This is a genomic window from Paenibacillus phytohabitans (genome assembly GCF_013141775.1).
GTDB classification, from domain to species: Bacteria; Bacillota; Bacilli; order Paenibacillales; family Paenibacillaceae; genus Paenibacillus_AQ; species Paenibacillus_AQ phytohabitans.
In genome coordinates, this window is the sequence record NZ_WHOB01000091.1 from 1 (window position 1) to 54,791 (window position 54,791).

The window sequence follows — 54,791 nt, forward strand, 5'->3', positions numbered from 1 at the left end:
TTAGCTCTTCACCGCATCTCAGCGGCGACCTTTATAATATATCATAGTGTTTCGTTGTTTGGCAAGCTTTTTTTTGAAAAAGTTATTTTTCATTATTTCCTGCCTGCAGCACCCTTTTAAACATTCAAAAGGAGCGCGAGATATAATGTATCATGCCGGCTCCCTTTTAGTCAAGCTATTAGGTTAATTTTATTTGTTCCGGTCTTATAGCCTTTAGAATTCAATGTTTGAACTGTGAGGAACGTCCTCCCCACGCGTACTTGGACAACTCCTTCTGTGGGGCAAAACGTGCATACATACGGAATACGGTTTTATATCGATTGGCAATAGCGTGTCTGATATTCTGATCTAAACGCTGATCGCTCAAATCCAGAAGCATTTCATCCAGCTCTTTGCGCAAAACATAGTCCAGCTCCTTGCATTCCTTCTCATTGAACAACATCCCGAGCATATGCTTGGCCTCCTTCATGAAATTCATAGCTATCAACAACCATCAAATGCCATGTCCTCTACTGTAGAAAATAGACCATTCGATGTGGGAAGCTCCTATTGTACTGCTTACACTAGATTAACCGGAGCATTGGATCTATAACCATAATTATAAAAAATTCCATCATGGCATCGTTATATCCAAATTCCGACTATAGGGCCAATTTATTTGGCTTTTAATGTTATGCTCAATTCCCATAAATTTTATGATAAAAGTGAAAATGTAATTGTACTCTCAATGATTGCGGCAACGAACAGCAGAATAACAATCCATACCGAAGCGGTAAAAGTCTGCCGCATGAACGCCCGCCAATGGTCCGCTTCCCTCTCATTCCTCTTTCCCGCCCTAAACAGGGCAGACAACGCTTTGCCTCCGAACTGCAGACCAAAGGCACAGGCAATTATGATTGCCGGAATCTCGATAATCCCGTGCGGAAGCAATCCTTTTACAATCAGGGTGAACAGGTCCTGTCTCTGTATTGCGGATAGATGAATCAGATAACCAATGACCGCACCGTTAATCAGCAGGAAGAACACCGGTAATATTCCAAACAGTGCCCCTAGAAATATAATGACTACGCTTTTGATGCTGTTGTTCAGAAAGATAAATACAAAAAAGCTCCATTGCGGATTAGAGGATTCTCTGAGGCTCCCGCTGATTTCGCTGATTCCTTTCAATTGCTCATTCAACAGCTGCTGCAGACTTCCCGTACCGATCCAGCCAATTACTCCGCCGGCTATGAATAACAAGGCTGCTGTCAGCAGCGCTTTGCGGATCGTTCCCAGATCTTTGATAAACGTATTAAAAGATAACATGTGTACCTCCTGAAATGATATCGCTCTTTAAAAGCATTTGCTGCGGTTTTATATCTGCGGTCATAAGCGTCCTGTACGAGCATACATTTAGAACAAACAAGCATTTCGCATGGGAGAGGAGCGCTGACATTATGAATTCTTTTTATGTATTCAGCGGCAAAAAGATAAAACGGTTCATTTATATCTTTGCTGCTGCGCTTCTTACCGCCGGCGTCGTCTATGTCGAGAGGGGTAATATTACTGTTTTCTCTGAAGCAGCCCCTTCCGCCATTTACAGCGTGCCGACGGAAAAGAAGCTGATCGCCTTAACCTTTGATATTAGCTGGGGGGAGAAGAGACCGGAACCGATCCTGAAGGTGCTGGAAGACAAAAAGGTGGATAAGGCTACCTTCTTTCTATCCTCCCCTTGGAGTAAGACCCATCCAGAGATTGTCACCAGCATCAAAGACGCCGGATACGAGATTGGCAGCCACGGCCACAAGCATGTGAACTACAGTACACTGAGCAATGAAGAAATCCGTACGCAAATTACTACAGCCCATACGGTCTTGACCGAATTAACAGGTACACAGCCTAACCTCATCAGAATGCCTAACGGCGATTTTGACAAAAGAGTACTGCAGGTTGCCTCCGACCTTGGTTATAAGGTCATTCAATGGGATACAGATTCGCTGGACTGGAAGAACATCGGTGTGGATAATATCGTGAACCGTGTGACGAGCAAGGCCCATCCCGGAGATATCGTACTGCTGCATGCCAGTGACTCCTGTAAGCAGACTCATGAGGCATTGCCGCAAATCATTGATAAGCTGCGCAGCCAAGGATATGAATTCGTTACTGTCTCTGAATTAATCAGCCAAAGCAGTGCAGACGGCAAAGAAGTCCGCGACTCTGCTTGGCTGGATAATGGCTTGGAAGACGCTGCCGGGATGTAGTCCAGTCCAGTCTATTCCCAACGCAGCCGCTGCAGGGGATAGTTATCTATTAGTGCCGCGGAGAAATAAGCTCGGAAATATCCGGAGTAGGTGTATTTAGTTTCGGGTAGCTCAGGTCAAGCCCCTCCAGCGTTTTCACCACAATGGCCAGCGCCAGGTAATTGCGGTACCACCGGTGATTCGCCGGAATCCAGTACCACGGGGCTTTCTCTATGCTGCTTTGCTCAAAAACATCTTCATAGGCCTTTTGATAATCGTCCCAGTATTCACGCTCCTGCAGATCACTGGCGTCGAACTTCCAATGTTTCGCCGGATCATGAAGCCGCTCCTGGATCTTCTCCAGCTGCTTCTCCTTGGAGATATGCAGAAAGAGCTTGATTACCGTTGTCCCCTCTTCCGCCAGCATTTCCTCAAACTGGCGGATGTAGCGGAAACGCCGCTTGGCATCCTCTTTCTTCAGACTGCCGTGCACACGCGGTACCAGTACATCCTCATAATGCGAACGGTTGAACGCAGCGATATAGCCTTTGGGCGGTGTCTTCATATGGACTCTCCACAGGAAATCGTGTGCCTCCTCCTCAAGAGAGGGCTTCTTGAAGCTGGTGACGATGAACCCCTGCGGATTAATGCCGGAGAAAATATGCTTAACGGTTCCATCCTTTCCGCTCGAATCCATTCCTTGAAGTATAACCAGCAGGGAATGCTTCTTCTGTGCAAAAAGGATATCCTGAAGCTCAGCCAGCCGTTTCTTCAGCTTCTCCATTTTGGCTTCCGCTTCTTCTTTGGATTTGAATTCACCGCGTTCATTGGGATCGAGGTCCTTCAGGTGTGTTTCACTTGTGTCTTTTATCATATAACGCTTGATGTTCATATATTCCCTCCTCCACTCTGTTCTTTAAGATTAACCTCATCAACTTGATTTTAACCGTTCTGTATAAGCAATGCCAAAACCCCGCCACCCTGAGTGTATTCAGGTGAGCGGGGTTTTGGTTTATGGATTTTTAAATTGAGGCCGGTTTCAAAATCCGGTGCAGCATCAAAATCTGGAACGCATTGCAAGCGACCAGCGGAACCAGAATAAAAATGGTGGCGCTGTCTACGCCGATCCGGAGTACACCGATAATCTCAACAATGGTGATGGCGGTCATAAAGAAAAAGGTTGGAATCCAAGCCGAAGCGTTGGTACCCCGCATTTTGAACCAGGAAACAATAATTGCGGTAAGCAGAATCCCCAGACCCAAAATCAGGTCAGATGCAACACTCCGGTCCCCGCTCACAAAGGTACGCAGGAAAACCAGTTCAAGCAGCGCGAGCACTGCCAGCACCAGTTGTATGTACCGCCATGCCTTGCGCGGGAACACGCCGGTGCCCATGTAATTAAGAATCAGATAAGCGAAGAACCCAAGCTGTGCATATACACTGACGAGCACTCCGTAACCAAAAAGGATCAGGGAGTAAAGTAAAAGGTCGGCGGTGCTCTTGAAATCGATTCCGCCATTGACTGTCTGCAGGGCAAGACCGGCAATCACGGCCCCTCCTGCTCCGATCAAAAGCGTGGTCCAGAATAAATAAAACCATTTTCTTAAGTTCAGCGCTTTCACCTCCCCGTGTCAGATTTATTTTACCAAGGTTACCGTCAAAAAACCATTACACTCCAACATAAATGTGTGTCCCAGCGGCATACTACAGTCAGTAACTCTATAAAGGAGGGCAGCGCCAATGAAATGGAGGACTTTGTGGTCTGGAGGCTTGGCACTCGGCTTGGTTATGGCCTTAACGGCCTGCGGAGGCGAACAGAGCAGCAGTTCTTCTTCCGGACAGGGCGGATATAAGGAAATGAAGACGATGGTTGTAGATATATTGAAAAGCGATGAGGGGAAGAAGGCGGTTGAGGAGGCCCTTTCTACTCCCAGCTCGGGTGAAAGCAGCACAAGCGGGCTGAGCATGAAAATGATGCCGATGCAAACAACCGAGCAGATCCGGATCGCGGTTAAAGACACCATCACAGCTCCTGAGTACCAGAAGGAAATCGAAAAGATCATGACGGACCCGCAGTTTGCCGGGGAGTTCGCCAAAGCGATTAATACGCAGAGCAAGGAATTGCATCTTCAATTAATCAAGGACCCAACGTATCAAAAGTCTGTCGAAGAAATTATGAAATCGCCTGAAATGATGAAAATGTTCCTCGACCTTACTAAGACTTCCGATTACCGCAAGCAGTCCATGACCATTATGCAGGAGGCCATGCAGAATCCGCTCTTCCGGATGGAGGTACTCGACCTGCTCAAAACTGTAGTACAGGAAGAGCTGCAGCCTAAGGTACAGAAAAAGGATGCCGAAAAAGGCGGCGGGGGCGGCGGCGAGGAACAGGAAAGCGGGGGCGACAGTCAGAAACAGGAAGGCGGAGATGATTCCGGCTCCTAAAACAACATATACTTTTTTTTCAAAAAAGGCCTTGCCCCATATGGGACAGGCCTTTTTGTGTGCAAATAAATTTCTCAGAGCTTACTCTTCGTACTTGGCGATCAGCTTGTCTGCAATTTCTGCAAATAACCCTCCGGTTGGCGTATCCGCCTTATACACTGACGGTGAGAAATCAGGCTCAGAGATATGGTTGTCCGGTGCACCGAGCGGCACCTGGGCCAGCAGCTCTGTATGCAGTGTTTCGGCCAGACGGGCACCGCCGCCGCGTCCGAAGATATAATCCTTTTTGCCGCAGGAGGAACATTCATAATAGGCCATATTCTCGATGACCCCAAGAATCTCATGATCCGTCTGCAGAGCCATAGAGCCCGCTCTGGCAGCCACAAAGGCCGCCGTAGCATGAGGGGTGGTTACAATAATCTCCTTGCTGTGCGGCAGCATCTGGTGCACGTCAAGCGCCACATCGCCCGTTCCCGGAGGCAGATCCAGCAGCAGATAATCCAGTTCACCCCAGCCTACATCGCTGAAGAACTGGCGCAGCATTTTGCCAAGCATCGGCCCTCTCCAGATGACCGGACTATTCTCACGGATAAAGAAGCCCATCGACATGACCTTCACTCCGAATCGTTCCACCGGAATGATGATGCCCTCTTCCACGACTGGTCCCTCTTCAATGCCCATCATATCCGGGATACTGAAGCCATAAATGTCGGCATCGATCAGACCGACCTTTTTACCTTTTCTGGCTAGTGCTACGGCCAGGTTCACCGTCACCGTAGACTTTCCCACTCCGCCCTTGCCGCTGGCGATCGCGATGAAGTTCACACCCGAATTCTCGTTGATCAGCTCATGCCCCTCAAGGCCCGCTGCATGGCCTTTCAGCTTCTCGCCTTGTTCTGATTCCTGCTCGTCCTCTGAACTCTCTCCACGGAGTATAGCGCGTTCATAATCGGTGGCATCACGCAGACGGATATGAATATTATCCGCTCCGCCCTCAGTAAGCAAATCGCGAACCTGCTGCTCCAGCTCCATACGCTGCTTCTCCTCGGAGTCAAGACACACGACAGATAGCGAGATCCGGTCTTCTTTAATCATGATATCGCGGATCAGCTGTAATTCGACAAGGCTTTTTCCGGATTCCGGGTCTGTGAGCGGCTGCAAAAGTTCCTGAATTTGTTCCCTAGTCAGCATGGAAAGCACCTCTGTTCCTTCCCGGACGGGTAAGCTCCGGTATTTTCGTCTATTATAGCATTACCCTCCGGCGGAAGAGTAGTCCCACCCTATGGCTGCTCAGAGGTATACCGCAGGATCCCCCGGTAGATACTGGTTGCCACCTTCCGTTGATACACATCGTCTCCAAGCAGAACGGATTCCTCAGGATGGGATAGGAACCCTACCTCAACTAAGACAGCCGGCATCTTTAATACTTTTAACAAATAAATAGTGTTCGCAGTCTTGGCCACACGGTCTGTATTCTCAAGGGTAGCCTTCAGCTCATCCTGTACCAATCCGGCCAACGCCTTGTTGCCCTCATTGCTTGGATAATAGAAGGTTTGGGCTCCGCTCCAGCGGTTCGAAGGAATACTGTTCATATGTACGCTGATAAACAGATCGGCGCCCTTCTCCTCGATACTTCTGACCCGCTGCTTCAGATCCTCCGTCTTGCGTCTGGCATACCCTTTGGTGCTGTCCTGGGCCAGATCATAATCCCCTTCCCGGGTCATTACTACAATAGCTCCCGCCTGCTGCAGATAATCGCGTAAATAGAGGGACACTGATAAGTTGATATCCTTCTCAATCAGCCCCTCCCGGCTCACCGCGCCGCCATCCGGACCCCCGTGGCCCGCATCAATGGCAATTACCTTGCCGGAAAGCGGCAGACTCCAATAATTGATCGTCTTGGCAGTCGGCATATCATAAGCAATGATACCGATCATCACAGCGAGTAATGCAGCGCCCAGGATGCTTTTTTTGATGCTGCTCCAAGAGATCCAGACCGAGACTTTATGCTGCTGTCGGCCAGACATAACAAAGACCCCCTCGTCCCGATAGATTCTACTCATCTATATGGGACAAGAGGGCCAAATAGTACTGGCTGTTTAAGCTTGGACCGAAACTTCCGGAGACATGCCTTCAATCAGAATCTGCGCCACTTCGGGGCGCGTGAATTCAGGAGGCGGACATTGTCCGTCGCGAAGAAGTGCCCGTACCTTAGTTCCGGAGAGCGTCAAATGCTGATCACCCGGATGCGGGCAGGTTTTGCTGGAGGCCATGTTGCCGCATTTCACACAGAAGAAGCTATGCTCGAAGAATAATGGCGTAATGCCAAGTTCCTCGGCGGTAAAGTTCGCAAAGATCTCCTGCGCTTCGTAAGTGCCGTAGTAGTCACCCACACCGGCATGATCACGACCGACAATAAAATGTGTGCAGCCGTAATTCTTGCGCACCATCGCATGGAATATGGCTTCACGCGGTCCGGCATAACGCATTGCCGCCGGGAATACACCCAGGAATGTGCGGTTCTCCGGATAATAATTCTCCAAGAGCGCAAGATAACTCTTCATCCGCACATTGGCCGGCACATCGTCAGACTTGGTTTCACCCACAAGCGGATTCAGGAACAGAGCGTCTACAACCTCCATAGCGCACTTCTGGATGTACTCATGAGCGCGGTGTACCGGATTGCGTGTCTGGAAGCCCACAACGGTTCTCCAGCCTTTATCCGCGAAGATCTGACGGGTCTCGGCAGGGTCGAAATAGAACTCACCGAATTTCTCAGGCTGCGGCCGGTTCAGTACAGTTATAGGACCACCTACATAAGTTGCCGGACGGGCGAGCAGTTTGCTTACGCCAGGATGCTCTGAATCGGTTGTCTTGAACACATTCTGCGCTTCCAGCTGCTGATCCACTTCGTAGATGCTTTCAATATCAAGCAGTCCGTAGACTACACCGTCTTCTTCACCAATCAGCGACACTCTGTCACCCACTGCAAGGGATGCCGCCTGCTTGTCATCTACAGCGAGTGTGATAGGAATGCTCCATACGGTTCCATCTGCAAGTCGCATGCTTGTGACCACAGAATGGTAGTCCGCTTCATTCAAGAAACCCGTGAGCGGCGAAAATGCACCTACACCAATCAAATCCAAATCAGATAAAGTCCATGTATTGAGAGCAATTGATTTATTGGCTGAGGCTTGCTGCAACAGTTGTTCTCTCTCCGCACCCTCTGCTATACGCTGAACCAGCGCTCCTCCATGAGGAAGTATTGAAGTCATCCTTGTTCTCTCCTCCTGTGTGCAATGCTAGTGTGTTATTTGTGCAATCCACATTCTGTTTTGTCTGATCCGGACCATCTTCCGGCACGCGGATCTTCACCAGGCATAACCGCCCGGGTGCATTGCTCACAGCCGATACTAGGGAAGTTACGGTCATGAAGCGGGTTATAGACCACATCATTCTCGCGGATATAATTCCATACATCCTCTGTGGTCCAGTTCGCAATCGGATTAAACTTTACAAGGCCAAATTTGTTATCATACTCTACCTTTTTGGAGTTGGCGCGGGTTGGCGCCTGGTCACGGCGGATTCCGGTAATCCAAGCGTCGTATTGTGAAAGAATACGCGTGAGCGGCTCAACCTTACGGATGGCGCAGCATTGATTCGGGTCAGTGTTCCAAAGTGCCTCACCATACTGCAGTGCCTGCTCTTCTACTGTAATCTGTGGCGATACACGGACGAACTCCATTCCGTACTTGTCGGCCATAATATCTCTTGTCTCATAGGTTTCCTTGAAATGATAATCGGTGTCGAGATAGAACACATCTGTCGACGGGCTGACCTTCTGGATCATATCCACTAGTACTACATCTTCGGCACCAAAACTGCAGGCAAACGTTATATTAGGAAAAGTCTCTACCGCCCAGCGGATAATCTCTTCGGGAGTGGCATTCTCCAATTCTTCAGCTTTAACTTTGATTAAATCCTCTTTCTCGAGCAGATTCATCTAATCTTCCTCCATCCGGATGTAGCCAAGATCGAATCCTCTGAGAGGCTAATCCCGACTAATTCTATATGGTATAGTATATCCGTTTCAGTGGCGAAGTCAATGGGTTTTGTTCATTTTGGAATAAAGTATTCAGGGAATTAATATTTTGATGATAAAAACATAAAAAGCTCGCGGCCATAACGGCTGAGAGCTTGAATTCCTTTAGAACAAGGGAATAGATATTATCTAATTGTTAGTTACTGCTTGTGTAAACATTTCAAAATGTTGTTCTTCAGTGTACTCATTTGTTATGCGGCCCTCTGAGGTATAAGAAAGCTCATTATGACGAGTATATAGCAACAAGTTATCTTGAACCTTTGTATAAAATAATTCAAGGTTATTTATGTTTTTAATCTGCATCTCATTACCGTATTCAACTTCAGCTTTGCTTATAGATAAGGTTAATACTTTCTTTCCCTCATAGGGACCATAAATTAGTGAAACATTAGATTCGGTATTTACATTTTTAATAAGTTTTCCTTTCTCGTCAGTATACGTAATCACGACAGTATTCCGAAGTCCCTCTTTCGTCTCTTTATCAATATTGACAAAGATCGACTCTACTTCCAATCCAGGAATGGCTGGTACTTTTGCAGTATCTATATATTCTTTTATAGTGTCATTAGTTTTTGTGAAATTTTGTTGATTTGAAGAGCACCCTATTATCGTAATCAGTAATAAAATCCGGTTTTCATGGTTCCTCCTTTATTTAAACAGCTATCAGGATCGTATTGTAGGGTATCGATAAAATACCACTATTTTACAGAATTCACAAAGTGTAAACAACTCTTAATGTTTCGAGAACTGTGGAGCAGGACGAGCGGCTCTGAGGCATGTTTCTTACGTTCAGACAGGGCATAGCTGCGCTCGATCAGTGTCACCGTAGATGCTGCAAGTACTGGATGCAGCCCATTAAGCCGGGACAAGGATTTAAGTTGTACCTGATCAAGCGTCAGCATCGCGCTTCGCCTCCTCTTTAACGGCCGGAAAGATCATAAACAGATCCTGCCGCCGGGTATACATGAGTACGGTCAGGATTACCAGCCCCAGCGTTGTTCCAGTCTGTGCAATATCCCAGCCTTGGGATTTCAGTGCGGCATACACAGCGGAATCCCCAGATGCGATTGAGAAACGAATCCAGAACGCCACGGCCATCTTGACCGTATATGCTCCCAGGAAGAAGAACGCCGCAAGCATGAATAAGCTCACCACCCTGGCGCGGAGTCTTTTCCGAAAGTATAGAAAAAGTGCAGCCATAAGCAGCAGCGCACAAATAAATGATATAAGATAAGCAATCAACAGCAAGATATCAATGCCCCCCATGATTAACACCCCGATCGTATATTAGAAATTCAGCAAAACCGTTGTTCCGGATCTCCTCTTGTATGTCCTTCGAAGTATCCTTGTACCTGGCAATCGCAAATGATACCCTGCGGGATGCCCGCGCCAGCTCCTGCTCTCTCTCTTTATGCTGGGGCGATAAACGTTTCATCCATCGTCTAAACACGGTTATCCTCCCCTGTCCTCATCATTGCCGGGATTGTTACTTGCGGCATGGTCTATTTTGAGCCCCTGCAGTACTTGGAGTGTCGGTGCCATAAAGTCTGACCGCTCTTTGTCGAGGATACTTTGCAGCCGGTCCCGGTCCTCCTCGGCACGATCCAGCAGCTCACGCGGCACCCATTTTCCGCGCCGGATATCTGTCACAAAACCGAATACGACAAAGACCAGTACCAGTGCCAAAATGTAAGCAAGTCCATATTTATCTGTGAGCGGCAGCAGCTTTTCCAAAATTAATACATTGTTGCTATCCATTCCCCCGCTCCTCTCTCTGATATAAAGCCCCCGAAGGGGCTTCGGAGGCAAAATAAAAACGCCATTATAGGCGCTAGCGATATCTATTCAACAGGCAATGGGTCCGATCTCATCCGGTTCAGAAGCGGCCCAGCTAAATACTGGTTAAGCATTGTCGGCCAGGAGTGCCTGAACCTCATCTCGGATCACGAGGGGTACCTGCTCAATTGTTTTGAGTCCCTTACGGATCAGGCTTGCATATACTTGCGGCATTATACGTCACCCCCTATCAGCGGTAATACTAGCTCGTACAGTTCAACCAGGGCAAGCTGTGCGCCTGTGGCCTCATCTTGGGCAAACTCTAATTGCTCGTACGTGTCCGTCAATGCTATCCGCGTTTGTACCAGCTCCTCGCGGACCTGCTCGATTTCCGTCAGCTCCGGTGGCTTATTGGCTTCGTACTTCTGGTAAGCTTCCCAGGCTGCTTCCAGTTCGGCTTTTGTGGGCTGTGGTTCGTCTAAATTCCAGACTGCGATATACGGGCCACGCTCTACCAGGTCGTAATCTTCGCCCTCTAAGAGCAGATTATAGTCGATGCTGTAACGGTAATGTACGCCTTCAACTGGTTCTTCGCCTTCTTCTGGTGGCTTAATCTCATAACGGACACGGCCTTTTTCTTCTGCTCCCGGGCGCAGGATAGGTTCCAGGCCGTTGTCCCAAACTTCAAAGTCTTTTAACGCATCGACTTTGGGAAAAATAAATTTTATTGCTGCCGGTATATTCATTTGTAATTCCTCCTTTATGCAACTCTGATAACTTCAAGCCTAGTTATATCATTTCCTCCTGTAAGCGTGAGAGCATTAGTGGTGTGTACTTGAATAGCGAAGTAATCCCCCGCTGGCAGGTAGAGTTGAATATCCCCCGATAGCATAATGTGCATACTTGTGGAACCAGCATTCTTTACGTCCATTGTGTACCCTGCAGATCCGTTTTGAAGAACTCTTAGTTGGCATTGAATCGTGGCAGGTACGTATGCCACCAATCCAGACGCCTTGACTTTGTACCATCCTGTTTGGGGAGAAGTGAACACCCCCGTAGTTCCGTTATACCCGTTCAATTGATTAGTAGACACACCAGCGTATTTTATTGATGTGTAGGCGCCTGCAGTTAGTGCTTGATCTGCATTCGCTGACGCCCAGACAGCCGCTCTTGAAAATTGTGTATTATCTCCCCAAGGGTTAATGACACCCGCGCCCATTGATATATTTGATCCATTAGATGTGAATGAAACCCCCGACAAGGTATTTCCGTCCCCGCCGATTTTAGATGATTCCATTGCATAGTAGGCGTTTGAGTTAGCACTCCCCGTACACCATGTCATGTAAACATTCGCGGCACTTCGAGAAATCAACGCCGCCCATTTATTAGATATCACGCATGATGCAAGAACAGCAGAACCACCATAGATAACGAAACCAGCATTTGAAGTATCCGCCGCAGTTGCTGAACAAGTATTAAAATATGTCCAAGAACAATAACTAAATTCAAAAGAATTGGCATTATTTGTTGTGCTCGTGAGTGCGGTAAGCGTAACAGGCAAAGTATTTGAAGCTCCTAACGCTTTTACGATGTTTACGGTAGCAGTTCCCGTAATCGCAAAACTCCCTTTTCCAAAAAAACCTTTAATTACAATCGACTCAGCATAAGTCCCCATCGCAACATTGATATTCACATCATGGTTAATTGCTTTAGGGAGCGAGTCAATAGCTTTTTGAATCGTCTTAAACGCCCCGCCCGCCGTATTAGCTAAACCGTCATTCGAGTCATTACCATCCGTCCGCACATAGTAAGTAACATCCGCCGTGGTCTGCTGCGGTGTAGTGGTTAGATTAGCCTTAGTATTCAGCTGCCCCTGAATCCCCGCTGTCACGCCGTCCAGGTAACCAAACTCTGCATTGGATACAACACCTGTCCCGATCTTGGAAGCATCAATAGCTGCTGCGGTATTAACGTCAGCATTAACAATCGCCCCAGCGGTGATTGTAGCTGTCCCCGCTCCTGCAGCCATCGTGATATCTCCGGAGATAGCCGGGAGACGCGCGGCGGCAAGCGTTCCGCTCGACAAGTCCGCAGCGGATCGTGTAGGCAAGTCCGCCAAGGAGGCCCCTGTTTTGCTGAGCTTGGTCCAGGCAATGGCTGCCGAGGCATTTACATCCGCATCCACAATTACACCGGCTGCAATCGCAGTCACACCGTCCCCTGTACTGGTTACATCACCAATGTGATTAGGGTGCGTGTATACCGTGGCATTCGTGCCATTGATGGTGATTACTCCGTTTGATGCTGAATTGGCTACAACAGTAGCCCCGGCTGCAATGCTATCTAATTTGGCTTTATCCGCAGCCGACTCCAGTCCAGCAGTTGTTGTGGTCGCTACAGCGGTTGAGGCTTTAGCATTCCAGGTTGATTTTTCAGTATCCGTGACGAATCTATTCGAAGCATCTTGCACAATGATGCCCGGTGGATGTGTGGCTGGGTGAGTATAGTTATTGGCTCCCACTGCCACTCCATCCAGTTTCGCCTTATCGGCAGCCGATTGAAATCCGGCCAATGTAGTTGTGGCCACTGCGTGCGCCGTACCTCCAGCACCAATATGGGCGGTTAAATTTGCCTGAACGGCATTAGCCTTACCTGTAGCATCTGTCGCAGCCGCTGCCTGAGCAGCGGCCGCTTTTGTGGTTGCGTCAGCTGCCGCTGCGGTCTTGGCAGCATCCGCCTTGTCCTGTGCCCCCGCCGGTGTCTCCTTAGCGTTCCATGCCGTCCGCTCCGCCGCCGTAAGATGCCGCGTGGCGTCATCCGCATGCGCCTTAGCCGCTTCCAGCGTTGTGGCCGGCGCAGTCCGCCAAGAAGACTTGCCTGTGATAGATTTGATCATATTGGCCAGCCAGCCCAGCAGGGTTGTAATAGTGCCGGTATCTCCTGTCGGGGCTATAGTATCAGATATTGTCCGGTTGCCTATAACCGTGTCTGATGCCGAGCCAGCTCCACCAGCTCCCGCAGTAATTCCCGAGAGTTTGTTTTTCTCGGTCGTGGTGTAGTCATTGGCGGACAGCCCCTTGCCGGATACCTTATCAACCTTAGCAGCGTCAACAGCGTCCAACTCGGACTTTTTCGCGAATACAAGTGATTCATCAATCATCGCCTTAATATTTGCCGCCGTCCCAACGACAACAACGCAGTCAAAGGCCTTCTCAATGATATCCGTTCCGCCGCCGGGCGCGATATAATCCGCTGTCACTCCCGCATTGGCATACGCGTAGAGGATCTCTCCGCCATCCGGATCTTGGGCGAATACCCCAACCTCCCGGAAATAAAAGCCTGTGGTGATATCGGCGTTGGACAGAGTCGTGCCGATAATCACTTTGTTAGGCGGTTGCATCTGAAGACGGGCAATAGGCAAGCTTTTCTTAAGAGATATCAGCGCATTCAGTGCGGGTACGGATTGTCCGCTAAGCGATCCGTCGCCAATGGCGATCCTAGTATAATTGAGCTGCGTTCCCGCCTGTGCTTTTCCTTGCAGCGCCAATCCTTTATTGGTTAATGTCATGCCTCCAAATACTGCCACATGTTTCACTCCCTAAATCGTAATGTGTTCCCCGAAATGTAAAAAGCCGCCGAAGTAAAAGGGCAGCTGCTCAGCTTGTGAAATTGTGACGCTGTCCAGCACAGCTGACAAACGCTTGACTGCATCGACTGCGGCAATGAACTCCTGCGCCCGCTCCGAAGTCACATCGGCATTGTTGGTGACTACCCGGAAATGATGCGGCTCCCCGCCATACTGCCACCATTCTTCCACTGCCCCTTGGCCAAACAAGATCGCAATCAGGTCCTCTACCGCTCCGGCCGTACCTTTATGCCTGTGAAATGGTATGGCATTTTTGATTAGCAACCGTTTTTGATCCAAAGGCAGATCCGGATCATAATAGGGCGGCTTGAACTGCCAGGCCAGTTCATCTGCTTCTGCATTTGTCCACTCTGCTGACCGCCCGAACAGCTCCAGGCCGGCAATCATACTGCTTGTCTCTTGCAGCTGTATATCCAGCGCAACAGCAGCCGCAGCCATCGCAGGATCATTGCGGATGGGAAGCGGCAGCAGATCAAACAGACTTACGGTCTGAATATTAATCATCTGCCAACCCTCCGTAAGTGATTGTCGTTGTGCCAGTCTGAGCAATCTGGGTTGCTGACAGAACCGTGTACCCGGGAGCTGCCGCGACCACCCGAAGCGCCCCGGCAGCCATGATTCGGGCTATCAGCTCCGAAGGGTTAATATCCCGGCCCAGCTTGGAACGCTGCCAGAGCTGATAAGCAGCAACTGCCGCCGATACGGCTGCCTGGATACCCGGTACCTCAGCAGCCCGGCTGCGGCTGATATAATAGGTAACTGCTGTGTTAAAGCTGACTGGTTGTGGCGCACTCACGGTTACCAGATCTGTCAGTGGCCGGATCCCCCGGTCTTCCAAGGTCTCGGCAATGGAACTCAGCACATCTTCACCGGGAATCTGCCCCTCGGCAAGTAAGGGAACGACCGTAACACGGCCTGCTGCCGGAGAGTACGCATGGACATCCAGGATTGCAGAGGATGTGGACTTAGCCCAGAATTCATAAGCTCCCTGTGGACCAGCCGTCGAATAGGATTCCGGCGCATTGCGGATACGTTCTTTGAAAGCTTCATCCGTTTCTGCAGCGGCTCCACCGGAGCTGGTTGTCAGATTGGTTACAGATTGGACAAAGGGCAACGGGTCCATCTGAACATTAATCTGTCCGGGCAAGAATCCGTTCCCTATCGTTCCAGAGTCGGAGCATTGTGCCGTTGCAATACCCACAGTCTCTCCCGCCGGAATTTCCAGATACTCCGTAGTTGTAAAATAGATTGAACCATTGCCGCCCTGCGCCCCAACGCGGGTTCCTGCAGGAATCGAAGTCACTGAAGCCAGCGGAATGGATAAGACAAACTGAAGAGTGACGATTGCCGCCGACGCCTTCAAGCGCTTTGAACCCTGAAAAGCGCCCATATGATCCAGGAGCGTCCCGGAGGCGTAGCGCAGCAGATTTGCTTTTGACGTCTGATTAATAAGCACCTTCTGCTGTACAATGACCGCTGCCAGCGAGGACAAAAAAAGCCGCACCGGATCGGCGGGCTGCAAAGTACGTCCAGCAAGGCCTTCATATACAGTGATCACATTCTGCTGTACGGCTGCTGTGTCCTCTTCGGCGAAGAGAATTTCCGGTAATTCAGCATATTCCAATTCCTATTCCTCCTCTGCCAGAGTATATTTCACTACAACTGCCAAACGGCCGTTAAGCGAGTTTTCTTTATCTTTGTGAAAAGAAACATCGGCTACCGAGGCGCGCGGCTCCTGTTCTGTGATGGCTGTGATGATTTCTGCGGTCAGGCGGGTTTCGGCAATGAATGCAGGCTCATCAATAATCGTGTAGTCCAAGCCAACCTCCCGGGCCAACGGAGCGCTTCCCCACGGAGTAGCAAGGATCATTCGAATATTCTGAGAAACTTCTTCCTCAACCGTTAACGGCCTGAAATTGATCAGGGTCGGTTGTGTCATATCCACGGTATACATCATTTCACATACTCCTCAAGTGAGATCGTGACCTGTGCGTCCAAAACATTGCCGATGCTGTCCAGCCTGCTCCAATCCTGGGACAACCCACTGATCACCCACAGTCCGACTCCCACATTCTTACGTCCTATGACAAGCGGCATCGCTTTACCGGCACGGTCGAGTTCTGTGAGCCTATCGAGTTCTTTACGCGGATTAAGGCCAAGCGCAGCGGAGAAATGGACCGCAAACGAAACAGAATCTGCCCCGGGTCCCACAAATTCCTTTTTGGGCTTTTGACCGATAATGTCGTGCTGTGCCCACCGGCTGGAACTGCTGCGCTTGAATTCATCTATAGTGCGAATTGCACCTTCCGCAACGACAAAAACGACCGGCCCTAAACTGCCAATCTTGTTCATTTTATATTCTTGTTGTTGGTCTGACTTAGCTATACTGCTCATCCGGTTCCGCCTCCCCCTCCATCATTAAATGCGCTGGCCGACACCTTGCCTGTTACTGTTAAATCTCCCTCTATCCTCACCCCGCCGTTACTTTTAACATTCAGTCTTTTTGCCGTACGGTCATAATAGACATAACTGCCATCCTCAAACCATACCCCCCGCTGATCCTTGCTGCCTGAAGGCTGATCATCTTCTGCAAAGTACGTTCCCAAGCAAAAACCTGCCGAACGCCCGTTATCCAGAAAAGCGCACAGCACCCTCTCGCCCGGCAGCGGTATCGCATTGCCCCTTCCCCAACCGCCCGGCGTGAGAACCGGCAATTCGTCAGAAACCATATCATCGCGGTCTGCAAAAGAAACCCTGACACTTCCCGCTACCAAATTAACTGTGGATACCTTGCCAATAAGAATCAACTCTACCACCCCAATACTTTGCGAATTTCCAGATTTGTTGTGTACCCGCTGCTTCCAATCGAATGCCTGGCGGATTCTATAATGTATTTTCCGTCAAACCGCTGCCAGCCCTTGATATTAATGGTTAGTCCCGTAGCCATCCGCATATCTCCCATGAGGGATAGGGTTCCTTTTCCGCCTTCTTTATTGCGCTCCCGAAGCCTTTTACGGGCTAGCCGCAGAGCATCGGCCTGACTATCGACTTGCTCATTGATCTTAAGCACAGGACCACTCTTCGGCGCACCTTCAGGTGTGTAAGTAGCCTTAAGGGACTCCTTCCCCTGGGAGGGAGCATAAGTGACTGTACAAGCCCGGAAAGCCGCATATGCAGTATTTAGCGAAAAGCTGTACCCGGTCACATTCGCCTCCCCGCGAACAATCGTCGCGACCGCCGCTTTTTGTTCATATTCCATTTCATCAAAAAGAACCAGGCTCCCGCCGGATACTTTAATGGCGATGCCCTCTTGAGTAGCCGTGTTCAGCAAAAAGGCCAAGTCCGACACCTCCGACTGCTCGAGACGTTCATAAGAAGGATTGTCCTGCGCCTCATAAATTAATTTCAGTTTAGCGCGTTTGGCAACTTGAGCGGCTACCGTTTTCAGATTCGTTTTCTCCCAGCTGCGCGAGCTGCGTTGCATCCGAATCTCGGAGGTAATGGGAAGTGAAATCGCCTTAATGGATATCGTGTCAGGGGGACCGTTAAAATCGATACTGTCCACCTCAAAGGTTCCCAGCGGCAGCTTCTTGATTTCCCCCGATTTTCCCCAGTTAACAGTCCGGATGGAAGCAACCAGCCGATCCCCTTCAACAGGTGCCCAAGGCCCCTGCCAATTGCGCTCCCGGTCCTCCAGCGAAACTGTAAGATCGTCCAGAGAACCGGAGGCAGCATCGTTATATTGAAAGTCAGTTAGCGATTTCGCAATATCCACCGTGACATCCTTCCCGTTATACCGAAGCTCCAGTACTGCTCTGCGTGCGTCCTGCATGGATTCCATCCGGCTCACCCCCTTCTCCATGGAGGTAATGAGCTGGAAGTGTCAGCCGGCAACTCCGGTACATTAAGCAGAATATTACTGGAAAACACACAGACCGCAGCGTGCGCCGGGTTAGCATTCAAGAGCAGGGTCATGAAGCGGGCATCTCCATATAGATTAAAAGCAATTCCATCCCACATATCTCCTTGCACGGTTCTATAGATCATTGGAAGCTCACCCGCCTCTGCTGCTGGAGCATGGCCTTGAAGCGGCGTTCAAAACCGTCCTCCGTTTGTTTCAAGGCCTCACGCAGCTGTTCGACCACAGATTTATCTCCGCCCTGGAGGGTGATACTTGGTGCCCATGTTACATGAATATCTCCATTGTTACCGGAATTGTTATTGTAGCCCATCAAATCATTTGCCTTCTCCAATAAAGATCGGGACCTGGGCTTTTGATTTAATGGAATGGCCATTTCGGGACCGGCTTCACCAAATATAGATGGAACATATGCGATTCCGCCTTCAGCGTACCCCTCAAAATCCGGATCATGCTGTGCCCAATAAATCGCCTTTCGGCCAGCTGTAGTAAGCGAATCAGGCTTCCCTTTCGATTTGATCGTCCCTTGAACCTCTCCCCATTCCTCCCCCGTGAGCTTGAAGTTCGGAATCTGTCCAGTTTGCTGCCATAGAAGCTGAACATTCACTATCTTTTCAGCAGGCAGTTTATCCACCTCATTATTAAGGCTTGCCGTATCAATCAATGCTTGATTGGTCTGTTCTTTTTGAGCAATGGACAAATCCTTGTATTTCGCTACTTGCTCTTCTAAGGTGCCTCCGAGATCAAGCTCAATCAATTTTTTTTGGGCATTGTAATAAGAGAGCATGCTGCTTTCCGCTTCTCTTTTATCACTTTCCGTTTCTTGGATTTCAGTGTACTTGTCATCAAAGGAAGTCCTATATTTTTCGTAATCTTCTTTGATCGACTCAATAGCCCAACCGCCGGAAACATTGTATTCTGTACCCTGAGCTTTATTGATTTTATCTCTTAATGCATCTATTTGTACTACTTTCTCCTTTTCGCTTCCCTTTCCATTCCAAATCTCATCAAGCTGATTTACGTACTCATGATAATCTTGAAACTTCACCTTATCACTATCATATTTAGCGTACTGCTTGGCGAGTTTTTCAGTCGTTGCTGTATATTCATCCTCCAAATCAGGTAATTTCGCCTGAGCTGAAAGTACATCATGCTCCAACTCGCGCCGGCTCATATCTTCCCGGGCTTTGGCAAGATTGCCGACAAGCCCAAGCTGATCACTGAATCTGCCATTTTTCAAGTCTTCAGCAGACAAAATATCCGGATTCATGTCAATAAGCTCTTGTTCCACATCCCTTTGCTTTCTTCTGGCTTCTTCCAATTCAGCAGCGGGAGTTTTTGCGTCCTTAAGCTTCCCTGTCAACCGGTCATATTCGGTAATTAGACCCTGGGTTTTAGTAGTCGTCTCCTCAATTCCTGCATAATTGGAATAGGATTCATCCAGCGCATCCCCCATATTCAAAAGATCCAGGCGCGCATCCTCCTGATGCTTTCTGAAGGCTATGACTCCTGCTGTAACCAATCCCAAACCTGCTACAGCTAGCCCCACAGGATTGGTTAGCATACCGAGCGCCCCGGCAATCCCTCCAGCTGCTCCGCTGGCTCCTCTGGCCGCCGTGATAATCTTGGAGAATTCCTGGACAATCTTCACTGTTTTTGTAGCCAGCATCGCAGCAGGAACCGCAAGACCGATTACCATCAGCGGCTCTTTATTGTCTGAAACCCAGCCGGTTAAGCCCTGAAGCGCGGGCATCAAGTTTTCTCCTAAGGGAACTACAAGGCTCGCCATCAGCTCCCGTCCCATTGCCGCAAACTGCTCGGAGAGCGTATTGTCTTTTATCGCCGCTACTTCCTCCATGGTCTGCCTGGTCATATCAAACTGATTGCGGGTTTGGCCAAGCGCCAGCACTGCCTTGTTCCCTATTTCCTCAAATTGAGAGCCGAACAGGGTACCGGCAAGCGCTGCTTGATGAACCGGATCCTTGATGGCCTTCAGTTTCACAATAACCTGATTCATGGCATCCTTACTGGTAATCGATCCGTCAGCCAACCCTTTAAAGAGGGTATCGCCGCTGCCCAGCGTCTTTTGCAGTTGAAGCATAGCCTTGTTGGCCGAATCGCCTCCCGCCTTCAAGTCTCCAACCAGTGCAAGGGCACCCTTTTGTCCGGCGGCCTTTACCAAATCGGCAAATTCCTTCGACTTCGTCCCGCCACTTACAAGCGCGGTGCTGAATTGATCCAGCTGCTTAGGAGCAAACAGCTCGTAGATGGCGGCCTTTGCAGTATCCGAGCCTTCTTTAACGTTTGATCCGAATTTTTTCATAATGTCGGCAACACCATCAAGCGAGTCCGCTCCATTGTCCATGCCTGCACTTAATAATTCAAACATCTCGTCGGCAGAATAACCCATCTTCTGAAAATCATCGCTGTATTTCCCTATTGCACTCAAAAGTCCGCCGGATGTATTGAGCCCCTTCTGCGCGCCTTGAGCCATCAGATTGTAGGCTTGTTCCGAGGAGATGCCGAATTTGCGCATCATAGCGTCAACTGCTTGTACAGAACCAGCTATATCTCCCTTAAAAACATCGCGGTACGTCATGGCCGTCTGCGTTGTCTTTTCCAGCTCTTCTCCTGTTTGCTGCAGGACTTGTTTCACCGTTCCTACGGCGTCTCCGATATCTTCATAGTTCTCACCATAATTCTGACTGTACAGGCTATCAGAGATATCTTTCATTCCACTCATTTCTTTGGCGCTCAACCCGGTTGCAGCCTGAAGCTGCGCCATCGCCCCGGAAGAATCATTTACAGCCGCCCATACCGCCTTCAGAGGTTCAACGGCTTTTTGCAGCATGGAGAAGTCCATTTCTTTGACTGCATCTTTAAGCTTGTCACCGAGCTTTCCGGCCTTGTCGCCTACCTCCTCAATGCTGTCATCCGCCTGTTCAGCCTCTCTGCGCAGTACATCGAAATACCCCCTGCTGACCATTTCACGCAGAACCCGGTCCAAATCCTGAATATGCTGTTCCGCTTCGCCGACAGAGCTGCGGAAAGCAGGAGTCACCAATAAATTCAGCTGAAGAATAATCTCATTTATACTGCTGCTTGCATTGCCTGTCCCTGCCATAAGTTACCTCCTTCCCTTAATCCTGGACACCCTCTCAACCCACTCCCCCAGTTCCTCCAAAGGCAAAGCGAGAAAATAAGGGATCGGAGTATGGGTAAGCATGGCCAAAGAGACGGCGATGTCTTTAATCCCATCGCCGTCTCCACAGCCTACAGCAGCAAAAAACTTTGTGCCCGCAAGGTCAGTTTTGTAAAATCCTTAGCTGAAAGTGCTCTGATCAGCCCAACGTGGACACCTGCAGCCTTTGCTACAATATAAGCCTGATAGGCTTTATTGGTCTCCTTAATCAATTCCCCGCTGGATTGCCGCGCCGATTCCACCTGATACTGACGGTCACAGATCAGAATGTCCTCACCTGTCAGCTTGTCGAAATCAATACTCAAGCTCTCAAAAGTATCGCCTTCAAATGTTACAGGCCGGGCGAAAGTATAGACTTCCGCGCCAGCCTCCTCTATATTCGTTGTCCCCATCGTGCACGCTCCTTATAGACTAAGATTCTCTTTGGTTGCAGCAAGGTAATCTACATCATAAACTTTGTGAATGTAGTTATATTTATCAATTTCCAGCACCTGAACGCCATCCAGTGTTACCTTCAAATAATTCACTGAAAAGTTGTTGGTGGTATCCATCACTGCGGCGGTCTCGAGATTCCCCAGCGTTAAGCCAAGCGGTCTTGCACGGACGGTCACCTTAAAAGGAACCTCACGGTATTCACTTGTTGCCGTGTCGAAGGTTTGAATCGAAGCCCGGAGATCCAGCGTATGGATCTTCGGTGCCAGAAGGGATGCCGCTGCCTTCTCAATGGTGCGCCACTTGAGGGCCAGACTCATCGCGCCCGTGTGTCCGGGAGAAGGCGCCGCCATTTCTCCGGCGATGCCGCCGCCTTTAATTGTATCCACCAGGTAGGTGATTTCCGGCAATGTGGCGGTTGCCGTACCCAAGTAATCCACTGCATTCAAGTACACCGAATAATCAATAACTCTTTCTGATCTTTTAGGCATATTGCTCCTCCTTTTACGCTACCAGCGCAGCTAAGTATGTTGTGTCGTATTCAAGCAGGAATGAAATCTCCTGTGCCGGTCCCGGTGGTGTGATATGCAGATGGAAGGTAACCTTGCCGGCCATCAGATCCGCCACTGGATTCTCGGACTCATTGAAGTCTACCCGTCCGCCCAGCAGTGCTCCGGATGCCGTCAGACCGTTCAGCCAAATATTCACCGAATCCGTCACTGCGGCCACCAGCCGCTTGTTCATCGGATCATCCACCTTTTGCATGTAGGTCAGAATCAGACTGTTGCCGATCCAGTTAAACATGCGGCGAACCGGAATAAAGTTGTCTTTGGGGTCAGTGGCACCAGGGTAGGCAGCAGTATGATTCCCCCAGCTCTTCCAGCCGCTCGTTCCAAGATTAAGTGCCGTTACAATCCCTGCGCTGTTAAGGAAGCTTGCCTGGTCAATCCCCAGGAACTGGCTTGTCCCATCAGACAGCACAGTCCCATCCGCTTGCAAAGACTTGTTAGAAGGCGATACAAAAGGAACACCGCCATTATTGGCATCTGTCGCGGCGATAAGTCCTGCGAGCTGTGTAGAGAAATGATATTTCTTATCGCCTAGAGTCAGCATCGGATAAGCAGCAATTTGAAGAGGAGCAGTGTAGCTGTTGTCCGCTTTCCATGTGCCAGCATCTGTATAGGACTGGGACGGATCAATATCCGTCAGTGCCATCGCCTTGAAATTCCCGTTGATATTTCCGGCTTTTGCCTTCATCACCGCAGCGACTGCCGACAGATGTGACCAGCCGGGAGCCAGCAGTAGATCCGGAAGAATGCCAAAACGCGGGTAAGCTTGATGAACCAGCTCAAAACCGGTATATTCACCGGACGACGTCACACCCCCAATAATATCCTCAGCCTCTACAGCTTCCGGATTCAGCTTGTCATAACCCACGGACAGTTGATTAACATCGGCTGCTATTGCACCTGACGATTTTGTTGTGATCATCACATGACCGTTCTCATCAAAAGCAGCCGTATAATCCTTTCCGGATACGTAGGTTGATGTACCATCTGAAGATTTGACAAGGAGTGTGGACAGCAGCACCCCTTCTGCCTGCAGAATGGCAACCCGGTTTGTTACAGCAGCTGCCGCAGGGGCAACCGTTGTCTTGTGTGTGGCCGGATCAAGCACGTTGACCAGAATCATAGGAGCTTTTTCGTACAACGCAAAATGTGAATAAATCAATTCGCTCAGTGTATATTGGGTCCAGTCCTCACTGTATCCGAAGGCAGCGACCGCTTCCGCGTAACTATATACAAGTACCGGAGTATTCACCGGCACAGCCGCTTGAGCCAAATGAACCGGGGCCGTCCCCACCGCAAAAGGAATACCGCTCGTTGCCTTTGTTGGAGCCAGAACAGAAGTCGATTGTTCAATAATAGTTACACCATGTTTAAAAGCCATATATTAAATCCCCTTCCCTAAAAGCCTTTGATAGACTGCATATTCAGCTGTTCCGACGTGAACAATACGTTCCTGCACAGCCGTCATTTCTTCTAACGGTATAATCAGTTCAGCCACATCCGGCTGTTCCTCCAGCAGCGGCAATAAATAGGTTGGAATACCCTCCCGAAAAACAGTGGATTGCAGCAGCCGCCCGCCACGCAGGTTTGGACCTAGATAAATTCGTGGCGGCTCCTGCTCATTTTGGAGATTATCTTTATTATTAATGAAGTTCATATTTGTACCTCCGGTCTAATTTGGGGCAATACCCAGGTTGTTGTAAGTTCGCCTCCCCAGACTGCTGCAGGATGCTCCTCGTTAAGCTTCATTTTCCAGCTGGCGTCCATGACGAACTGTTGGTCAAGCACTCTCTTGCGCAAAAGCAGGATGCGTACCCGCTCCATCAGATTAAGCATATCAATGAGTCCTGTGTCATCTTCGGACTGAGCTCCAAACTGTAGTTTAATTTGAATTTGCCCTTGACCAGAATCTCCTTCTCCTTCGTCCGGCCGGATCATAATTACCGGATATTCCAGGTTCCCGGCATTACTCTGCGGCAAATATCCCAGCAGGACGGGTGGTACGGGCAGCATGTCATCTGCCAATTGTTCTTTCAGAAACTTTTGGATCGCCATAATTAATAAAGTAATTGTCACTGTGCCCCTCCTTGCTCCTAGAACTCTTTCCCAAATCCACGGATCGCCTCCAAACGCTTCACCATCTTTGCAGCCACCTCCCCTTCCGGCATCAGCTGGATGATTACCGTTATTTGTCTTTCTATTTATTGGGGGCTTTCACTAGACAAACCAAATCTTTTTTATTTAAAGCCTCTTTAAATGAGGGACATATACTCATCTATAACGGAGCTAATCTTTTTTTGCGCCCGCTGAATATATTCACTTACACTGCCAGCCGAAATCTGGAGCATACCAGCGATAGCCACATGCGAGAACCCCTCACCGTTAGCCAGCATATAACACTCCTTCTCCCTCCTGCTCAACAGTCCCAGTACATATTCCAATTGAAAACGTTGATCCTCTGTTAACCCTTCTGAAGGGACCGCATTGAAGCGGCAGGTGAAGTTTTGCATAAGAATAGGTTCCAAAAGAATTTCCCGCTCATAACCCGCACGCCGTTCGATTCCGCGCTTGTTGCCCGGCCGCCGTCCACTGCTCAGCCACTCAATCACATATTCGCAGTCACTGACCATTCCGGCGATTACCTTTTTGTCATCCGCCTCCGCACTTCTGTAAAGTTGTTCTACACCTTTTAATGAAATTTGATATTCTGGAAGCAGTTTTTGCACAAAATCAGAATATATAAATTCCAGATCCTCCTGCTCTACACACTCCATGTCAATTCCCCTTTCGCCCATGTTGATTGAAATATACTCAATTTCGTATTTTAAAATCATGCTATACTCAATTTCGCATTTAGTCAAGCTTTATAACCTTTAAAGTACGAAAATGCATATTTACATTTGCCTATAAACCTTCTACAATGAACTTAATAATACGAAGTAGCGTATATAGTGATGATTTTGAGGAGGACTACATGTGCAACGGGCTGAGGTCTTAAAGAGGCTGATCGAGGAAACAGGCCTGAACACGAAGGCTTTTTCAGAAAAGGCAGGAATTCCTTATACTACACTTAGGTCAATCCTGATGCGGGGGGTAGGAGGAGCTTCTGTCGATAATGTTCTCAAAGTTTGTCGTGCTTTAGGCATTACTACCGAAGAAATGGATCGTTTGGCATTCGGATCAAGCAAAGAAGATGCTGCTCCACAACTATCGGAACTGTCTGAATTTGAAGCTTTCCTAAATAATCCTGAGCATGGACTGTTTTTCAAGGATTACCTGGACGCCCCGGATGAACGTAAACGGGAAATGTTGACCTTTTGGCAATTTATTAAAGATCTCGAAAAGAAAAAATCAGACTCTTCAGACGACAACTAAAAGCAGGAATAATCGTGGTATCAGCCAACGGGCTGATTCCTCATATCTATATATGCGAACATATATTCTTATCTCGGAGGTTTTTTATGTTTATTCATTATAAAAAAACACATCTAGAGCATTTCGTGGAAAAGCTCTACATAACCCATTCTATTCTTCAGCCGGAAGACATCACCATACAGAGGCTTTCGACTGAATTGGATATCCATATTGATTATGCTCCTGTCCGGAGCCGGGCTTATGAATCCTTATCGGGTATGCGCTTTGTACTATTGGACAACCGGACTACCCCAATGAAGCAACGGTTCGATTTTCTGCATGAGTTATGTCACATGCTGAGGCACGCCGGCAACCAAATGACACTGCCCGTTCCTTTTATCAAAGCACAGGAGGAGGATGCTGAGAAGTTTGTTCTTTATGCCACCATGCCCTTTTTCATGATTCAGTCCTGTAGCTTATCAGGAGATTACAATATCGCCATTCAGCAAATCTCAAATGTTTTTGGGGTATCCAGGGATATGGCTAAAATTCGCTTCGATCAAATTTTACGCCGTGAGTATGAGGGAGAGATGTTGCCTGGAAGGAGTGAAGAATATAATTCTGCTTCTCTTATTCAAAGGGATTCGGAACCCCCGCATGTTTTAGAGGAACCTGTGATCTTCGCTTATTACGATCCCCATAGCACATTGGATGGTCCGGATCAGCTTATTGTCTGTCTTGATCACACAACATTATCCACTCAGCATGAATGGGTTATACCCATGGAGGACAGGTTTGAGGAAATAGAGATAGATGCATTGAAGAATCTTGAACTTGAGTCTGCATCAAGAGGTGACCTGATCTGTTTTGATGGACAGCTTACCTTACAAATTCATCAGCTTGTGTATCGGCACGGATTTTCTAAAAGGAACTTTGTATTGCAGATGAGGGATATTGAGCAGATTCTTGAAGCGGATCAAAGTACGGTAAGGAGGTTCCTGTGATAAAGGATTTCGGCCAGTTATAACTGCAAAAGCAAGCTCGTGCATAATAGCATGGGCTTATTTATATCCACCGGCAACTCAATGCGTCCGTATGCGTAAAAAAGCTCCCAGCCATAAAGGCCAGGAGCTTGAGTTCCTTGTTATCAAGGAAATTGATATTAACGTTTCGAGAACTGTGGAGCACGACGAGCGGCTTTGAGGCCGTATTTCTTACGTTCCTTCATACGTGGGTCACGAGTCAGGAAGCCGGCTTTCTTAAGCGCACCGCGATATTCAGGGTCTACTTTGAGCAATGCACGGGAGATCCCGTGACGGATTGCGCCAGCTTGACCGGAAATGCCGCCACCATGTGCAAGAACGATTACATCGTAGTTGCCCAGAGTTTCAGTCAGGTTCAAAGGTTGTCTTACGATCATCTTCAGTGTTTCCACACCGAAATATTCGTCCATCTCGCGTTTGTTAATGACAATGCGTCCTTCACCCGGTACAAGGCGAACACGTGCTACCGAATGTTTACGACGACCTGTCCCATAGTATTGTACTTGTGCCATGAAACTGTCCTCCTCTATTCTTATCCGCGAAGTTCGTAAACTTCAGGTTTTTGTGCTGCATGTGGATGTTCAGCGCCTGCATATACTTTGAGTCTCAGTTTCATGTGATCCCCTTGACGAGTCTTAGGAATCATGCCGTGAACTGCGAATTCAATCATACGCTCAGGTTTGGTTTTGATCAGGTCTTCAGCAACAGTGACTTTCAAACCACCTGGGTGCATCGAGTGACGGTAGTATTTCTTGTTTTGCATTTTCTTACCGGTCAGGTGAATCTTCTCAGCGTTGATAACAATTACGAAATCTCCAGTATCAACATGTGGAGTGAATTGCGGTTTGTGTTTGCCACGGATTAGAGCAGCGGCTTCGCTTGCCAAACGGCCAAGTGTTTTGCCTTCGGCATCAATGATGTGCCAATTGCGTTCAACTTCGTTCGGCTTCGCCATATAGGTGGTACGCATGAATGTTTCCTCCTTGTTCTCGTACGAAAATCATCTGTTTCGTATATCTTGTTTCTCATTGGATTACAATTATGTGAGTTAAGAAAAGCTTGTTTGTTGGCATTTCCTTGATCGGGGCTGTGGGATAGCCATCAAGAAAACACAACTTTTATATTACAGCATAAACATGACAAGTGCAAGTGATTTTTAACTTTTCAAACACTATTTTTCATAGAAAATAATGTGCTGATCGTTTAGTTCTCATTCTCGTCATATTCTACACTCCAGAGTGCCAAACCCTTAGACACAGCCGTAGGTCCGGCCGCTGCGCGGTCACATGCCGCAAGAATTACAGGGATTCTATCCGCGCTGATCTTGCCTTGCCCCACTTGCATCAGCGTGCCCATAATAATGCGTACCATATGCTGCAGGAAGCCGCTGCCTGTAATATACGTATGGATAACACCCTGATCGGGAGACCCGGGCCGGCACATGCTGCGGTCCACCTCAAGACGTGCTTCAAATATCGTGCGTACATGCGAAGTCTTGGTAGACTTCCTGGACGCAAATGAAGTGTAATCATGGGTGCCCAGCAGCCCAGCCAACCCCTGCTCCATCGCCGGAATATCCAGCTTCATCGGATGATGATGCTGCCAGCGCCGCTGGAACGGGTCCGGGAACCGGTTGCCGTTAATCGTGTACCGGTAGGTTTTACGCTTCGCTCCTCTACGGGAATGGAAAGAGAGCGGAACCTCCCAGGCCTCGGTAACCACGATATCCTGCGGAAGCCTGGCGTTCAGAGCCAGACACCAGCGTTCCAGCGGGATCTGGGAAGAGGTTATGAAATTAAAAGGTTGGCCATAAGCGTGCACTCCTGCGTCTGTCCGTCCTGAGCCCGTTATCTTGAGCGTCTCACCGGTCAGATGAAGAATGGCATGCTCCAGCTTGTCCTGAATCGTATTGCCCTGAGGCTGGGTCTGAAAGCCATCATAATGGGTACCGTCATAATTGACTTTCATCAATAGATTGCGCATTTCATTCTCCTGTTAGTCCATAGGTTTTTCTGTTTCATAAAAAAAGAGCCCCGGCGGGAGCTCCTTCTACTCTATACAAGGTGATTCCCGCGGTTATTTGCACGGCAGGGTCAAAATGCCCTGCAGTACAATAACGTTAAATACGTAATGCGTACATCCGGAAATCATGCTTGTGAAACTACGCGCGGTCTACCAGTTCAAGATAAACCATAGGCGCAGCATCGCCACGGCGAGGTCCCAGCTTCAGGATACGAGTGTATCCGCCTGGACGCTCAGTGTAACGAGGAGCAATATCAGAGAACAATTTTTGGATTGCATCTTGTTCACCGTCTACAGTCTCACGACGAACAAATGCTGCTACTTGACGACGAGCATGAAGATCGCCCTTTTTCGCTTTTGTGATCAGTTTCTCAGCGATGGAACGAACTTCCTTCGCCTTGGCTTCTGTTGTCTGGATGCGTTCGTATAGGAACAGATCCGTTACCATATCGCGGAATAGTGCTTTGCGCGCGCTGGAATCACGGCCCAATTTTTGGTATGCCATTTGTTTTCCCTCCTTCACTCAAGTCTCAAGAAACCCTATAACTATTCTTCTGTACGGAGACCCAAACCAAGCTCCTCAAGCTTCTCTTGAACTTCTTCCAAAGATTTGCGGCCCAGGTTACGGACCTTCATCATATCTTCTTCAGTTTTCGTAGTCAGCTCTTGCACGGTATTAATACCGGCACGTTTGAGGCAGTTGTAGGAACGGACAGAAAGATCTAGCTCTTCGATGGTCATCTCGAGTACTTTTTCTTTTTTGTCTTCTTCTTTTTCAACCATAATTTCGGCGTCTTTCGCTTCGTCCGTAAGACCTACGAACAGAACGAGGTGCTCGTTCAAAATTTTGGCTCCAAGACTAACGGCTTCTTCCGGTCTGATACTGCCATCCGTCCAAATTTCAAGCGTCAATTTGTCGTAGTTAGTCACTTGACCAACACGGGTATTATCAATACCATAATTCACGCGGGAAATAGGAGTGTAGATGGAGTCAACTGGAATAACACCGATTGGCTGATCGTCGCGTTTGTTCCGGTCCGCTTGGACGTAGCCGCGACCACGGCCTGCAAAAATGCGCATGTGTAGTCTCGCTCCAGGTCCCAGCGTTGCAATATGAAGATCCGGGTTCAGGATCTCAACATCGCTATCCGCACGAATATCACCTGCGGTAACGATGCCTTCTCCTTCAGCATCAATCTCGAACACTTTCTCTTCATCCGAATGAATCTTCAGAGACAGAGCTTTAAGGTTCAGGATGATTTCCGTCACATCTTCCATTACGCCGGGAACGGTCGAGAACTCATGCAGAACGCCGTCAATTTGGACCGAAGTCACTGCGGCTCCCGGAAGGGAGGAAAGCAAGATCCGGCGAAGCGAATTCCCCAGAGTCGTGCCATATCCACGTTCCAGCGGTTCAATTACGAATTTCCCATAGGTTCCATCATCATTGGCTTCTACGGTCTCAATCTTCGGCTTTTCGATTTCTATCACGAGTGTACCCCTCCTTCAAACGTCGCTCCTATATGAAACAGTCACCCCATCAGGTGTATCATGTAGTATGCCTAAACACCTATTATTAGCAGATGCGTCAGAATTATACCACAATCACAATTCTGATTTTACTAAACGCGGCGACGCTTCGGCGGACGGCATCCATTGTGAGGAACCGGAGTAACGTCTTTAATGAGGTTTACTTCAAGGCCAGCGGCCTGAAGGGAACGGATGGCTGCTTCGCGGCCCGCGCCCGGTCCTTTAACCATAACTTCAACGGACTTCATGCCGTGTTCCATAGCTGCTTTAGCAGCAGATTCGGCTGCCATTTGCGCTGCAAATGGAGTCGATTTACGGGAACCTTTAAATCCTTGACCGCCGGAGCTTGCCCAGGAAATTGCATTTCCGTGAGGGTCCGTGATCGTAACGATAGTGTTATTGAACGTGGAACGGATATGTGCCACGCCAGACTCGATATTTTTCCGGTCGCGACGTTTCGTACGTACGACTTTTTTCGGTTTAGCCATTGTCTCTTATCACCTCTTCTTATTTCTTTTTGTTTGCTACCGTACGACGCGGGCCTTTACGGGTACGGGCATTTGTTTTGGTACGTTGACCGCGAACAGGCAATCCACGACGGTGACGAACACCGCGGTAACAGCCGATCTCAGTAAGACGTTTAATATTCAAGGAAATTTCACGACGAAGGTCACCTTCAACCTTAACCTGCTTGTCGATCGTTTCACGCAGTTTGCTGACTTCATCTTCCGTCAAATCACGGACACGTGTGTTAACGTCAATGCCTGTTTCATTAAGAATTTTCTGGGAAGTCGTTTTACCGATTCCGAAAATATAAGTCAAGGCGATCTCAACGCGCTTATCACGTGGCAAATCCACTCCAGCTATACGAGCCATTTTACGCTACACCCCCTTCTTAACCTTGTTTTTGTTTGTGTTTCGGATTTTCGCAAATTACCATAACAGTCCCTTTGCGGCGGATGACTTTGCATTTTTCGCAAATGGGCTTTACAGAAGGTCTTACCTTCATGTTAATTACCTCCTCAAAGTTTTGCGAAGCAAAACTTTTGTTGTAGTTCCCATCTATTTACGGTAAGTTATACGGCCTTTTGATAAATCATAAGGCGATAACTGCACGACCACTTTGTCTCCGGTTAGGATACGGATAAAGTGCATCCGCAATTTCCCGGACACATGGGCAAGTATTTGATGACCGTTCTCAAGCTCAACCTTAAACGTTGCGTTAGGCAACGGCTCAATGACCGTTCCTTCTACCTCAATGACATCTTCCTTAGCCACAGTTAGTCTCCTTTCTCATTAGCACTTTTTCCAGCTGGTTCCCCATACTTCATCACTGCGAACCGCAGCTTTCCGTTGGTTACCCGGCCGGTTTCTTCCAAACTATCTACAATCTCACTGCTGATGAAGGGTATGAGCTCCAAGTGCTGAATATTCTTCTTCTTTGGACTATCAAACTTGCGTTTGTCCCCGTCAGCAATATATACAAATCTGCTATCAACAACTGCGATAACAACGGCAGCCTCTCCGGCATCCTTGCCTTTGAGAATTCTCACGATTTGACCAATCTGCGGGCTGCTCCCAGTATTCACGTGAAGATCACCTACGCATTCAGTTTTGTGAAAATCTCCATGCCGTCCGGTGTAACTGCTACTGTATGCTCAAAGTGAGCGCATAGTGAACCGTCTACCGTAACGACCGTCCAGTTATCTTCCAGCGTTCTGACATATCTGTCCCCGGCGTTAACCATCGGCTCAATCGCGAGTACCATACCCGGCTTCAGACGTGGTCCGCGGTCCGCTATGCCATAGTTCGGAATTTGCGGTTCTTCATGCAGTTCTGCCCCAATGCCATGACCAACATACTCGCGGACAACGGAGAAGCCGGCGTCCTCGATGTACTGCTGGATTGCATGGGAGATTGTAAACAAGCGCACATCCGGTTTGACTAACGCCAGTCCTGCGTACAAGGAGCCTTCCGTGACGTCCAGCAGACGCTGAGCCTCAACAGAAATGCTGCCCACCCCGTAGGTCCAGGCGGAATCACCGTGATAACCGCGGTACTCTGCACCGATATCCAGCGTAACAATATCGCCTTCTACCAGTTTGCGTTTACCTGGAAATCCATGCACCAATTGTTCGTTGACTGAAGCGCAAATGCTGGCAGGAAAACCGTTGTAACCTTTGAAAGACGGCACAGCACCTTGACTGCGGATGTATTGATCGGCGATTCTGTCGAGTTCTCCAGTTGTAATACCAGGCTCTATAGCCTCAGCAATACGACGGTGACTCTCGGCAACAATTCGTCCAGCTTCCCTCATAAAGGCAAGTTCCTGTTCGGATTTACAAATGATCATTACATTAACCCCGCAATAAAGACACGATTTCGGAAGAAACGACATTGATTTCGTTTTCTCCGTTTACCTGACGCAAAAGACCTTTATCGTCATAAAATGCAAGCAGCGGCGCTGTTTTGTTATCATACTCATCCAGACGCTTGCCTACACTCTCTTCGTTGTCATCCGGACGCTGATACAATTCACCGCCATCAATGTCGCAGATGCCATCTTGCTTCGGCGGGTTGAAAATTAAATGGTAGGATGTTCCGCAAGTGCTGCAGATCCGGCGTCCTGTAAGGCGCGCCATCAGCAGTCCGCGGTCCACATTCAAGTTGATTACGTGATCTAGTGAAGTGCCGAGGCGGCTAAGGATTTCTCCCAGCGCTTCCGCTTGCGAAAGGGTTCTTGGAAAGCCATCCAATAAAAAACCTTTTTCGCAATCGGACTGCTGCAGCCGTTCTTCAACGATTCCAATAGTCACATCATCAGGTACAAGCAAGCCTTGTTCCGTGTAAGATTTAGCTTTCAGCCCGATTGGAGTTCCCTGCTTGATCGCCAAGCGGAAAGCATCTCCAGTCGAAATATGCGGAATACCAAGTTCCTTCACTACTACAGCGGCTTGTGTTCCCTTGCCTGCCCCAGGAGGGCCCATGAATAAAATGTTCACGATTCTCTTCTCCCCCCAAAAGTTCGCCACCAAGCAAGAAACAGCACAATAGGTACCGGGAAGTTTAAAACCCTAGGTACTTCACCGGAACCTATCGCCTATTTATTGATGAAGCCTTTGTAATGGCGTTTGATCAATTGGCTCTCGATCTGCTTCATAGTATCCAATGCCACACCGATTACGATCAGGAGAGCAGTACCGCCGATCTGTACTTGCTTCGGCAGACCGGATAGTGAACCAAACAATACTGGCAGCACAGAAATGAGTGATAGGAACAACGCACCGGACATAGTCAGACGCGACATTACTCTAGTCAAATATTTCTCTGTAGCCTTGCCTGGACGAATCCCCGGAATGTATCCGCCATTCTTTTTCATATTATCAGCCATTTGCTGCGGATTCATCTGGACAAACGTATAGAAGAACGTAAATCCAATGATCATGATTACATAAAGAACCATGCCGAGCGGCTTCGTATGATCCAGATTCTGCGAAACCCATTTGGCCCAAGCGAGATGTGGCCAGATACTTGCGATAACGATCGGGAATTGAAGCAGTGAAACGGCGAAGATAACCGGAATTACACCAGCCGCATTAATTTTAAGCGGAATGTGCGTATTCTGTCCACCGTACATTTTGTTACCGACTACGCGTTTGGCATATTGTACAGGGATCTTACGGATACCTTGTTGAACAAAGATAACCCCGACAATAATCGCAACAACCACAATCAGTACAATAACGACTTTAAGAATATTCAGGAACATCTGATCCGGCTGAATAAAGCTTGATTGAGCCGTAGTAGTGATATATCCCGGAAAGGCGGCGACGATTCCCGCAAAAATTAGGATGGAAATCCCGTTTCCTATACCCTTTTCAGTGATCTGCTCACCTAACCACATCAGGAACGATGTACCCGCCGTCAGTATGATCGCAATGAGCAGGTAATCCGCAAAGGTTGCATTTGGAATCATCTCAGTGCCATAAATCCGGTTAAACCCGATAGATGTGGCAAACGCTTGAATCAAACCTAGCACTACAGTGCCGTAACGCGTAATTTGCGCCAGTTGTTTTTTCCCGTGCTCCCCTTGCTTAGCCCATTCGGCAAACTTAGGGATAACATCCATCGAGAGCAATTGCACTATGATGGATGCTGTAATGTACGGGTAAATACTGATCGCAAAAATCGAGAAGTTTTTGAGCGCTCCGCCCGAGAAGGTGTTCAAAAGACCCATCAAAGCGTCTCCGCCCTGATTTGTTGATTCCAGTACTTCTTTGTTCACACCGGGAACCGGTACAAACGAACCGATGCGGTAAATGATCAGAACGAACAGGGTGAACAGGATCTTTTTGCGCAAATCTTCAACATGCCATATATTCTTAAGCGTCTTGAACATTAGATCACCTCGGTTTTACCGCCGGCAGCTTCGATTTTCTCTACCGCAGATTGAGAGAACTTATTTGCTTGTACAGTCAATTTAACAGCCAGTTCGCCATTGCCGAGAATCTTAATGCCGCTCTTAGTGTTGCTGACAACACCAGTTTCAAGCAACAGTTGTGGAGTCACTTCTGTTCCTTCAGCAAAGCTATTCAGATCTTCCAGGTTCACAATCGCGTACTCTTTACGGGTAGGATTGATGAAACCACGTTTAGGCAGACGACGATAGAGTGGATTTTGTCCACCCTCGAAGCCTGGACGCACACCACCGCCGGAACGGGAGTTTTGACCTTTGTGACCGCGGCCCGAAGTTTTACCGTTCCCGCTACTTGGACCACGACCAACGCGGTTGCGTTCTTTGCGTGAACCAGGAGCTGGAGCAAGTTCATGTAACTTCATCGTTTGCACCTCCTTATGTTTGTTAATTTATGCGAGGCAATTAGCCTTCAATTTCAGTAACGGATAGCAAGTGACTCACTTTGTTGATCATTCCGCGAATTGCAGGAGTATCGTTGTGAACCACGGACGAGTTGGTTTTGCGCAGGCCGAGCGTCTTAACAGTAACACGTTGTGTTTCTGGACGTCCGATCACACTGCGTACGAGGGTAATTTGCAACTTTGCCATTGACGTTCCCCTCCTTAACCGCGTAATTCTTCGACAGATTTGCCGCGAAGCTTCGCGACCTCTTCAATGCGTTTCAGACGGGAAAGTCCCTCTAAAGTAGCATTGACCATGTTCATGGAATTCGAAGAACCCAAAGATTTTGTCAAGATGTCGCCAACGCCTGCCAATTCAAGTACCGCACGAACTGGACCACCAGCGATAACGCCGGTACCTTCGGATGCTGGTTTCAGCAGAACGCGTCCTGCGCCGAAATGCCCAGTAACCAAGTGAGGAATCGAAGTTCCTACGATTGGAATGTGGATCAGGTTTTTCTTGGCGTCTTCAATGCCTTTACGGATGGCATCCGGAACTTCGCCGGCTTTACCGATACCCGCACCGACATAGCCGTTGCCGTCGCCCACAACAACAAGTGCGCTAAAGCTGAAACGGCGTCCGCCTTTTACAACTTTTGCAACACGGTTAATGTGCACAACTCTTTCTGTCAGTTCTAAACTGTTCGGATCTACACGCAAGTCGTTAACCTCCTTTTAAGAAATATTCTAGAATTCAAGACCAGCTTCGCGTGCTGCGTTAGCCAAAGCCTGAATCCGTCCATGGTACAAGTATCCACCGCGGTCAAATACAACCACTGCATAACCTTTTTCTTTAGCGCGCTCAGCGATCAATTGACCCACTTTGCCTGCAGCTTCAACGCTGCCGCCATTTCCGATTGTAGCACTCAATTCTTTATCCAGTGTGGAGGCAGCTACGATAGTAACGCCTGTCACGTCATCGATCAATTGAGCGTAGATGTGTTTCGAAGAACGGAATACGTTCAAACGTGGACGCTCAGTAGTCCCCTGGATCTTCTTACGAACACGCAGGTGTCTTTTGAGACGAGCCTTGTTTTTATCCTCTTTTGTAATCATGACTTCCCTTTCACTCCCTTCAGTTTGCCGTAAACAGCTTCACTTTAAGATGCACGGGGTATCTTACAATTAAGGTAGAGCTGGTTATTTCTTCTTACCAGCTTTACCTTCCTTGCGGATGATACGCTCGCCTTCATATTTGATACCTTTACCTTTGTACGGCTCTGGTTCACGTACGGAACGGATTTTGGCAGCATAAGCGCCTACGCGTTCTTTATCGATACCTCTAACGATGATCTTCGTGTTCGCAGGAACATCGAACTCGATTCCTGCTTCCGGTGTAATTTCAACCGGGTGGGAGTAACCAACGTTCAGTACGATTTTATCTCCGGATTTGCTTGCACGATATCCGACCCCAACCAGCTCCAGAGATTTCGAGAAACCTTCAGTCACACCACTCACCATGTTGTTGACAACGGAGCGGGTTGTGCCGTGAAGTGAACGATGCAATTTGTTGTCCGACGGGCGAACAACAGTGATTTCGTTATTTTCAACTGTAATCTTCATGTCTTTATGAAGCTCACGAGTCAAAGTGCCTTTAGGACCTTTTACTGTAATAACGGCGTTGTCCAAAGTGACATCTACACCGCTAGGTACTGCGATTGGTTTGCGACCAATACGAGACATGTGTTGCACCTCCTTATCTTGTGACGTTTATTACCAAATGTAGCAGACAACTTCTCCGCCGGATTTTGATTGACGAGCTTCTTTGTCGGTCATAACTCCCTTAGATGTGGAGATAATCGCGATTCCCAGACCACCGAGTACACGAGGCACTTCATTGCTCTTCGTGTAAACGCGAAGACCTGGTTTACTGATTCTTTTCAGACCAGAGATAACGCGTTCCTGGTTCGGGCCGTATTTCAAGAAAATACGGATAATCCCTTGTTTGCTATCTTCAACGAATTCAGCATCACGGATGAAACCTTCACGTTTCAAGATGTCCGCGATTTGTTTCTTCATAGTAGAAGCAGGCATTTCTACTGTCTCGTGACGCACAGTGTTGGCGTTACGAATACGAGTAAGCATATCTGCAATAGGATCAGACATAGTCATGTGTGTAAACCTCCTTCCCGTTTATAAACTTCTTACCAACTTGCTTTTTTCACGCCAGGAATCTGGCCTTTATAAGCTAATTCACGGAAACAAATTCTGCAAATTTTGAACTTTTGCAATACCGAATGTGGACGACCGCAACGCTCGCAACGTGTATATGCACGTACTTTGAACTTAGGCTCGCGTTGTTGTTTAACTTTCATTGAAGTCTTTGCCACTTAGACTGACACCTCCTAAACATTTTCGGAGAAATGGATGATTCTTATTTTGTGAAAGGCATTCCCAGCTGATTCAGCAGCTCACGGGATTCCTCGTCCGTCTTTGCAGTCGTTACAATAACGATGTCCATACCGCGGACTTTATCCACTTTGTCATATTCGATTTCCGGGAAGATCAATTGCTCTTTAAGACCCAGTGTGTAGTTACCACGGCCATCAAAGGCTTTATTGGAAATACCACGGAAGTCACGTACGCGTGGAAGCGTTACGTTGATCAATTTATCCAGGAAGTAATACATACGCTCGCCGCGCAGTGTTACTTTAACCCCGATCGGCATATTTTCGCGCAGTTTGAAACCGGCGATGGATTTCTTTGCTTTAGTAATAACTGGCTTTTGACCAGTGATCAATTGCATATCATTTACTGCAGCATCAAGTACTTTGGAGTTTTGAACAGCGTCACCCACACCCATGTTGATGACGATCTTCTCGATCTTAGGCACTTGCATAACAGTAGTATAGTTAAACTTCTGCATCAGAGCAGGTGTAATTTCATTCAGAAAACGTTCTTTCATTCTTGCTGCCATGAAGATTTACCTCCTTTCTTTAGGACTGTATTAGTCGATAATCTCTCCGGATCGTTTTGCTACCCGAACCTTCTTACCGTTATCGAGCACTTTGTAGCCAATACGTGTTACTTTACCGCTCTTCGGATCGATGTGCATTACGTTGGACACATGAATCGAAGCTTCTTGCTCGATGATTCCACCCTGTGGATTCAACTGGTTCGGCTTCTGGTGTTTTTTCACCATGTTCACGCCTTCTACCAGGACGCGGTTTTCACGAGGATAAGCAGCGATGACACGGCCTTTTTTACCTTTGTCTTTCCCGCTGATCACAAGTACCACATCATCTTTCTTCACGTGCAGTTTATTGTTATGGGATTCCAGAACTTTTTTCACTCTAGGCATTTATTACACCTCCTATAACTGACCTTTTCAATTAAAACCGAGACCGGCTCGATTTATTAGATTACTTCCGGTGCCAAGGAAACGATCTTCATGTAGTCCTTGTCGCGAAGTTCGCGAGCAACTGGTCCGAAGATACGTGTTCCGCGCGGGCTTCTGTCGTCTTTTACAACAACAGCTGCGTTTTCGTCGAATGCGATGTAAGATCCATCTTTACGGCGTACAGAACGTTTCGTACGAACAACTACCGCCTTAACAACATCACCCTTTTTGACAACGCCGCCTGGTGTTGCTTGTTTAACGGAACAAACGATCAAATCGCCGATTGCTGCTGTACGGCGTCCAGTACCACCTAGTACGCGGATACACATCAGTTCCTTCGCACCAGAGTTGTCAGCCACATGCAAACGTGTAAATGGTTGAATCATTATTAATTTCCTCCTTCCGGAAAGGGTTCAGCTTCGTATTAGATGATTACCGCTTTTTCTACCACTTCAACCAGTCTCCACCGTTTGTCTTTGGACAATGGACGAGTTTCCATGACTTTCACGACATCACCAATTTTAGCTACATTCTCTTCATCATGTGCCTTGAATTTCTTCGTGGACTTGATGCGTTTGTGATACAGATTGTGCTTTTTATAGGTTTCAACAGCAATTACGATGGTTTTATCCATTTTATCACTGACTACTTTACCGGTCAGCACTTTACGTGCATTACGTTCTTCGCTCATAGTTAGCCTCCTTCCTGATTACGGATTAAGAATCCGCGGTCACTTAACTGATCCCAAGTACTCTTTGATGGATAACGGTTTTAGCACGAGCTATTTCCTTGCGCACGTCACGAATCCGAGTCGGGTTATCCAGTTGGCCAGTTGCCAATTGAAAACGGAGATTGAAAAGTTCCTCTTTGAATCCAGCGATCTTTTGTTCAATCTCGGCAGTGGTTAAGTTGCGAAGTTCATTAGCTTTCATTTGCTTCACCACCCAATTCTTCACGTTTCACAAACTTAGTCTTTACAGGCAGCTTGTGAGCGGCAAGACGCATCGCTTCACGAGCGATTTCTTCCGACACGCCTCCGAGTTCGAACATAATCTTGCCCGGTTTAACTACGGCTACCCACTTCTCAACGTTACCTTTACCACTACCCATACGAACCTCGAGAGGCTTCTGAGTAATAGGCTTATCTGGGAAAATCTTGATCCATACCTGACCGCCACGTTTGATGTAACGTGTCATTGCGATACGGGCAGCTTCGATCTGACGGTTAGTGATCCACGATGGTTCCAGAGCCTGCAAACCATATTCGCCGAAGTTCAATTCTGTACCGCCTTTTGCCATACCCTTCATGTGACCGCGTTGTTGCTTGCGGTGTTTAACGCGTTTTGGTACCAACATGATTAGTTGCCTCCTTCCTGAGCAGCTTGTTTCTTAGCTGGGGGAAGAACTTCTCCACGGTAGATCCATACTTTTACGCCGATCAGGCCGTAAGTTGTATGTGCTTCAGCTGTTCCGTAATCGATATCAGCACGAAGCGTATGAAGTGGAACTGTTCCTTCGCTATAACCTTCTGAACGGGCAATCTCAGCGCCGCCAAGACGTCCGCCTACTTGAGTTTTAATTCCCTTTGCGCCTGAACGCATAGTTCTCTGAATAGCTTGTTTCAGTGCACGACGGAACGATACGCGACGTTCCAATTGTTGTGCAATGCTTTCTGCAACCAGAATTGCATCCAGTTCAGGGTGTTTAATTTCATTGATGTTGATGTGTACTTTTTTGCCACCGGCGATAGTTGTAACTGCGCTGCGAAGTACTTCTACTTCTGCTCCGCCTTTACCAATTACCATACCAGGTTTAGCAGTGTGAATTGTAACGTTCACGCGGCTTGCCGCTCTTTCGATTTCAATGCGGGAAACAGCGGAATCCTTCAACTTGCCTTTAAGGTATTCCCGGATTTTGACGTCTTCCATTAAAAGAGTACCGAAATCTTTGCCTGCATACCATTTAGATTCCCAATCGCGAATAATACCGACTCGGAGTCCGACTGGATTTACCTTTTGACCCACGTGTTATCCCTCCTTATTTCTCAGATACCACCAAAGTAATGTGGCTGGTACGTTTGTTAATCCGGCTTGCGCGGCCCATGGCGCGCGGACGGAAACGTTTCATAGTTGGACCCTGGTTAACGAAAACTTCGCTTACGAACAAGCTGTTCACGTCCAAAGAGTAGTTATGCTCAGCGTTCGCAATCGCCGAGTTCAGTAGCTTCTCAACAACCGGAGAAGCGGATTTCGGAGTGTGGCGAAGAATTGCAATTGCTTCCCCCACTTGCTTGCCGCGAATCAAGTCAACAACCAGTTTCGCTTTACGAGCGGAAATCCGCACCGATCTTGCATGTGCTTTTGCTTCCATTGTTTTCCCTCCTCTCAAACGAAGACGTTAATTATCTTCTGGTTTTCTTATCGTCACCCGCGTGGCCTTTGTAAGTACGTGTTGGCGCGAACTCGCCCAACTTGTGACCTACCATATCTTCTGTTACGTATACAGGCACGTGTTTGCGGCCGTCATATACACCAAACGTATGTCCGATAAACTGAGGGAAAATGGTTGAGCGACGGGACCAAGTTTTAACTACAACTTTCTTATCTGCCTCGTTCAAATCCTCAACTTTTTTCAGCAGGTAGCCATCAATAAACGGCCCCTTCTTTAAACTGCGACCCATGTGTGAATCCTCCCTTCATCCGGTTCTTCAAACCGCGAATCGACGCTTCGCGCTAGCCTAACTTGCCAGAAGCGTCTTATTTTGTGCGGCGACGAACGATATATTTATCAGATGCTTTGTTTTTCTTACGCGTTTTGTAGCCGAGGGTTGGTTTACCCCAAGGTGACATTGGCGATTTACGTCCGATTGGAGCACGGCCTTCACCACCACCGTGTGGGTGATCGTTAGGGTTCATGACAACACCGCGAACTTCAGGACGACGTCCCAGCCAGCGGCTGCGTCCAGCTTTACCAATCTTGATCAATTCATGATCTTCGTTACCTACGGATCCGATGGTTGCGCGGCATACGCTGAGGATTCTGCGAACTTCGCCAGAGTTCAAACGAACGGATACGTATTTTTCTTCTTTACCCAGCAATTGAGCTTCAGTACCAGCAGCACGAACCAATTGTCCGCCTTTACCTGGTTTCAACTCGATGTTGTGGATAATTGTACCTACCGGGATGTTGATCAGCGGAAGGCTGTTACCAATTTTGATGTCCGCAGCAGGGCCGGACTCAACTTTATCCCCAACTTTAAGGCCTTTAGGAGCGATAATATAACGTTTCTCTCCATCAGCATAGTGGATCAAAGCAATATTGGAAGTACGGTTCGGGTCATACTCGATTGTAGCAACGCTACCTGGTATGCCGTCTTTAGTCCGTTTGAAGTCGATGATACGGTATTTACGTTTGTGTCCGCCGCCGTGGTGACGAACCGTAATTTTACCTTGGTTGTTGCGTCCCGCATGTTTGAACAGCGGAGAAAGCAACGATTTCTCTGGCTGATTTGTTGTGATTTCTTCAAACGTAGACACAGACATGTTGCGTCTTGCCGGAGAGGTCGGTTTGTACTTTTTGATTGGCACTATAGTTTCCTCCTTACTTTAAGAGTATTATTCTACCGCTTCAAAGAATTCGAGCGGTTTGCTGTCCGGGCTAAGCTTAACGATGGCTTTTTTCCACTCCGGAGTGTAACCGGAATATTTGCCGTAACGTTTCAGTTTGCCAGGTACGCGCATTGTGTTCACACTAACAACTTTAACTTTAAAAATAGCTTCAACAGCTTTTTTGATTTCGGTCTTGTTAGAACGGATATCCACTTCAAAAGCGTATTTCAATTCGCTCATGTATTCGGATGTGCGTTCCGTAATCACCGGACGCTTGATAATATCACGCGGATCTTTCATTACGCGAACACCTCCTCTACCTTCAGAACTGCTTCTTTAGTGATAATCAGTTTGTCGTACGTCAGTACGTCAAGAACATTAATGCCGTCAGCCGCTACGAATTTCACCCCAGGGATGTTACGAGCGGAAAGTGCTACATTGTCATCATAGCTAGGAGCTACGATCAATGCTTTTGTACCAACCTTCAGGTTGTTCAGAATAGCTGCGAATTCTTTCGTCTTCGGAGCACTCATAGTCAAGCTATCCAATACGATGATGTCATTCTCAAGTACTTTTGAGGACAACGCGGATTTGATGGCCAACCGGCGAACCTTCTTAGGCAATTTCCAGGAATAGCTGCGTGGTGTTGGTCCGAAGACTACGCCGCCGCCTTTCCATTGTGGTGAACGAATGGAGCCTTGACGAGCACGACCTGTGCCTTTTTGTTTCCAAGGCTTACGTCCGCCGCCACGCACTTCAGAACGTCCTTTTACTTTGTGTGTACCACGACGAAGGGAAGCTCTTTGCATAAGTGCAGCTTCATGCAGCACATGTACGTTCGGTTCGATACCGAAAACCGAATCACTCAGTTCAACTTCCCCAACTTCGTTACCACTAGTATTAAAAAGTGTTACTTTTGGCATTTCATGTTCCTCCTTTCTTCAGAAATTATTTCTTAACGGTTTGTTTAACTTTCACGAAGCTGTTTTTAGGGCCCGGAATCGCGCCTTTAACCAGCAATACATTACGTTCTACGTCAACTCGGATGATCTCAAGCTTTTGAACCGTTACAGTCGTGTGACCCATATGTCCTGGCAGGCGTTTGCCCTTAGGAACACGGTTAGCTTGAATGGAACCCATGGAGCCTGGTCTTCTGTGGTAGCGCGAACCGTGTGCCATTGGTCCGCGGCTTTGTCCCCAGCGTTTGATGTTACCCTGGAAGCCTTTACCCTTCGAAGTACCTGTTACGTCAACAAAATCGCCTTCTGCGAAGATGTCAGCCTTAAGCTCTTGTCCAACCTCGAGTGACCCGAGGTCAACACCGCGAATTTCGCGAACGTAGCGCTTAGGTGTTGCGTTTGCCTTTTTGGCGTGACCTTGTTCAGGCTTGTTGGAGCGACTTTCCTTTTTATCGGAAAAGCCCAACTGCACTGCTTCATATCCGTCGATATTCAGGTCTTTCTTTTGCAGTACCACACAAGGGCCAGCTTCGATAACAGAAACCGCGATTACGTTACCTTCTGGAGTAAACACTTGAGTCATACCGAGTTTTTTTCCTAAGATACCTTTCAATGTTGACACCTCTTTTCTTTTCCTAGTTGCTTAATAATGAAATTACAATTTGATTTCGATATCTACACCGGACGGTAGATCCAAGCGCATCAAGGCATCCACAGTTTGTGGTGTTGGGTTCACAATATCGATCAAACGTTTGTGAGTCCGTTGTTCAAACTGTTCACGGGAATCCTTGTACTTGTGTACCGCACGGAGAATAGTAATGATTTGCTTCTCAGTTGGCAGCGGGATCGGCCCGGATACACCAGCACCCGAACGTTTTGCTGTTTCAACGATTTTCTCTGCGGATTGATCAAGAATTCTGTGGTCGTATGCTTTCAAGCGAATACGAATTTTTTGCTTTGCCATTTTAGTCCCTCCTTCTATCGCCCAATTTATTATCGGACATACTCCGTGAAAATTTTCTGACGTCGACCTCATGGCAAAGGGGCCGGGTGTGTCAGTAACCTCTCACATCATCGCAACGTCTCAGAACAACATTTATTATTATATATAATAGGCGGCTATATTGCAAGCGGATTTGCAAAAACAAATCAACTTTTTCCGAAAAGAATAGAAAAGGTGCCTTTCTTGTTCAGAATGGCACCTTACGGGCTGCAATATAACGTTTTTCTTCTATATAAAAGGTTCCTTCTATAAATTATCCGTTGCAGATTTGAATTGTCCTGCCGAAGCTGCTGTCTGCGCAGTTGCTGAACCAATACCTTCAATGGTTTGAATGAGCACCTTGATCTCTTCCTCTACCGTAACAATTCTCTGGGTACTCGACTGCATGGAGTCTACAATATCACTGAAGAGCCTGCTAGTCTCGAGAGACTGCTGTTTGCCGCTCTCCGTCAACTCCTGAACCTTGCGAATCTCCCCAACAACCTGCGACGTAAGGGAGCTGGACTGAAGGGTCAGTTCTCCGATCCGTACCACCGTGTTCTTGGTATCCTCTGCAAGTCTGCTTACCTCCTGCGCTACAACACTGAATCCCCGTCCGTGGTCTCCCGCCCTTGCAGCCTCGATCGTTGCATTCAATGACAGTATCTTGGTCTGGTCTGCAATATCCTGGACAGCCGCCACAATTTTACGGATCTTCTGTGATGAACTGCTCAGTTCATTTACTGAACGCTCCATCTCATTAGTACTCTCATATATAAGATTAATCTGACCCGTAAGGTTGTTAAGCTGTCCATGTCCCTCCCTGGCCTTCCCCTGTGACTCCAGAGCGGAGGCGGCAGTGCGCTGGAATGTATTGTTGACTTCATTGCTGCTCGCCACCAGCTGCTCCACAGCGGCGTTAGTATCTATACTAAGGTCTATCAGTTCTCCGCTGAATTCAGCTATCTTGTGTTTCAATTCGTTCTTAACCAGCAGATACTGTTCTTCCTTTTCCCTAATGTTCTCCTTCTCATATTCCTCAAGGACCAGCTGCTGTTCCAGATTAAGCAATTTGGTTACGGTCTGGACCAATTTGATCCTCTCGACATCTGTATGCGTCTCATTATAAATAGCCGTAATGAACACATTCTGCAGATTCTGAAAAGCGGAGAGATACCATTTAGGCTCCAGGCCAATCCTCTTATGAATATTCGCAATTTTTAGCCGCTTGGCTATGTACTCCTCATTAACATTACCATCAAAAATCTCGATGATATGCTCACGCAAAGTCTTTTTAAGGCGTTCGATACTGCTGTGTTCCAGAATAATTGCTTCCAGTTTGTTAACTCCAAGAACCGTATTATAGAATTGATTAGTGATATCGTCGATTCTCTGTTCTACAACCGGTTTCATCAAGCGCAGGAGTCTTAAATCCTCCTCAGTTAAATCGATCATTCGCATTTGCTCGTTCAAATCATCATGCCCGTCAAGGGTATGAAACATCTCTGTGGCAGTGGGTGCAAAGCTCTTGCTGTCCGTTGATGGAGCGGCGGGAGATTCCTCATTGTTATTCTTTGAAGTCAGACCATGCATAAATGAAAAAGGACATTTCCCCATACTTCCACGCTCCCTAAAATCCTAATAATTTACATTGTCTATATAGAAATATTCTACTCTATCGATAGATTAGATGTAAAGAATTTTAAGTATTATTTTGTAGAATTATGTTGAAAATGATCATATCCAGCACTGTCATTAGTCGTTTTTTGTCGAACAATAGGATTTCAATCTCTAATTTCTGCAATCTGAATAAGAGCTTCCAGCTCAAGAATATTTACGGTTCTTTTATGCATAGCGATAATCTTAAGTGCTTCCAGTTTATTCAGTTTGCGGCTAAGAGTTTCTGCGGTAGTTCCAATCATGGCTGCTACCTCTTTTTGGGCAGACGGCAAATCTACGGATTGTTCTAAGGCATGTGCAGTCACTGCCGATTCGGCAAGATTCCTTGTATACAGGTATACCAACAGTCTTGCCAGTCTCTTCTCAACCTCAAACATGTGCAAAGCCCCTGCAGCCTCCTCGGCCTGATGCAGCTGCTCGCTAACAGACATCAGGAAGCTAAAGGCAAGCCCTGCATTCTGCTCCAGCAAGGGAATAAAGTCTTTGCGATGCATCCGGCATACCTCTCCGCTCTCAATCACCTCTGCCGTTACATCATTATTTTTATTATGGAGCAAGGCAAACTGGCCGAAATAATCTCCCGGAAAAAGAAAACGGACAATATGCTGCTTTCCATCCTTACTGTTCTGAGTCAGCTTAATGAGACCGCTCTTTACTACAAACAATGCTTCAGACGGCTCCCCTTCTCGGCACACTTGACTTCCTTTTTTATAGTTATGGGTCTCTGTAATCGATTCGATCATCACTAATTCCTCATCAGACAAGCTCCGAAACACGGGAACCTGACGTACACAGGCATGCGAATTGCAGGTAGTACAGCTCATGATCCTTCACCCTTCCTTATAGCTGACTCTAACATATCAAGATTCCGGATTCCGGCGGGTGACTGGAAACACATAATTCTCAAAAACTTGATCTGCATCAAGGATTCTTCACCGACTTATCCTTACAATAGAATCATAGAGAGAGTAAAGGAGTTGTAATAATTGCTGCAATATTCATTTGAGGATATGCGTCAGATTGATAGGAGTACCCTTGGTAATACGGTGCCCCTTGAGTTATTTCGTACCATACGTCTGATTGGACTCAACCAGGGGCTTCCTCTGGGAGGAAAAGGGACTACGCTTACCATTGGCAGAAAGATTGGTGAAAGTCTGCCTGTCAGCTCTGTTGAGGATCTTCTGCGAATGTTTGAGGAGCTCAAAATTGGTATTCCGCGGATTGTTCATTCGGATGAACGAAGGATCAATATTGCTGTGGAGGACTGCTTTTGCAAAGGGCTGCCTTCACTTGAAGATGAAAAAATGGTATGTGATTTAGAGGGAGCGATTCTTGAAGGGGCACTCGGCAAGATTCTCGGCCGTAAGGTCTCTGTTAAAGAGATTAAATGCAACGTTACCGGTCATGAGCACTGCGAATACGAAGTAAAGCTTTAATGGATGAGATCGAGATGGATAAATTAATAATTATGAAAGCAGGGATTATCTAATGGAAAAGAAAAGTTTAGTTGACGTGCTGCAGTTTCAGGAGGAACGTTTTACAAAGAAAATCCTCTTCCAGCAAGGTGAAAGTGTTGTATTTGTGCTTAATTTCATGCCGGGTCAAAAGCTGCCTGTTCATAAGCATCCTGGAGCGGATGTATATATCCTTGCTTTAAAAGGAGATGGAACCATTCATGTAAATGAAGCGGAGCAGCCTCTTATTGAAGGAGAGACCATCTATATCACCGGCGATGAATCTTTTGCCTACACTAATAACAGCTCTTCCCCTTCCAGTCTGCATGTCGTTCTGTCCAAGCTGCCAAGTCCGGCCTATGCCAAAGAAATCTAAACCATACTGCCAGCAATTAAAACAGGGCCCCTTCATAATGAAGGGGCCCTGACTTATATTCCGGATCTATCCTAACGGATAGAGACGAATTATTTCTGGATGGAAGCTACGGAACCGGCACCAACTGTACGTCCGCCTTCGCGAATGGAGAATTTAGTACCTTCTTCAATAGCGATTGGGGAGATCAGGGAAACAGTTACAGTGATGTTGTCACCAGGCATAACCATTTCAGTACCTTCTGGCAGGTTGATGATGCCAGTTACGTCAGTTGTACGGAAGTAGAACTGTGGACGGTAACCAGTGAAGAATGGTTTGTGACGTCCGCCTTCTTCTTTAGTCAGAACGTAGATTTGAGCTGTAAATTCAGTATGTGGCTTAACGGAGTTCGGTTTAGCCAATACTTGACCACGCTCGATCATGTTACGGTCAACACCACGCAGCAATGCGCCGATGTTGTCGCCTGCTTGAGCGGAATCGAGCAATTTACGGAACATTTCAACGCCTGTTACTACGGATTTCTTAGTTTCTTCGTGAATACCAACGATTTCGATTTCTTCTCCGACTTTAACTGTTCCGCGTTCTACGCGACCAGTTGCCACAGTACCGCGGCCAGTGATGGAGAATACATCTTCGACAGGCATCAAGAATGGTTTGTCAGTCTGACGTTCTGGAAGCGGGATGTACGTGTCGATCGTTTCGAACATTTCAACGATCTTCTGTGCATATTCGCCTTCAGGATTCTGCAGAGCTTCACGAGCAGATCCACGGATGATTGGAGTATCATCGCCTGGGAAGTCGTATTCGCTCAGCAAGTCGCGAACTTCCATTTCAACCAGTTCAAGCAACTCTTCGTCCTCAACCATGTCGCATTTGTTCAAGAATACAACGATGTAAGGAACGCCTACTTGACGGGAGAGCAGGATGTGTTCACGAGTCTGTGGCATAGGGCCATCAGCTGCGGATACAACCAGGATAGCTCCGTCCATTTGCGCTGCGCCAGTGATCATGTTTTTAACATAGTCGGCGTGTCCAGGGCAGTCTACGTGAGCGTAGTGACGGTTAGGAGTTTCATATTCAACGTGAGCAGTGGAGATTGTGATACCACGTTCGCGTTCTTCAGGAGCCTTATCGATTTGGTCGAATGCTACAGCAGCGCCACCGTATTTTTTGGACAATACAGTAGTGATTGCAGCAGTCAGAGTTGTTTTACCATGGTCGACGTGACCAATAGTACCAATGTTAACGTGCGGTTTGTTACGTTCAAACTTTACCTTTGCCATTTGAACAGTTCCTCCTTAATGTGGGGTTCCTTATATTTGAGCCGTCCGTCTACATGCAATTCTTAGATGCCTTATGTGATATACCCGGACGGCAAGTTAAAAATCGGTATTATTCTCCGCCTTTATTCTTGGCTGCGATTTCTTCTGCAATACTTCTAGGAACTTCTTCATAGTGAGAAAGCTCCATTGAGAATACGCCGCGCCCTTGAGTACCGGAACGAAGTGTTGTAGAGTAACCGAACATTTCGGAAAGAGGCACCTTAGACCGAATAATTTGAGCTCCACCACGGGAATCCATACCTTCGATCTTACCGCGACGGGAACTAAGCATCCCCATAACATCACCCATGTATTCCTCAGGAACAGTTACTTCCACTTTCATGATTGGCTCAAGCAGGACAGGTTTACACTTGTCTTTTGCAGCCTTAAGTGCCAATGATCCAGCAACTTTAAACGCCATTTCATTGGAGTCAACATCATGATATGAACCATCTACGATAGTAGCTTTAACATCAACAAGCGGGAAGCCTGCGATGACACCATTTTTCATAGCTTCTTCAATACCCGCAAGTGCAGGAGCGACATATTCTCTAGGTACAGAACCGCCGACTACTTTACTTTCGAATTGGTTGCCAGTACCAGCCTCGAGAGGTTCGAATTCAACCCATACGTGACCGTATTGACCACGTCCGCCTGATTGACGAACGAATTTACCTTCGACACGAGCAGGCGCCTTGAATGTTTCACGATAAGCAACCTGTGGTTTACCAACGTTAGTTTCAACGTGGAATTCACGGCGCATACGATCAATAATAATATCCAAGTGAAGTTCGCCCATGCCTGCCAGGATAGTTTGGCCAGTTTCTTCATCAGTATGAGCACGAAGAGTTGGATCTTCTTCGGTCAACTTACCGAGAGCAACGCCCAATTTATCTTGGTCAGCTTTGGTTTTTGGTTCTACTGCGATTTCGATAACCGGATCAGGGAAGTTCATTGATTCCAAAATAATTGGATTCTTCTCATCACAGAGAGTATCGCCCGTGCTTGTATCTTTCAATCCTACAGCTGCAGCGATATCACCAGAGTACACAATGGAAATCTCTTGGCGGCTGTTCGCATGCATTTGTAGAATACGTCCGATACGCTCACGTTTGTTCTTAGTAGCATTGACTACGTACGACCCGGACTCCAGAACACCGGAGTAAACACGGAAGAACGTAAGCTTACCAACATAAGGGTCTGTCATGATTTTAAATGCCAAAGCTGAGAATGGCTCTTCATCCGAAGAATGGCGAACCCCTTCAGTTCCATCATCATGATGACCCACAATAGCTGGAACATCAAGAGGTGATGGCAAGTAATCAACAACAGCGTCCAACATAAGCTGAACCCCTTTGTTACGGTAAGAGGATCCGACAATTACAGGGAAAATCTTAACTTCACATACGCCTTTGCGCAATGTAGCCTTGATTTCCGCGACTGTAATTTCTTCACCTTCAAGGTACTTCATAGTCAGATCTTCGTCAAGTTCTGCAACCTTCTCGATCAGCTCAAGACGCAGTGCTTCAACTTGTTCCAAATATTCAGCAGGAATATCTGTTATTTCAATGTTTTGCCCCAATTCGTCCTTGAACATATGAGCTTTTTGCTCAATCAGGTCAATAATCCCAATGAAGTCGTTCTCTGCGCCGATTGGCAATTGAATAGCAACTGCATTCGCCATTAAACGCTCACGCATAGACTGAATTACATTAAGAAAATCAGCGCCGATGATATCCATTTTGTTGACATAGGCGATCCGCGGAACACTATAACGGTCAGCCTGTCTCCAAACAGTCTCGGACTGAGGTTCAACACCTTCTTTGGCGCTAAAAACGCCTACTGCCCCATCCAATACACGCAAGGAACGTTCAACTTCAACGGTGAAGTCAACGTGTCCTGGGGTATCAATGATATTTACGCGGTTACCCTTCCAAGCAGCGGTGGTAGCAGCGGAAGTAATGGTAATTCCGCGCTCCTGTTCTTGCTCCATCCAGTCCATTGTAGCAGCACCTTCGTGAACTTCACCGATTTTGTGCGTACGGCCTGAATAGAAAAGAATCCGCTCAGTGGTAGTAGTTTTACCAGCATCAATATGTGCCATGATCCCGATATTACGTGTATTTTTTAAGGAGAACTCTCTTGCCATGAAATGGATCTCCTTTCAAAATAGAAGTTATTTGAACGGCTATAATCCTACCAGCGGTAGTGAGCAAACGCTTTGTTCGCTTCAGCCATTTTGTGCGTGTCTTCACGTTTCTTAACGGAAGCGCCTGTGTTGTTGGAAGCATCGATGATCTCAGCCGCCAAACGCTCTTCCATAGTCTTCTCACCGCGGTTGCGTGAGTAGTTTACAAGCCAACGTAATCCCAAAGCAGTACGTCTTTCAGGTTTAACCTCGATAGGTACTTGGTAGTTAGCACCGCCGACACGACGAGCTTTAACTTCCAATACAGGCATGATGTTCTTAATGGCAGCTTCAAAAACTTCCATCGGTTCTTTACCTGTCCGTTCTTGAATCAACTTGAATGAATTGTACAAAATGCTTTGAGCGACACCTCTTTTACCACCCAGCATAATACGGTTGATCAAACGAGTAACCAACTTGCTATTATACAATGGATCTGGCAATACATCTCTCTTAGTAACTGGACCTTTGCGTGGCATGGATATCCCCCTTTCTTAAATGGTTATTATTCGGATATGCTTGTCTTATTTCTTAACCTTAGGACGCTTCGCACCATATTTGGAGCGAGCTTGCATCCGGTTAGCAACACCTGCAGTATCAAGTGCACCACGAACGATGTGGTAACGAACTCCTGCAAGGTCCTTAACTTTACCTCCGCGCAGCAATACTACACTGTGCTCTTGAAGGTTGTGTCCGATACCCGGAATGTAAGCAGTCACCTCAAGACGGTTCGTCAAACGAACACGGGCATACTTACGAAGTGCTGAGTTTGGTTTACGTGGAGTCATTGTGCCTACACGAGTGCACACACCGCGTTTCTGCGGGGCGCTCAAATTTGTAGCCTCACGCTTGAGGGCGTTGAACCCTTTTTGAAGAGCGGGAGATTTGGATTTTTCGATTTTGGCTTGACGGCCTTTACGAACCAGTTGATTAATAGTTGGCATGTTGTGCCACCCCCTTCCTGAAATGATAGTCAATTTACAAACATTAAGTCCACAGACCCAGGTGGTTCATAAAAAGACAAATGAAAAGTCCTTGCTGCCGAAGTGTACCCCGGTACAAAAACGTTCTCTTGTTGCTATTGTTTTAAGACGGCTGCCATAGCAGCACCAACTTCTATACCGCAGGCCTTGCCCAAATTCAGCATGGTGTCCACATATGTGACCTTCACACCTTGTTTGCCGCAAAGCATAACAATTCTGGAAGTAAGCCGTTGATCTCCGTCCTCCGCCACATAGACTTCTGCGGCTTGGCCCAACTCCACCGCCTTGACGGTTTGTTTGGAACCGATCTTGACCTGAGCATCCTGTAACCCTCTATCATCAGTCATGAAAAACATTACCTCCACTGAACAAGAATGACAAGGCTACTCACGCACCTTAGACATATTAGCATCCTCAGCACACGATGTCAAGAAAAACAGCAATAATTTTATTAATATTCATAACAGACAGCCGCGTCACGCAAGGTTATCACGTGACGCGAATGCTGAATGCGATGATTATTTATTACTCAGCTGGAACCGTTTCTAAAGCGGCTTGCTTGCTTTCTTCATTCGGATCACTAAGCTTAACATTACGGTAACGATTCATACCTGTACCGGCAGGAATCAGCTTACCGATGATAACATTTTCTTTAAGACCGAGCAACTTATCTACTTTACCCTTAATTGCTGCATCCGTCAAGACACGGGTAGTTTCCTGGAAAGAGGCCGCAGACAGGAAGGAGTCTGTTTCCAGAGAGGCTTTGGTAATACCAAGCAGTACTGGCTTAGCAACTGCAGGTTCTTTACCAGACAGGATAGCTTCCTTGTTGGCTGCTTCATATTCATGAATATCCGCAAAAGCACCCGGCAGGAGAGTGGTATCTCCAGCATCGATAATACGGATTTTGCGCAGCATCTGCTTAATCATAACTTCAATGTGCTTATCATTGATTTCAACGCCCTGGTTACGGTATACACGCTGTACTTCTTGCAGAATGTAGTTCTGTACCCCGCGGATCCCTTTGATACGCAGCATTTCTTTAGGGTCAATAGAACCGTCTGTCAATTCATCGCCGGCTTCAATCTCCTGGCCTTCACTGACACGCAGACGGGAACCGTAAGTGATGGAATACGTCTTGGACTCAGCTTCACCCTGGACTTCAATTTCACGACGGTCCTTGGTTTCACGGATTTCCTTAACTACCCCGTCAATTTCACTGATTGTAGCCTGACCTTTAGGGTTACGGGCTTCAAACAACTCCTGGATACGCGGCAGACCTTGCGTGATATCATCTCCGGCAACACCGCCGGTATGGAACGTACGCATGGTAAGCTGTGTTCCTGGTTCACCGATGGATTGTGCGGCAATAATACCGACAGCTTCCCCGATTTCCACGAATTTACCTGTTGCCAGGTTACGTCCGTAGCATTTCTTACAGACACCGTGACGGGCACGGCAGCTCAATACAGAGCGGATCTGGAGCTTCGTAATACCGGAATTCACAATTTCTTCAGCCTTGTCGGAGTCAATCAGATCGTTACGGTGAACGATGATTTCCTTCGTCTCCGGATGACGGACAGTCTCGAAGGAATACCGGCCTTCAATACGGTCGTAGAGATCCTCGATAACTTCCTTCCCATCTTGAATCCGGCTGACGGTGAAGCCTTTATCGGTACCGCAATCTTCTTCGCGGACGATTACGTCCTGTGCCACGTCAACGAGACGGCGTGTCAAGTACCCGGAATCCGCTGTACGCAGCGCTGTATCGGCCAGACCTTTACGCGCTCCGTGAGTGGAGATAAAGTACTCGAGGACAGTCAGACCTTCACGGAAGTTCGCTTTGATTGGCAATTCGAAAATCCGGCCCGAAGGTGTAGCCATCAGACCACGCATACCACCAAGCTGAGTAATCTGCGATTTGTTACCACGCGCTTTGGAGTCGACCATGAGCATGATGGAGTTGAAACGGTCCATCGATTTCAGCAGGACGTTCGTAAGTTCATCCTTAGTCTTCGACCAGATCTCGATAACACGGTCATAACGTTCATCATTCGTAATCAGACCACGGCGGTATTGATTCGCAACTACATCAACCTTGGCTTCGGATTCTTTAAGAATTGTAGCTTTTTCCTCTGGCACGATAACGTCTGATACGGCAACCGTAACACCGGAACGTGTAGAGTACGTAAAGCCGAGTTGCTTAATTTTATCCAGAATCACAGAAGTTTTGGTAGTGTGATAGGTTTCGAAGCAGCGGGCAATAATGAGGCCCAGATATTCTTTACCTACAGCACTTGCTTCCGGAGCAGCCATGATCAGTTCGCGGATATTCGCGCCTTTTTCATAGATGAAGTACTTTTCCGGTGTACCCTGCAGCAGGTTTGTTTTGGTAGCTTCGTTGATGTATGGGAAGCTGCTTGGATAGATTTCATTGAAGATAATCTTACCTACCGTTGTAATCAGCAATGCATTCTGCTGCGCTTCTGTAAAGTTGGTTTTACCCAGTGCCTTAACAGGAATAGCAACACGCGCATGCAGACCAGCGGTTCCGCGTTGGTAAGCTGAAACAGCCTCGTTCACGGTACGCAGAATCATGCCTGTTCCTTTTTCTTCATTGTTATCCATTGTCAGATAGAACGTACCAAGGACCATATCCTGGGAAGGAGTAACAACCGGCTTACCATCTTTAGGGTTCAGGATGTTACCGGACGCCAGCATGAGGA

Annotated in this window: 76 protein-coding genes (1 of these 76 running past the window's edge); 6 read left to right on the forward strand and 70 right to left on the reverse strand. The window is 47.6% G+C overall.

Annotated features, from left to right (window positions below):
• Positions 1–220 precede the first annotated feature (220 nt).
• Both GC101_RS30635 and GC101_RS30640 read right to left on the reverse strand, forming a co-directional pair.
• Positions 221–451 carry a hypothetical protein gene (locus GC101_RS30635; RefSeq protein WP_025336637.1) on the reverse strand — a complete coding sequence of 77 codons (231 nt, stop codon included), beginning with the start codon at positions 449–451 and terminating at the stop codon, positions 221–223.
• A 242-nt stretch (positions 452–693) separates the two neighbouring features.
• Complete coding sequence (locus GC101_RS30640) at positions 694–1,305, reverse strand: stage II sporulation protein M (RefSeq protein ID WP_171720431.1); 612 nt, start codon at positions 1,303–1,305, stop codon at positions 694–696.
• Between the two features lie 131 nt (positions 1,306–1,436).
• Between GC101_RS30640 and pdaB the strand changes: the two genes are divergently transcribed.
• Positions 1,437–2,240 carry a polysaccharide deacetylase family sporulation protein PdaB gene (gene pdaB / locus GC101_RS30645; protein ID WP_042140121.1) on the forward strand — a complete coding sequence of 268 codons (804 nt, stop codon included), beginning with the start codon at positions 1,437–1,439 and terminating at the stop codon, positions 2,238–2,240.
• Positions 2,241–2,289: 49 nt separating this feature from the next.
• On the opposite strand, the gene GC101_RS30650 is transcribed toward pdaB, so the two are convergent.
• Both GC101_RS30650 and GC101_RS30655 read right to left on the reverse strand, forming a co-directional pair.
• Positions 2,290–3,111, reverse strand: coding sequence for a PPK2 family polyphosphate kinase (locus tag GC101_RS30650; RefSeq protein ID WP_171720432.1), 822 nt, complete (start codon positions 3,109–3,111; stop codon positions 2,290–2,292).
• Between the two features lie 130 nt (positions 3,112–3,241).
• Positions 3,242–3,832 (reverse strand): KinB-signaling pathway activation protein, encoded by a 591-nt coding sequence (locus GC101_RS30655; protein ID WP_171720472.1) that lies wholly within the window; start codon positions 3,830–3,832, stop codon positions 3,242–3,244.
• Between the two features lie 127 nt (positions 3,833–3,959).
• Here GC101_RS30655 and gerD point away from each other — a divergent pair, with 127 nt between their 5' ends.
• The gene (gene gerD / locus GC101_RS30660) at positions 3,960–4,664 is read left to right on the forward strand and encodes a spore germination lipoprotein GerD (protein ID WP_042140123.1); all 705 of its coding nucleotides are present in this window, start codon (positions 3,960–3,962) and stop codon (positions 4,662–4,664) included.
• Positions 4,665–4,745: 81 nt separating this feature from the next.
• Here the strand turns inward: gerD and GC101_RS30665 are convergent, their stop codons facing one another.
• From GC101_RS30665 to GC101_RS30775, 24 genes are all read right to left on the reverse strand, one after another.
• Positions 4,746–5,855 (reverse strand): Mrp/NBP35 family ATP-binding protein, encoded by a 1,110-nt coding sequence (locus GC101_RS30665; protein ID WP_171720433.1) that lies wholly within the window; start codon positions 5,853–5,855, stop codon positions 4,746–4,748.
• A gap of 89 nt (positions 5,856–5,944) precedes the next feature.
• A complete protein-coding gene (gene cwlD, locus GC101_RS30670) occupies positions 5,945–6,691 on the reverse strand; it encodes an N-acetylmuramoyl-L-alanine amidase CwlD (RefSeq protein ID WP_039310349.1) in 747 nt (248 codons plus the stop codon).
• A 72-nt stretch (positions 6,692–6,763) separates the two neighbouring features.
• Positions 6,764–7,939: a sulfate adenylyltransferase gene (gene sat / locus GC101_RS30675; RefSeq protein WP_171720434.1), complete on the reverse strand. Its 1,176-nt coding sequence runs from the start codon at positions 7,937–7,939 to the stop codon at positions 6,764–6,766.
• 35 nt (positions 7,940–7,974) lie between these two features.
• On the reverse strand, positions 7,975–8,667 hold the full coding sequence (locus GC101_RS30680; protein ID WP_171720435.1) for a phosphoadenylyl-sulfate reductase: 693 nt from the start codon (positions 8,665–8,667) through the stop codon (positions 7,975–7,977).
• A gap of 228 nt (positions 8,668–8,895) precedes the next feature.
• Positions 8,896–9,213 carry a hypothetical protein gene (locus tag GC101_RS30685; protein WP_171720436.1) on the reverse strand — a complete coding sequence of 106 codons (318 nt, stop codon included), beginning with the start codon at positions 9,211–9,213 and terminating at the stop codon, positions 8,896–8,898.
• Between the two features lie 441 nt (positions 9,214–9,654).
• Complete coding sequence (locus GC101_RS30690; protein WP_171720437.1) at positions 9,655–9,906, reverse strand: hypothetical protein; 252 nt, start codon at positions 9,904–9,906, stop codon at positions 9,655–9,657.
• Positions 9,907–10,218: 312 nt separating this feature from the next.
• A complete protein-coding gene (locus tag GC101_RS30695) occupies positions 10,219–10,524 on the reverse strand; it encodes a hypothetical protein (RefSeq protein WP_171720438.1) in 306 nt (101 codons plus the stop codon).
• A gap of 144 nt (positions 10,525–10,668) precedes the next feature.
• A complete protein-coding gene (locus GC101_RS35885; RefSeq protein WP_216626823.1) occupies positions 10,669–10,776 on the reverse strand; it encodes a CD1375 family protein in 108 nt (35 codons plus the stop codon).
• Positions 10,776–11,288: an XkdW family protein gene (locus GC101_RS30700; protein WP_171720439.1), complete on the reverse strand. Its 513-nt coding sequence runs from the start codon at positions 11,286–11,288 to the stop codon at positions 10,776–10,778. Before GC101_RS30700 ends, GC101_RS35885 begins: the two co-directional genes overlap by 1 nt.
• Positions 11,289–11,302: 14 nt before the next feature.
• Positions 11,303–14,128 (reverse strand): hypothetical protein, encoded by a 2,826-nt coding sequence (locus GC101_RS37010; RefSeq protein ID WP_171720430.1) that lies wholly within the window; start codon positions 14,126–14,128, stop codon positions 11,303–11,305.
• 12 nt (positions 14,129–14,140) lie between these two features.
• Positions 14,141–14,692 (reverse strand): phage tail protein I, encoded by a 552-nt coding sequence (locus tag GC101_RS30710; RefSeq protein WP_171720440.1) that lies wholly within the window; start codon positions 14,690–14,692, stop codon positions 14,141–14,143.
• Entirely contained in the window at positions 14,685–15,812 is a 1,128-nt protein-coding gene (locus GC101_RS30715) for a baseplate assembly protein (RefSeq protein ID WP_171720441.1), read from the reverse strand. The genes GC101_RS30710 and GC101_RS30715 overlap by 8 nt, the downstream gene beginning before the upstream one ends.
• A gap of 3 nt (positions 15,813–15,815) precedes the next feature.
• Positions 15,816–16,145, reverse strand: a complete 330-nt coding sequence (locus GC101_RS30720; RefSeq protein WP_171720442.1) for a GPW/gp25 family protein — start codon at positions 16,143–16,145, stop codon at positions 15,816–15,818.
• Positions 16,142–16,582, reverse strand: a complete 441-nt coding sequence (locus tag GC101_RS30725) for a phage tail protein (RefSeq protein WP_246354594.1) — start codon at positions 16,580–16,582, stop codon at positions 16,142–16,144. Before GC101_RS30725 ends, GC101_RS30720 begins: the two co-directional genes overlap by 4 nt.
• Positions 16,579–17,004, reverse strand: a complete 426-nt coding sequence (locus tag GC101_RS30730; RefSeq protein WP_171720443.1) for a phage baseplate assembly protein V — start codon at positions 17,002–17,004, stop codon at positions 16,579–16,581. Before GC101_RS30730 ends, GC101_RS30725 begins: the two co-directional genes overlap by 4 nt.
• The gene (locus tag GC101_RS30735; protein ID WP_171720444.1) at positions 16,998–18,029 is read right to left on the reverse strand and encodes a phage late control D family protein; all 1,032 of its coding nucleotides are present in this window, start codon (positions 18,027–18,029) and stop codon (positions 16,998–17,000) included. Before GC101_RS30735 ends, GC101_RS30730 begins: the two co-directional genes overlap by 7 nt.
• Positions 18,030–18,034: 5 nt before the next feature.
• Positions 18,035–18,235, reverse strand: a complete 201-nt coding sequence (locus GC101_RS30740; RefSeq protein WP_171720445.1) for a tail protein X — start codon at positions 18,233–18,235, stop codon at positions 18,035–18,037.
• Entirely contained in the window at positions 18,232–21,231 is a 3,000-nt protein-coding gene (locus tag GC101_RS30745; protein ID WP_171720446.1) for a phage tail tape measure protein, read from the reverse strand. Before GC101_RS30745 ends, GC101_RS30740 begins: the two co-directional genes overlap by 4 nt.
• A 149-nt stretch (positions 21,232–21,380) precedes the next feature.
• On the reverse strand, positions 21,381–21,701 hold the full coding sequence (locus tag GC101_RS30750; RefSeq protein WP_171720447.1) for a phage tail assembly protein: 321 nt from the start codon (positions 21,699–21,701) through the stop codon (positions 21,381–21,383).
• A gap of 12 nt (positions 21,702–21,713) precedes the next feature.
• On the reverse strand, positions 21,714–22,232 hold the full coding sequence (locus GC101_RS30755; protein ID WP_042217884.1) for a phage major tail tube protein: 519 nt from the start codon (positions 22,230–22,232) through the stop codon (positions 21,714–21,716).
• 13 nt (positions 22,233–22,245) lie between these two features.
• Positions 22,246–23,691 (reverse strand): phage tail sheath family protein, encoded by a 1,446-nt coding sequence (locus GC101_RS30760; RefSeq protein WP_171720448.1) that lies wholly within the window; start codon positions 23,689–23,691, stop codon positions 22,246–22,248.
• Positions 23,692–23,694: 3 nt separating this feature from the next.
• Positions 23,695–23,967 (reverse strand): hypothetical protein, encoded by a 273-nt coding sequence (locus GC101_RS30765; protein ID WP_171720449.1) that lies wholly within the window; start codon positions 23,965–23,967, stop codon positions 23,695–23,697.
• Positions 23,964–24,386 carry a hypothetical protein gene (locus GC101_RS30770; RefSeq protein ID WP_171720450.1) on the reverse strand — a complete coding sequence of 141 codons (423 nt, stop codon included), beginning with the start codon at positions 24,384–24,386 and terminating at the stop codon, positions 23,964–23,966. Before GC101_RS30770 ends, GC101_RS30765 begins: the two co-directional genes overlap by 4 nt.
• Before the next feature lie 176 nt (positions 24,387–24,562).
• Positions 24,563–25,084, reverse strand: coding sequence for a sigma factor-like helix-turn-helix DNA-binding protein (locus tag GC101_RS30775; protein WP_246354595.1), 522 nt, complete (start codon positions 25,082–25,084; stop codon positions 24,563–24,565).
• 202 nt (positions 25,085–25,286) lie between these two features.
• Between GC101_RS30775 and GC101_RS30780 the strand changes: the two genes are divergently transcribed.
• Positions 25,287–25,685: a helix-turn-helix domain-containing protein gene (locus tag GC101_RS30780; RefSeq protein ID WP_171720451.1), complete on the forward strand. Its 399-nt coding sequence runs from the start codon at positions 25,287–25,289 to the stop codon at positions 25,683–25,685.
• 86 nt (positions 25,686–25,771) lie between these two features.
• Positions 25,772–26,668 (forward strand): ImmA/IrrE family metallo-endopeptidase, encoded by an 897-nt coding sequence (locus GC101_RS30785; protein WP_171720452.1) that lies wholly within the window; start codon positions 25,772–25,774, stop codon positions 26,666–26,668.
• 158 nt (positions 26,669–26,826) lie between these two features.
• On the opposite strand, the gene rpsI is transcribed toward GC101_RS30785, so the two are convergent.
• The 36 genes from rpsI to GC101_RS30965 all read right to left on the reverse strand — a co-directional run bounded on the left by rpsI (position 26,827) and on the right by GC101_RS30965 (position 46,488).
• Positions 26,827–27,219 (reverse strand): 30S ribosomal protein S9, encoded by a 393-nt coding sequence (gene rpsI / locus GC101_RS30790; RefSeq protein WP_042140127.1) that lies wholly within the window; start codon positions 27,217–27,219, stop codon positions 26,827–26,829.
• A gap of 20 nt (positions 27,220–27,239) precedes the next feature.
• Positions 27,240–27,677: a 50S ribosomal protein L13 gene (gene rplM, locus GC101_RS30795; protein ID WP_042140128.1), complete on the reverse strand. Its 438-nt coding sequence runs from the start codon at positions 27,675–27,677 to the stop codon at positions 27,240–27,242.
• 233 nt (positions 27,678–27,910) lie between these two features.
• Positions 27,911–28,690: a tRNA pseudouridine(38-40) synthase TruA gene (truA, locus tag GC101_RS30800; protein WP_042140129.1), complete on the reverse strand. Its 780-nt coding sequence runs from the start codon at positions 28,688–28,690 to the stop codon at positions 27,911–27,913.
• A gap of 178 nt (positions 28,691–28,868) precedes the next feature.
• Complete coding sequence (gene rplQ / locus GC101_RS30805; protein WP_019908254.1) at positions 28,869–29,234, reverse strand: 50S ribosomal protein L17; 366 nt, start codon at positions 29,232–29,234, stop codon at positions 28,869–28,871.
• A gap of 41 nt (positions 29,235–29,275) precedes the next feature.
• Complete coding sequence (locus GC101_RS30810; RefSeq protein ID WP_039298711.1) at positions 29,276–30,220, reverse strand: DNA-directed RNA polymerase subunit alpha; 945 nt, start codon at positions 30,218–30,220, stop codon at positions 29,276–29,278.
• A 131-nt stretch (positions 30,221–30,351) separates the two neighbouring features.
• Complete coding sequence (rpsK, locus tag GC101_RS30815) at positions 30,352–30,747, reverse strand: 30S ribosomal protein S11 (protein ID WP_019908251.1); 396 nt, start codon at positions 30,745–30,747, stop codon at positions 30,352–30,354.
• Positions 30,748–30,766: 19 nt separating this feature from the next.
• Positions 30,767–31,135 carry a 30S ribosomal protein S13 gene (gene rpsM, locus GC101_RS30820; protein WP_025706577.1) on the reverse strand — a complete coding sequence of 123 codons (369 nt, stop codon included), beginning with the start codon at positions 31,133–31,135 and terminating at the stop codon, positions 30,767–30,769.
• A gap of 19 nt (positions 31,136–31,154) precedes the next feature.
• Entirely contained in the window at positions 31,155–31,268 is a 114-nt protein-coding gene (rpmJ, locus tag GC101_RS30825; RefSeq protein WP_003322638.1) for a 50S ribosomal protein L36, read from the reverse strand.
• A gap of 53 nt (positions 31,269–31,321) precedes the next feature.
• Entirely contained in the window at positions 31,322–31,537 is a 216-nt protein-coding gene (gene infA, locus GC101_RS30830; RefSeq protein WP_018753971.1) for a translation initiation factor IF-1, read from the reverse strand.
• Positions 31,538–31,539: 2 nt separating this feature from the next.
• Positions 31,540–31,848: a KOW domain-containing RNA-binding protein gene (locus GC101_RS30835; protein ID WP_039298678.1), complete on the reverse strand. Its 309-nt coding sequence runs from the start codon at positions 31,846–31,848 to the stop codon at positions 31,540–31,542.
• 11 nt (positions 31,849–31,859) lie between these two features.
• Positions 31,860–32,612, reverse strand: coding sequence for a type I methionyl aminopeptidase (gene map / locus GC101_RS30840; RefSeq protein WP_171720453.1), 753 nt, complete (start codon positions 32,610–32,612; stop codon positions 31,860–31,862).
• A gap of 4 nt (positions 32,613–32,616) precedes the next feature.
• Positions 32,617–33,261, reverse strand: coding sequence for an adenylate kinase (locus GC101_RS30845; protein WP_042140132.1), 645 nt, complete (start codon positions 33,259–33,261; stop codon positions 32,617–32,619).
• Positions 33,262–33,359: 98 nt separating this feature from the next.
• Positions 33,360–34,658: a preprotein translocase subunit SecY gene (secY, locus tag GC101_RS30850; protein ID WP_039298668.1), complete on the reverse strand. Its 1,299-nt coding sequence runs from the start codon at positions 34,656–34,658 to the stop codon at positions 33,360–33,362.
• Complete coding sequence (rplO, locus tag GC101_RS30855) at positions 34,658–35,098, reverse strand: 50S ribosomal protein L15 (protein ID WP_039298666.1); 441 nt, start codon at positions 35,096–35,098, stop codon at positions 34,658–34,660. Before rplO ends, secY begins: the two co-directional genes overlap by 1 nt.
• 40 nt (positions 35,099–35,138) lie before the next feature.
• On the reverse strand, positions 35,139–35,324 hold the full coding sequence (rpmD, locus tag GC101_RS30860; protein ID WP_019908243.1) for a 50S ribosomal protein L30: 186 nt from the start codon (positions 35,322–35,324) through the stop codon (positions 35,139–35,141).
• Between the two features lie 14 nt (positions 35,325–35,338).
• The gene (rpsE, locus tag GC101_RS30865; protein WP_036652980.1) at positions 35,339–35,836 is read right to left on the reverse strand and encodes a 30S ribosomal protein S5; all 498 of its coding nucleotides are present in this window, start codon (positions 35,834–35,836) and stop codon (positions 35,339–35,341) included.
• 27 nt (positions 35,837–35,863) lie between these two features.
• Positions 35,864–36,232, reverse strand: coding sequence for a 50S ribosomal protein L18 (rplR, locus tag GC101_RS30870; protein ID WP_039298660.1), 369 nt, complete (start codon positions 36,230–36,232; stop codon positions 35,864–35,866).
• 84 nt (positions 36,233–36,316) lie between these two features.
• Positions 36,317–36,859 carry a 50S ribosomal protein L6 gene (gene rplF / locus GC101_RS30875; protein WP_036721827.1) on the reverse strand — a complete coding sequence of 181 codons (543 nt, stop codon included), beginning with the start codon at positions 36,857–36,859 and terminating at the stop codon, positions 36,317–36,319.
• Between the two features lie 30 nt (positions 36,860–36,889).
• Positions 36,890–37,288, reverse strand: coding sequence for a 30S ribosomal protein S8 (gene rpsH / locus GC101_RS30880; protein WP_019908239.1), 399 nt, complete (start codon positions 37,286–37,288; stop codon positions 36,890–36,892).
• Positions 37,289–37,320: 32 nt separating this feature from the next.
• Positions 37,321–37,506, reverse strand: a complete 186-nt coding sequence (locus tag GC101_RS30885) for a type Z 30S ribosomal protein S14 (RefSeq protein ID WP_036589425.1) — start codon at positions 37,504–37,506, stop codon at positions 37,321–37,323.
• Positions 37,507–37,550: 44 nt separating this feature from the next.
• The gene (rplE, locus tag GC101_RS30890) at positions 37,551–38,093 is read right to left on the reverse strand and encodes a 50S ribosomal protein L5 (RefSeq protein ID WP_039298657.1); all 543 of its coding nucleotides are present in this window, start codon (positions 38,091–38,093) and stop codon (positions 37,551–37,553) included.
• Positions 38,094–38,123: 30 nt separating this feature from the next.
• The gene (gene rplX, locus GC101_RS30895) at positions 38,124–38,477 is read right to left on the reverse strand and encodes a 50S ribosomal protein L24 (protein WP_019908235.1); all 354 of its coding nucleotides are present in this window, start codon (positions 38,475–38,477) and stop codon (positions 38,124–38,126) included.
• 56 nt (positions 38,478–38,533) lie between these two features.
• Complete coding sequence (gene rplN / locus GC101_RS30900) at positions 38,534–38,902, reverse strand: 50S ribosomal protein L14 (RefSeq protein ID WP_019908234.1); 369 nt, start codon at positions 38,900–38,902, stop codon at positions 38,534–38,536.
• A 38-nt stretch (positions 38,903–38,940) separates the two neighbouring features.
• Positions 38,941–39,207, reverse strand: coding sequence for a 30S ribosomal protein S17 (gene rpsQ / locus GC101_RS30905; protein WP_039298654.1), 267 nt, complete (start codon positions 39,205–39,207; stop codon positions 38,941–38,943).
• A gap of 43 nt (positions 39,208–39,250) precedes the next feature.
• Positions 39,251–39,448, reverse strand: a complete 198-nt coding sequence (gene rpmC, locus GC101_RS30910) for a 50S ribosomal protein L29 (RefSeq protein WP_019908232.1) — start codon at positions 39,446–39,448, stop codon at positions 39,251–39,253.
• Positions 39,438–39,872, reverse strand: a complete 435-nt coding sequence (rplP, locus tag GC101_RS30915; RefSeq protein WP_039298647.1) for a 50S ribosomal protein L16 — start codon at positions 39,870–39,872, stop codon at positions 39,438–39,440. Before rplP ends, rpmC begins: the two co-directional genes overlap by 11 nt.
• A 2-nt stretch (positions 39,873–39,874) precedes the next feature.
• The gene (gene rpsC / locus GC101_RS30920; RefSeq protein ID WP_039298645.1) at positions 39,875–40,540 is read right to left on the reverse strand and encodes a 30S ribosomal protein S3; all 666 of its coding nucleotides are present in this window, start codon (positions 40,538–40,540) and stop codon (positions 39,875–39,877) included.
• Between the two features lie 13 nt (positions 40,541–40,553).
• Complete coding sequence (rplV, locus tag GC101_RS30925) at positions 40,554–40,886, reverse strand: 50S ribosomal protein L22 (RefSeq protein ID WP_036680546.1); 333 nt, start codon at positions 40,884–40,886, stop codon at positions 40,554–40,556.
• Between the two features lie 31 nt (positions 40,887–40,917).
• On the reverse strand, positions 40,918–41,196 hold the full coding sequence (gene rpsS, locus GC101_RS30930; RefSeq protein WP_039298640.1) for a 30S ribosomal protein S19: 279 nt from the start codon (positions 41,194–41,196) through the stop codon (positions 40,918–40,920).
• A gap of 76 nt (positions 41,197–41,272) precedes the next feature.
• Complete coding sequence (rplB, locus tag GC101_RS30935) at positions 41,273–42,103, reverse strand: 50S ribosomal protein L2 (protein WP_039298637.1); 831 nt, start codon at positions 42,101–42,103, stop codon at positions 41,273–41,275.
• Between the two features lie 27 nt (positions 42,104–42,130).
• Positions 42,131–42,424, reverse strand: coding sequence for a 50S ribosomal protein L23 (gene rplW / locus GC101_RS30940; protein ID WP_039298634.1), 294 nt, complete (start codon positions 42,422–42,424; stop codon positions 42,131–42,133).
• Positions 42,424–43,047 (reverse strand): 50S ribosomal protein L4, encoded by a 624-nt coding sequence (gene rplD / locus GC101_RS30945; protein WP_039298632.1) that lies wholly within the window; start codon positions 43,045–43,047, stop codon positions 42,424–42,426. Before rplD ends, rplW begins: the two co-directional genes overlap by 1 nt.
• A 25-nt stretch (positions 43,048–43,072) precedes the next feature.
• Complete coding sequence (rplC, locus tag GC101_RS30950) at positions 43,073–43,696, reverse strand: 50S ribosomal protein L3 (RefSeq protein ID WP_171720454.1); 624 nt, start codon at positions 43,694–43,696, stop codon at positions 43,073–43,075.
• Between the two features lie 42 nt (positions 43,697–43,738).
• Positions 43,739–44,047 carry a 30S ribosomal protein S10 gene (gene rpsJ / locus GC101_RS30955; RefSeq protein WP_017692074.1) on the reverse strand — a complete coding sequence of 103 codons (309 nt, stop codon included), beginning with the start codon at positions 44,045–44,047 and terminating at the stop codon, positions 43,739–43,741.
• A 285-nt stretch (positions 44,048–44,332) separates the two neighbouring features.
• The gene (locus tag GC101_RS30960; RefSeq protein WP_171720455.1) at positions 44,333–45,682 is read right to left on the reverse strand and encodes a globin-coupled sensor protein; all 1,350 of its coding nucleotides are present in this window, start codon (positions 45,680–45,682) and stop codon (positions 44,333–44,335) included.
• 167 nt (positions 45,683–45,849) lie between these two features.
• A complete protein-coding gene (locus GC101_RS30965; RefSeq protein WP_171720456.1) occupies positions 45,850–46,488 on the reverse strand; it encodes a Crp/Fnr family transcriptional regulator in 639 nt (212 codons plus the stop codon).
• Between the two features lie 243 nt (positions 46,489–46,731).
• On the opposite strand from GC101_RS30965, the gene GC101_RS30970 reads away from it, so the two are divergent.
• Positions 46,732–47,181, forward strand: a complete 450-nt coding sequence (locus GC101_RS30970) for a V4R domain-containing protein (protein ID WP_246354596.1) — start codon at positions 46,732–46,734, stop codon at positions 47,179–47,181.
• A 52-nt stretch (positions 47,182–47,233) separates the two neighbouring features.
• Entirely contained in the window at positions 47,234–47,575 is a 342-nt protein-coding gene (locus GC101_RS30975; RefSeq protein ID WP_171720457.1) for a cupin domain-containing protein, read from the forward strand.
• An 89-nt stretch (positions 47,576–47,664) separates the two neighbouring features.
• Here GC101_RS30975 and tuf read toward each other — a convergent pair whose 3' ends face one another.
• The 6 genes from tuf to rpoC all read right to left on the reverse strand — a co-directional run.
• Positions 47,665–48,855: an elongation factor Tu gene (gene tuf / locus GC101_RS30980; RefSeq protein WP_171720458.1), complete on the reverse strand. Its 1,191-nt coding sequence runs from the start codon at positions 48,853–48,855 to the stop codon at positions 47,665–47,667.
• Between the two features lie 109 nt (positions 48,856–48,964).
• Positions 48,965–51,043: an elongation factor G gene (fusA, locus tag GC101_RS30985; RefSeq protein WP_171720459.1), complete on the reverse strand. Its 2,079-nt coding sequence runs from the start codon at positions 51,041–51,043 to the stop codon at positions 48,965–48,967.
• Between the two features lie 47 nt (positions 51,044–51,090).
• A complete protein-coding gene (gene rpsG, locus GC101_RS30990; RefSeq protein ID WP_020427074.1) occupies positions 51,091–51,561 on the reverse strand; it encodes a 30S ribosomal protein S7 in 471 nt (156 codons plus the stop codon).
• Positions 51,562–51,606: 45 nt separating this feature from the next.
• Positions 51,607–52,026, reverse strand: coding sequence for a 30S ribosomal protein S12 (gene rpsL / locus GC101_RS30995; protein WP_036721853.1), 420 nt, complete (start codon positions 52,024–52,026; stop codon positions 51,607–51,609).
• 134 nt (positions 52,027–52,160) lie between these two features.
• A complete protein-coding gene (locus GC101_RS31000; RefSeq protein WP_039298604.1) occupies positions 52,161–52,412 on the reverse strand; it encodes a ribosomal L7Ae/L30e/S12e/Gadd45 family protein in 252 nt (83 codons plus the stop codon).
• 178 nt (positions 52,413–52,590) lie between these two features.
• A protein-coding gene (gene rpoC / locus GC101_RS31005) for a DNA-directed RNA polymerase subunit beta' (RefSeq protein WP_171720460.1) crosses the window boundary here: on the reverse strand, positions 52,591–54,791 show its 3' portion. It continues 1,411 nt past the right edge of the window; the window shows 2,201 of its 3,612 coding nt (coding positions 1,412–3,612); its start codon lies beyond the right edge, outside the window; its stop codon occupies positions 52,591–52,593.

Excerpts from the sequence above, each read along its gene's own strand:
- GC101_RS30635 (WP_025336637.1), bottom strand. The coding sequence starts at position 451 with ATGCTCGGGATGTTGTTCAATGAGAAGGAATGCAAGGAGCTGGACTAT.
- GC101_RS30640 (WP_171720431.1), bottom strand. The coding sequence starts at position 1,305 with ATGTTATCTTTTAATACGTTTATCAAAGATCTGGGAACGATCCGCAAA.
- pdaB (WP_042140121.1), top strand. The coding sequence starts at position 1,437 with ATGAATTCTTTTTATGTATTCAGCGGCAAAAAGATAAAACGGTTCATT.
- GC101_RS30650 (WP_171720432.1), bottom strand. The coding sequence starts at position 3,111 with ATGAACATCAAGCGTTATATGATAAAAGACACAAGTGAAACACACCTG.
- gerD (WP_042140123.1), top strand. The coding sequence starts at position 3,960 with ATGAAATGGAGGACTTTGTGGTCTGGAGGCTTGGCACTCGGCTTGGTT.
- GC101_RS30665 (WP_171720433.1), bottom strand. The coding sequence starts at position 5,855 with ATGCTGACTAGGGAACAAATTCAGGAACTTTTGCAGCCGCTCACAGAC.
- cwlD (WP_039310349.1), bottom strand. The coding sequence starts at position 6,691 with ATGTCTGGCCGACAGCAGCATAAAGTCTCGGTCTGGATCTCTTGGAGC.
- sat (WP_171720434.1), bottom strand. The coding sequence starts at position 7,939 with ATGACTTCAATACTTCCTCATGGAGGAGCGCTGGTTCAGCGTATAGCA.
- GC101_RS30680 (WP_171720435.1), bottom strand. The coding sequence starts at position 8,667 with ATGAATCTGCTCGAGAAAGAGGATTTAATCAAAGTTAAAGCTGAAGAA.
- GC101_RS30690 (WP_171720437.1), bottom strand. The coding sequence starts at position 9,906 with ATGCTTGCGGCGTTCTTCTTCCTGGGAGCATATACGGTCAAGATGGCC.
- GC101_RS30695 (WP_171720438.1), bottom strand. The coding sequence starts at position 10,524 with ATGGATAGCAACAATGTATTAATTTTGGAAAAGCTGCTGCCGCTCACA.
- GC101_RS35885 (WP_216626823.1), bottom strand. The coding sequence starts at position 10,776 with ATGCCGCAAGTATATGCAAGCCTGATCCGTAAGGGACTCAAAACAATT.
- GC101_RS30700 (WP_171720439.1), bottom strand. The coding sequence starts at position 11,288 with ATGAATATACCGGCAGCAATAAAATTTATTTTTCCCAAAGTCGATGCG.
- GC101_RS30710 (WP_171720440.1), bottom strand. The coding sequence starts at position 14,692 with ATGATTAATATTCAGACCGTAAGTCTGTTTGATCTGCTGCCGCTTCCC.
- GC101_RS30720 (WP_171720442.1), bottom strand. The coding sequence starts at position 16,145 with ATGATGTATACCGTGGATATGACACAACCGACCCTGATCAATTTCAGG.
- GC101_RS30725 (WP_246354594.1), bottom strand. The coding sequence starts at position 16,582 with ATGAGCAGTATAGCTAAGTCAGACCAACAACAAGAATATAAAATGAAC.
- GC101_RS30735 (WP_171720444.1), bottom strand. The coding sequence starts at position 18,029 with ATGGAATCCATGCAGGACGCACGCAGAGCAGTACTGGAGCTTCGGTAT.
- GC101_RS30740 (WP_171720445.1), bottom strand. The coding sequence starts at position 18,235 with ATGATCTATAGAACCGTGCAAGGAGATATGTGGGATGGAATTGCTTTT.
- GC101_RS30745 (WP_171720446.1), bottom strand. The coding sequence starts at position 21,231 with ATGGCAGGGACAGGCAATGCAAGCAGCAGTATAAATGAGATTATTCTT.
- GC101_RS30750 (WP_171720447.1), bottom strand. The coding sequence starts at position 21,701 with ATGGGGACAACGAATATAGAGGAGGCTGGCGCGGAAGTCTATACTTTC.
- GC101_RS30755 (WP_042217884.1), bottom strand. The coding sequence starts at position 22,232 with ATGCCTAAAAGATCAGAAAGAGTTATTGATTATTCGGTGTACTTGAAT.
- GC101_RS30760 (WP_171720448.1), bottom strand. The coding sequence starts at position 23,691 with ATGGCTTTTAAACATGGTGTAACTATTATTGAACAATCGACTTCTGTT.
- GC101_RS30765 (WP_171720449.1), bottom strand. The coding sequence starts at position 23,967 with ATGAACTTCATTAATAATAAAGATAATCTCCAAAATGAGCAGGAGCCG.
- GC101_RS30775 (WP_246354595.1), bottom strand. The coding sequence starts at position 25,084 with ATGGAGTGTGTAGAGCAGGAGGATCTGGAATTTATATATTCTGATTTT.
- GC101_RS30785 (WP_171720452.1), top strand. The coding sequence starts at position 25,772 with ATGTTTATTCATTATAAAAAAACACATCTAGAGCATTTCGTGGAAAAG.
- rpsI (WP_042140127.1), bottom strand. The coding sequence starts at position 27,219 with ATGGCACAAGTACAATACTATGGGACAGGTCGTCGTAAACATTCGGTA.
- rplM (WP_042140128.1), bottom strand. The coding sequence starts at position 27,677 with ATGCGTACCACCTATATGGCGAAGCCGAACGAAGTTGAACGCAATTGG.
- truA (WP_042140129.1), bottom strand. The coding sequence starts at position 28,690 with ATGCGCAATCTATTGATGAAAGTCAATTATGACGGTACCCATTATGAT.
- rplQ (WP_019908254.1), bottom strand. The coding sequence starts at position 29,234 with ATGGCATACCAAAAATTGGGCCGTGATTCCAGCGCGCGCAAAGCACTA.
- rpsK (WP_019908251.1), bottom strand. The coding sequence starts at position 30,747 with ATGGCTAAACCGAAAAAAGTCGTACGTACGAAACGTCGCGACCGGAAA.
- rpsM (WP_025706577.1), bottom strand. The coding sequence starts at position 31,135 with ATGGCTCGTATAGCTGGAGTGGATTTGCCACGTGATAAGCGCGTTGAG.
- rpmJ (WP_003322638.1), bottom strand. The coding sequence starts at position 31,268 with ATGAAGGTAAGACCTTCTGTAAAGCCCATTTGCGAAAAATGCAAAGTC.
- map (WP_171720453.1), bottom strand. The coding sequence starts at position 32,612 with ATGATCATTTGTAAATCCGAACAGGAACTTGCCTTTATGAGGGAAGCT.
- secY (WP_039298668.1), bottom strand. The coding sequence starts at position 34,658 with ATGTTCAAGACGCTTAAGAATATATGGCATGTTGAAGATTTGCGCAAA.
- rplO (WP_039298666.1), bottom strand. The coding sequence starts at position 35,098 with ATGAAGTTACATGAACTTGCTCCAGCTCCTGGTTCACGCAAAGAACGC.
- rpmD (WP_019908243.1), bottom strand. The coding sequence starts at position 35,324 with ATGGCAAAGTTGCAAATTACCCTCGTACGCAGTGTGATCGGACGTCCA.
- rplR (WP_039298660.1), bottom strand. The coding sequence starts at position 36,232 with ATGATTACAAAAGAGGATAAAAACAAGGCTCGTCTCAAAAGACACCTG.
- rplF (WP_036721827.1), bottom strand. The coding sequence starts at position 36,859 with ATGTCTCGTATTGGTCGCAAACCAATCGCAGTACCTAGCGGTGTAGAT.
- rpsH (WP_019908239.1), bottom strand. The coding sequence starts at position 37,288 with ATGACTATGTCTGATCCTATTGCAGATATGCTTACTCGTATTCGTAAC.
- rplE (WP_039298657.1), bottom strand. The coding sequence starts at position 38,093 with ATGGCAGCAAGAATGAAAGAACGTTTTCTGAATGAAATTACACCTGCT.
- rplX (WP_019908235.1), bottom strand. The coding sequence starts at position 38,477 with ATGCCTAGAGTGAAAAAAGTTCTGGAATCCCATAACAATAAACTGCAC.
- rplN (WP_019908234.1), bottom strand. The coding sequence starts at position 38,902 with ATGATTCAACCATTTACACGTTTGCATGTGGCTGACAACTCTGGTGCG.
- rpsQ (WP_039298654.1), bottom strand. The coding sequence starts at position 39,207 with ATGAGCGAAGAACGTAATGCACGTAAAGTGCTGACCGGTAAAGTAGTC.
- rpmC (WP_019908232.1), bottom strand. The coding sequence starts at position 39,448 with ATGAAAGCTAATGAACTTCGCAACTTAACCACTGCCGAGATTGAACAA.
- rplP (WP_039298647.1), bottom strand. The coding sequence starts at position 39,872 with ATGTTGGTACCAAAACGCGTTAAACACCGCAAGCAACAACGCGGTCAC.
- rplV (WP_036680546.1), bottom strand. The coding sequence starts at position 40,886 with ATGGAAGCAAAAGCACATGCAAGATCGGTGCGGATTTCCGCTCGTAAA.
- rpsS (WP_039298640.1), bottom strand. The coding sequence starts at position 41,196 with ATGGGTCGCAGTTTAAAGAAGGGGCCGTTTATTGATGGCTACCTGCTG.
- rplW (WP_039298634.1), bottom strand. The coding sequence starts at position 42,424 with ATGAAAGATCCGCGTGATATTATCAAGCGTCCGGTGATTACGGAACGC.
- rplD (WP_039298632.1), bottom strand. The coding sequence starts at position 43,047 with ATGCCAAAAGTAACACTTTTTAATACTAGTGGTAACGAAGTTGGGGAA.
- rpsJ (WP_017692074.1), bottom strand. The coding sequence starts at position 44,047 with ATGGCAAAGCAAAAAATTCGTATTCGCTTGAAAGCATACGACCACAGA.
- GC101_RS30960 (WP_171720455.1), bottom strand. The coding sequence starts at position 45,682 with ATGGGGAAATGTCCTTTTTCATTTATGCATGGTCTGACTTCAAAGAAT.
- GC101_RS30965 (WP_171720456.1), bottom strand. The coding sequence starts at position 46,488 with ATGATCGAATCGATTACAGAGACCCATAACTATAAAAAAGGAAGTCAA.
- GC101_RS30975 (WP_171720457.1), top strand. The coding sequence starts at position 47,234 with ATGGAAAAGAAAAGTTTAGTTGACGTGCTGCAGTTTCAGGAGGAACGT.
- tuf (WP_171720458.1), bottom strand. The coding sequence starts at position 48,855 with ATGGCAAAGGTAAAGTTTGAACGTAACAAACCGCACGTTAACATTGGT.
- fusA (WP_171720459.1), bottom strand. The coding sequence starts at position 51,043 with ATGGCAAGAGAGTTCTCCTTAAAAAATACACGTAATATCGGGATCATG.
- rpsG (WP_020427074.1), bottom strand. The coding sequence starts at position 51,561 with ATGCCACGCAAAGGTCCAGTTACTAAGAGAGATGTATTGCCAGATCCA.
- rpsL (WP_036721853.1), bottom strand. The coding sequence starts at position 52,026 with ATGCCAACTATTAATCAACTGGTTCGTAAAGGCCGTCAAGCCAAAATC.
- GC101_RS31000 (WP_039298604.1), bottom strand. The coding sequence starts at position 52,412 with ATGACTGATGATAGAGGGTTACAGGATGCTCAGGTCAAGATCGGTTCC.